A 57,671-nucleotide genomic window follows, 5' to 3' on the forward strand; every position below is an offset into this window, starting at 1 on the left:
TGAAGAAAATCCAAAATGATTGGAAAAAAATCGGTCACGTACCTAGAAAAGATAGTGATAAAATCTGGAAGCAATTTAAAGCAGCATGTAACAGTTATTTTGATAAATTACATGCTAAAAGAAATGCTGCAAATCAGGAAAACATAGATGCTTTTAATAACAAGAATAATTTCTTAAGTACACTTAAAGATTTAAAATTAACGGGTACTAAAGATGAGAATTTAATAGTTATAAAAGAACAAATTGCACAATGGAAAGTTTTTGGTAAAGTCCCTAATGATAAACGCTACATTGAAGGTAAATTTCAAAAGACTATTGACGGCTTGCTTGCAAGTTTAGATATGGACAAGAATGAAATTGAAATGATAAAGTTTGAAAACAAACTAGATAGCATTAACACTTCTGATGATGATAATAGGAATTTAGATAATGAACGTTCTTTTATTCGTAAAAAGATTGATGAAGTAAAAAGTCAAATTAATCAGTTAGAAAATAATTTACAGTTTTTTAGAAATGTTGATGATGATAACCCGCTTGTAAAAGAAGTACATCAAAACATTAAAATACATAAAGAATCTTTATCACTTTGGCAAAGCAAGCTTCAAAAAATCAAGAATTTCTATTAATAGTTTGTTAGATAAAACATGGAGCTGTCTAAATAAGTAATGAACTTTGTCATTTCCAAAGCAAAGCGAAGAATCTTATTTAACTAAAAACGTGAACCTTGTTTAAGAGTTCAAAACGTCACTTCGAGTGAAATTCTGGAAGAATTTTGTATCGAGAAGCTTTTTTAGTCGAAAATTCACTTGTTTTAGAAGCGGTTTTTTGCTAGTTATAGTTAAATTAATAACATCCATAAGATACGTTTAATGTCAGCTTTTGCGCTTCTTTATAAATTTTGGAGCTTGATCTCTTAAAATAAATTGGTTGCTCGTAAAAAAACCTTGTATTACTTTAAAGTTTTTTTTGCTTCTTCCCAAAAAACATCCATTTCTGCTAAAGACATATCTTTTAGCGGTTTATTAATAGACTTTGCCTTTTCTTCCAGGTATTGAAAACGTTTAGAGAATTTTTTATTGGTTCGTTCTAAAGCATTTTCTGGGTTAATATTTAAAAATCTAGCATAATTTACCATGGAAAACATGACGTCTCCAAATTCGTTTTCTATAGCATCCCGGTTACCTGACAACACTTCTTCTTTAAACTCTGTTAACTCCTCCTCTACTTTTTCCCAAACTTGTTCGGGTTTTTCCCAATCAAAACCAACACCAGCTACCTTTTCCTGTATTCTATCCGCTTTTACCAGAGCTGGCAAACCTTTTGGAACGCCTTCTAAAACACTGTTCTTGCCTTCTTTTAATTTTAGGTTTTCCCAATTACGTTTTACATCTTCTTCATTTTCTACTTTAACATCTCCATAAATATGAGGATGTCTGTGTATTAGTTTTTCGCAAATGCTATTACAAACATCTGCAATATCGAAAGCGCCTTTTTCGCTACCTATTTTTGCATAAAAAACCATATGTAATAATACGTCGCCTAATTCTTTTTTAACTTCTTCTAAATCGTCATCCAAAATGGCATCACCAAGCTCGTATGTTTCTTCAATTGTGAGATGACGTAAGGTTTGCATAGTTTGTTTTTTATCCCACGGACATTGCTCACGGAGTTCGTCCATAATGGTTAACAATCTATCAAATGCCTTTAGTTGGTCTGCTCTGGTATTCATTTTTGAAATTTTTGTAAAAATACAATTTTGTTATCCTCCAATAGGAAGCTATTTATTTAAAAATCAACTTTTATATTATTATACATCCTAGTTTTTAAAAAATAATAAACGGTATTAAACTTATATCCTGCTAAATACTGAAACAAGTTCAGCACAGAAAACTGGATTAGTCTGCCAGAAAAGCTACTCCGTAGCCAGCAAAGGCAAGTTCAACTTACAATTTTGAATCCGTCTTACAGACTTCTCAAAATTGAGTTTTCCTGTCACGCAATAAACATAAACTAATAAACTCATTTAGAAGTAAAAAGCGTGTTTAAGTTGTTTTCAAACAACCATAAATTAACGCTTTCATTTCAATAAGCCACAACTACCATCCCGTGCTACCCCCTGTAAATCTGTTGTTTACATCAACACAAGTGTTGCTTGTCTAAAAAACAGTATACAAAGCATGAAAATTATGTATTTTTCTTATACCCTATTTTATTGAATGTCATTGATAAAAGTGAACTTGAAAAAGCGTGAATAGAACCAATAAAGAATATATTAGAATGTTCAAATTCTATTTGTTATATAGATTTACCTTATCAAAACATGCTTTTTGGAATTCTATTTCAAAATACTCCTTATTTATAAATACAAAAACAAATATCAGATTAATTATCCATAAGCAAGAAACTAGATGATTTTGAGAATTGGAATAACTGTTTATCGCTTCTTAAGTTTTCTATCTAAAAACGAACCCTTTTAGAGAAAGATTATGAGTTTTTTTCTTCTTCTTAAATTAACTATAGTTAACTCATTAATAATTTTTTAAAATGAAAAAAATGCTCAAAAATTTAATATTCATGTTTTTACTAGCTGTTACAGCTGTAAGTTTTGGTCAAGCTAGTTTTAATTTTATAAATAAACCCACAGAATTCCACCCAGATGGAACCTTAGCAACATCTTCACCTATTATTTTTGAATTGAGTAATATTCCTGATGATGCAGATAATGCTATTAATCTTCGTTTTTATCCATATCCAGATGGTATCATAATTGCTGATGCACCAAATAATATTGGCTGGACTAGTAGTTCTGATAGATTAAACATGACTTTGGGCATTTTAAATGATGCTGATGTAAATAATGGTTTTTACAGGTCTGTAACAGTAGATAATGGAAATGGAACATTCACAAAAACGTATACCATTTTTAATGTTTCAAATAATGGTTCAGGAGACACATATAAAAACGGTGGTATTGTTGATAGCGAAAATTACGCACCTATAGTAAGGCTAGTTAAAGCCAACGGACAACCAAGGTTTAATAATTCGGGAGAATTGGTAACTGGTAATGGAGATAACCCACTCATTGTAGATCAAGCCACTTTAGATCAAAGCCCTGATGTTGTTGCTACTCATTTGGTGTTTTCTTATTATCCTCCAGAAGAAAATAATACAACAGGGAATGGAGAATATCCACATATAACAGCTAATGCTTCAATTGATTTGTTAGGCACAGGGGATGGATCTGGAAAACAAAATCAAATTATAACCTTTGATGCCATAGGAAAAAAAAGTACAACTGCTGATCCTTTTACCGTTTCTGCTACATCTACTTCTGGATTAACTAATATGATTTACACGGTTGAATCTGGACCTGCAACAATTAGTGGCAATACCGTAACAATAGATGGTACGGAAGGTATTGTAACCTTAAAAGCAGAACAAGCAGGTGATAACGATTTTAACCAAGCTGAAAGCTTCACTCAATTTGAGATTATAGATATTAGTACTTTCTCGCCTTCTATTTCAACACGACTTACTGAAGATTACCCAATTGAAATGCCTTCATTTTATGCCTACCCAATTTATGTAACATCTTCTATTGAAGAAGCCGAGTTAATAAGTATAAATAGTATAGAAATTACAGTAGATGACACATCCATTCCAGTACTAGGTGAAAACGGATTGCATTATGCGCTATGGACTCCAAATAGTTACGGAACTCATACTATAAACATTATAGCCAATGGCTCAAATGGTATAAACACTACAATTACCAAAACTATTGAAGTTACAGATAATATAAGCACCCGAAATGTGCAAACCATGGACGACGTTGTGATAGAGTTTAATACCGAAAATAGCCGTGATTTTTATGGCACATTTACAATGCCACAACATATAGGAAGTTATAACCAAATTATGGCAAACTTAGTCGTAGAGTGCCCTTCTACCACAGGTAATTGTGATGATTGGGATCGTAGAGCCTTTATAGATGTAAAGGGGCCAGATGGTAACTGGATTCAAATAATTCGCTATATTACTCCTTACGGTGTAGGTTGCATGCATTCTATTGATTTAACCGATTATGCAAGCCTTCTTCAAGGCGAAGTAGAATTTAGAATGTTTATTGACACCTGGGGTACAGGTGGTTGGCAAATATCTTTAGATTTAACTTATCAGCAAGGTACTCCTCAATATTTATATTCAAACGTTGATGAATTATGGGATGGTTTCTGGGATCTTGGAGACCCAAACAATCTACAACCTATTCCAGCTGAAAATTATACGTATAATACTAATGTAGTAAGCTCCCATATGCGTTTATCTAATACAGGACATGGTTGGGGAAGTAATAATTCTCAAAATGCTGCTGAATTTTATGAAGCTACAAATTATATTGACATTGACAACGTTCAATATTACACACAAAACCTATGGAACGATTGCAATCCAAACCCTGATAGTTGTACAGGACAATTAGGCTCATGGACATTCAATAGAGCTGGATGGTGCCCTGGAACTATTGCACCTCCAGATATTATAGATATGACATCTCAAATAAGTAAAGGCAATGTCGATTTTAGTTATCGATTAGACCCTACTTATGTTGATGAATGCCATCCTAATAACCCTAGTTGCATTACAGGTGTTACTTGCGATGACTGTAATGATGGGTTTAACCCGCGATATCATATTGATGTGCATCTGATTAATTTCAGTAACACCCCATTAATACAAGGGACTTTAGATATTGAAGAAATTAATAATACTGCTAATTACGAATTACGAGCGTACCCAAACCCGTCTAATGGTATTTTTAATATTTCCACTACGGGTATAACCAGTAAATCTATAATGCAAGTCGTATCTATTTCTGGTCAAATTTTAAAAACTTATGTTTTTAATTCAGCTGAAGAAATTAATAACGCCACATTCGATTTTTCATCTCTTGCCAAGGGGCTTTATTTTATATCTATAGATAATAATGCAGGTCAAGGTAGTTTAAAACTACTTCTTCAATAAAGTCTATGGGCTTAGAATAATCAGAGCACAGCGAAGAATCTTTATTATTAATCTCTAAAGATTCTTCAGTCGTACCTCCTAACCATTGACGTTTTTTCATAAATACTTAATTTATAATCGTTTGTCATCCAGAGCGCAGCGAAGAATCTTTATTATTAATTTCTATAGATTCTTCAGTCGTACCTCCTTCTGAATGACACGAACCTTTTGCAAACATAAGATGACACCCCAATTACGTCATTTCATCCGCTAGTTAAAATTTTTAACACAGATCTCAGAATGACACTTTTTAGACAACCTCTTTTATTTATATGCTACTTATAACATTAAGCATTTTCTTTCTTAATCAAATTAAGTGCAGACCCCTCGTTATACCATGCAATTTGAGCATCGTTATATGTGTGATTCAATTTTACGATATCTTTTGTTCCGTCTTCGTGAACTGCTTCTAGCGTTAATTGCTTTCCTGGAGCAAAGGCATTTAAATCTATGAAATTAAATGTATCATTCTCTTGAATTAAATCGTAATCGCTTTCGTTTGCAAACGTTAAACCTAACATCCCTTGTTTTTTAAGGTTTGTTTCGTGGATACGTGCAAAAGATTTTACGATAACCGCAGCAACACCTAAATGTCTTGGTTGCATTGCAGCATGCTCACGAGAAGACCCTTCTCCATAGTTATGATCTCCAACAACTATGGTGTGGATTCCTGCTGCTTTATATGCTCTGGCAGTATCTGGAACACCTCCGAATTCTCCTGTTATTTGATTTTTAACAAAATTAGTTTTCTTTCCAAATGCATTGACCGCTCCAATTAAAGTATTGTTTGCAATATTATCTAAATGCCCTCTAAAACGTAACCATGGTCCAGCCATAGAAATATGATCGGTAGTACATTTACCAAATGCCTTGATTAATAATTTAGCTCCAGAGATATTTTCTCCAATTGGAGTAAAAGGTGTTAATAATTGTAAACGCTCTGAATCACCTTTTACTGATACTTGAACGTGACTTCCATCTTCTTCAGGTGCTAAATATCCGTTATCTTTTACTTCAAAACCTTTTGGTGGTAACTCCCATCCTGTTGGCTCATCGAACATAACTTCTTCGCCATTTTCGTTAATTAACTTATCTGTTAGCGGATTGAAATCTAAACGCCCTGCAATAGCAATAGCAGCTGTTAATTCAGGTGATGCTACAAAAGCATGTGTATTTGGGTTACCATCTGCACGCTTAGCAAAGTTTCTATTAAAAGAATGTACGATACTATTCTTTGGTGCATTTTTAGGGTCACTGTATCTAGCCCATTGCCCAATACATGGTCCACAAGCATTCGTAAAAATTTTAGCATCTAAGTTTTCAAAAACTTGAAGAATGCCGTCACGTTGTGCTGTATAACGAACTTGTTCAGAACCAGGGTTAATTCCTAAATCTGCTTTCATTTTTAAGTCTTTATCAATGGCTTGTTGTGCAATTGAAGAGGCACGAGATAAATCTTCGTAAGATGAATTGGTACAAGATCCAATTAATCCCCATTCTACTTTAAGTGGCCATTCATTAGCAGTAGCTTTTTCTTTCATGGATGTACCAACTTCAGTTGATAAATCTGGTGTAAACGGTCCGTTTAAAAGTGGCCCTAATTCAGATAAATTAATATCGATAACCTGATCGAAATATTGTTCTGGATTTGCATATACCTCAGCATCTGCAGTTAAATGTTCTTTTACTGCATTGGCAGCATCGGCAACATCTGCTCTATCTGTAGCGCGTAAATAGCGTTCCATAGATTCATCGTAACCAAATGTAGATGTGGTTGCTCCTATTTCGGCACCCATATTACAAATAGTTCCTTTTCCTGTACAAGACATAGACGTTGCTCCTGGTCCAAAATATTCAACGATAGCACCTGTTCCACCTTTAACAGTAAGAATCTCTGCTACTTTTAAAATCACATCTTTTGGTGCTGTCCAACCAGATAATTTACCTGTTAATCTAACACCTATTAATTTAGGAAACTTTAATTCCCAAGCCATACCTGCCATAACATCTACAGCATCTGCTCCACCAACTCCAATAGCAACCATACCTAATCCACCTGCGTTTACAGTATGTGAATCTGTACCAATCATCATCCCTCCTGGGAATGCATAATTTTCTAAAACTACCTGGTGAATAATGCCTGCTCCTGGTTTCCAAAAACCAATGCCATATTTATTAGACACAGACTCTAAGAAATTAAAAACCTCACTACTTACATTGTTAGCGTGTTTTAAATCTGTTGCTGCGCCTTCTTTTGCTTGAATTAAGTGATCACAATGAACCGTTGTTGGTACTGAGACCTTACTCTTTCCTGCTTGCATAAACTGTAACAATGCCATTTGAGCTGTTGCATCTTGACATGCAATACGGTCTGGAGCAAAATCAACGTAATCCTTACCTCTTATATATACTTTAGAAGTATTCCCTTCCCATAGATGAGTATATAAAATTTTCTCTGCAAGTGTTAATGGTTTCCCAATTATCTTTCTTGCTGCTTCAATTCTTTCAGGGAATTTTGAATAAATTCCTTTTATCATTTCAATATCAAATGCCATATCTCTTTCTATATAATTGTTTTTATTCTTTTCTTTAAGTACCACAATATACAAAATATAGAAGGCCATAGAAAAGGGTTTCTTACTTTTAGAAACTCTTTAAGCTTTGTTTTTGGAATTAGTTTGAGTGGATTACGTTCTCAGTCAAAGCAAAATAAATGCGAGTAGCATCGTTATTTAAAGAAATTTTGCTGCAGAATGAGGGCTTAAGACGACAAAATAAACTAAAGGATAAAATTTAAACAGTTCCCAAAAGTCATTCATAAAATATTTTTTATATGGACATAAAAAAAGCCCGAGTACGAAACTCGAGCTTTTACATCTATAATAATCAGTATATTATATTGATAATTGTTTTTGAGATGGTTTAAAATTAGTTAATACAATACCATCAACTGCTGCTTCATATTCTGCCATAGTAGGAGTTCTACCTAAAATTGTAGATAATACGACTACTGGTGTAGATGATAATAAAGACTCCCCTTTCTTCTCACCAGAATCTTTTACAACTCTTCCTTGGAATAAACGTGTTGAAGTAGCCATTACAGTATCACCTGGTTCTGCTTTTTCTTGATTCCCCATACATAAGTTACATCCTGGACGCTCTAAATACAACATATTTTCATATTTAGTACGTGCTAAACCCTTTGGGGCGTTATCATCAAACTCAAACCCTGAGTACTTTTGCAACACTTCCCAATCACCTTCTTCTTTTAACTCATCAACAATGTTATATGTTGGTGGTGCAACCACTAATGGTGCTTTAAATTCAACTTTACCGTGTTGTGCCTCAATGTTTTTTAACATTTTAGCTAAAATTTTCATATCTCCTTTATGTACCATACAAGATCCTACGAATCCTAAGTCTACTTTTTTAGTACCTCCATAGAAAGATAAAGGACGAATAGTATCGTGTGTATAACGTTTAGAAACATCATCGTTATTTACATCTGGATCAGCAATCATTGGTTCAGCAATTTCATCTAAATCAATCACAACTTCTGCATGATATTTAGCATTTGCATCTGGTCTTAAGGATGGCTTAATTCCAGTTTTAAGTTCTGTAATTCTAGTATTCGCTTTATCTACTAAACCTTTAAGCACTTGTTTTGCATTATCCATTCCTTTATCAATCATGATTTGGATACGACCTTTTGCAATCTCTAAAGATTCAATTAAAGTGTCATCCTCAGAAATACAGATAGAAGCTTTTGCTTTCATTTCTGCAGTCCAATCGGTAAATGTAAAGGCTTGGTCGGCAGTTAATGTCCCAATATGAACCTCAATAATTCTTCCCTGGAATACGTTTTCTCCACCAAATTGTTTCAACATTTGTTGTTGTGTAGCATGAACCACATCACGGAAATCCATATAAGATTTCATGCTTCCTTTAAAAGTTACTTTTACAGACTGTGGAATTGGCATTGTAGCCTCACCCGTAGCTAAAGCTAAGGCAACTGTTCCTGAATCTGCTCCAAAAGCAACTCCTTTTGACATACGTGTGTGTGAGTCGCCACCAATAATGATATCCCAATCACCAACTGTAATATCATTAAGGACTTTGTGAATAACATCGGTCATGGCGTGATACTTTCCTTTAGGGTCCCTCGCAGTAATTAATCCAAAGTCGTTCATAAAACTCATTAACCTTGGAATATTAGCCTTAGACTTATCATCCCAAACTGAAGCGGTATGACATCCTGATTGGTAAGCACCGTCAACAATTGGTGAAATAACAGTAGCGGCCATCATCTCTAATTCTTGAGACGTCATTAACCCAGTAGTATCTTGCGAACCTACTATATTCACCTCAACACGAACATCCGATCCAGCATGTAATACTGCGCCTGAAGTAGTACCAACGGCATTTTTATTAAATATTTTTTCGACAGCTGTAAGCCCCTGCCCTTCAATAGAAATTTCTTTTGAAGTCGCATACACTTGGGGTGCATCAATTCCTAATACTTTTGCAGCAAATGTTTGTAATTTTTTACCGAAAACAACAGCATAAGAACCTCCTGCTTTCATAAACTCCATTTTCTGAGGTGTAAATGCTGCGGAAATATCTTTTAATTCTGTATCGCCATTATAAAGCTTTTTTTCTTTAGTATTAATGGTAAGAACAGTTCCTGTTTCTACAGAATACACTTCTTTTAATACGGGTTCTCCATCTTCATCACGAATTGTATTTCCTTCAGCATCTTTTTGCTTAACCCAGTTTTTAAGATCCAAACCAATACCTCCTGTAACACCAACAGTTGTTAAGAAAATAGGTGAAATCCCATTTGTTCCCGCTATTACTGGAGCTATATTAATAAACGGCACGTATGGGCTAGATTTAATACCTGTCCATAAAGCCACATTATTTACACCAGACATTCTTGAAGAACCAACACCCATGGTTCCTTTTTCAGCAATTAACATGACACGTTTATTTGGATGCTTTTTTTGCAATGCTAAAAGGTCATTTTGCATGTCTTTGTTGTGCTCAAATAAACATTGACCATGTAATTCACGGTCTGATCTAGAATGCGCATCACCGCCTGGAGACAATAAATCTGTTGAAATATCGCCTACACCAGCAATGTAAGTAACGACTTCGATCTCTTCATCTATCTCTGGTAATTTAGTAAAAAACTCTGCCTGAGCATAGCTTTCTATAATTCCCTTAGCTATTTTATTACCTTCTTTATAAGCTGTTTCTAAACGTATAGTATCAGCGTCATACAAGAAAACTTGTGTTTTTAAAACTTTAGCAGCTTCTTGAGCGATAGCAGCATCATTTCCTAATGCCAGATCTAATAGAACTTCTATTGAAGGACCACCTTTCATGTGCGATAATTGCTCAAAAGCAAAAGCAGGTGAAATTTCTTTGACAACCGATTCACCAAGAATAATTTCTTTTAAGAATTTAGCCTTAACACCTGCAGCTCTTGTTGTACCAGGTAAAGTATTATAAATAAAGAATTTAAGAGAATCCGCTCTGTGAGCGTTATCTTCATCCTTTATTTGCGAAATAATTTCGCTTAATAATTCGCTACCATCAATTGGCTTAGGCTGAAGTCCCAGAGTCTTTCTTTCTTCGATCTCTTTGATGTAATCGTTGTAAGTGTTCATAAAGTAGTGTGTCTTTTTAATATTATAGGCTTACCTGTGTATGAACCGTTCCTACACACTCTGTAAACTGTCTGTAGATTTTTTTGATCATATCAATATTAAAAGCCATATGATATATGTTTTTAGTTTTTTAAAAAGTGTCGCAAAATACGAAATTAATGCAAAGTTTTAAAAATAAACTACGCTATACATTTTACAATCATATTAATTTATTATAGTATCATTATAAATTAATATGATTCGATTTTTATCATTATTATCTGGATAAAAATGCCTATTTGATAAGCCTTTTATTAAAAAAATCTATTTTTTATAAAATTGGAGTCTCTTAATTTGGTTATTGGTTTTTCAAAAAACCAATAAACGACAGAAGATATTAATATAGTAGACGAAATATATACTATAATATAAACTATAATATCAAAATGAGCTAAATTATCAACAGGGATAGCGTATTTTAATAGTTGTAATATTACAGAATAATGCATCAAATATATAGCATACGAAATCACACTAATGTGAGTAATAGGTTTTAAAATAAACTTAGGAGCTTTATTCATTTGACTTAATAGAGGAAACAATAAGGCTATTAGAATAGAATTAATTGGAAGGTATAAAATATTCCATACATACGGATGTGTCTCAATGAGATTCCCGTTTAGCAACACTAATACATTCCAGCCAAAAAACAACACAGCTCCTACAATAAAAGAAACATATTTTATGTCCTTCCATAATTTGGCTTTTACAATCGAAAAATATGCTGCCAAAACACCATAATAGACAGCATCAATTCTATAAATAACGACAGATTTAAGGTTATTATTCCAATCAATTAATGTCTGGTCTGTTTCATTAAAATTATAAATTGTCTTTGAAATAATAAACATAAGAATAATAAGTAGCGTAACGCCTAAGAACATATTGGGCTTTGAAATTTTTGTTTTTATATAAAGCGTAAAAAACAAAAGTATTGGTACTAAAACGTATGCGAATTCTTCAATAGACAAACTCCATGATTCCATAAAAAACCATGGCATCTGCGACGAGAAATTTTGGATAAAAAAAACATACTTCCATAAACCATCTGGTAGTGTAATGCCAATATAAGTAGCGATACAAATATTAATAAATAGTACTAAATAATAATTAGGCAACGTTCTAAACCAACGTCTTATCCAAAAGTAAAAAATGCTTGAGAAACTAAAATCATCAGATGTATATATTCTAAATATAATCCTGCCTATTAAAAATCCACTGAGTACAAAAAAAAATTCGACACCAAGCACTCCAAAAACACTCATTATATCCAATAATAATTCATTGTTTTCAGGAATTACCCAAGCTATATGTGAAAACACAACCATAGTTATAGCAACTGCTCTAACTAAATCTAAGCCAAAAACTCTTTGCTTCATGTTATTTTTTGTAGTACTGTAGATAGGTTGTTTCCTCGCCTGTAAATGTCTCTAAATAATCTTGCAAATGCAAATAAACACGATCTTCTGGATAGCATAATAAATTCACATAAACGTTCCCCCATTCATTAATATTTATGTAATAGCTCCCTTCAAATTCTCTTACTACATTTTGAATTTCTTCTGGAAGTTTACTTCTATCGTAGCCTTCTAAAAAAATTATATTGCAAAACGAGGGCTTACCAGAAAAATAGCTAAAAGCTAACAAATGATCGTAATAACCTATTAAATTTAAGGAGGGTAATATTAAAGCATAAAAAGCAATAATTTTTATATTCAAACTTTTACTTTGCTTTAGTTTAAGTATATTCCAATCTAATCCACGGTACATCATAAATAGCAATATAACATTAACCATGTTTAATGGAAATACGGTATACCCAACACCGCCATAAGTAAACGTTATTAAAACCATGGCATGCATTAGTGCTAACATAAAAATACCCAGTTTTCTAGTTTTATTAAATAGGAGTGCCACTCCAAATAACGCTTCCAGAAAAGGGATCGCCCAAGTAAAAATTTGTCTAAGAAAAACAGGTACAAACGGTATTCTCTTGTTTAAGCCTTCAAACCAAAATTCAAAAAAAACAGTATTTGCTTTATGTAGACCGCTCCAAATATATGTACCCGCCATAAGCAAGAAAAAGGCGATTTTAAAATGATTAAAATTATTCCTAAATAAATAATAGAAGAATATAATTATTGCAATTTCAAAAAAGAAAGGTTGAATTCGTGTTTGATCAAAAATAGATAACAATACATAAATAAGAAAAAAATAAAGTCCTCCTCTACCATTGTCTTTTAAAAGAAACCAAATAGCTGATAGTCCAAAAATTATTAATAGTGATAAGTCTATGTAATAATTAAACTCTAGAGATTTAAAAAACAAAGGAATGGTTGGAAAGCCTCTATTGGAAAGCCATGCAGGGAAACTTAATAGAAATGGGATTAGGAAACTTATAATTAATAATAATTTAATCAATAATCTTTTTGACATTATCCCCTTGTTGTTTTAATTAATATTTTTTTAGCTTAAAAAGCATTATTTTCGTTCTTTCTAAGAATAGAATTTTAAATGAAATCTAAAGTAACAAAATATTTTGTTTTTCTAATTTTATTAGCATTTACAATTGGTGGTCTTTATTATTTAAATCTTTCTAATAGACATAAAGCTATTGTAAAAACGGTTCTATCGCATAAACTTGGAATTGTTGACAACACCTGGCATATAACTTCAAAGAATGATTCTATTTCATTAATTACTCCAACCATGATAATAGATAATATTTATAAATCGATGGAAGGGCCTCAAGTCATAAAAACGTTTCAATTAAATACTACAAAATCAGACTTGGTTTGGATTACTTCTTTTGAAACAAAGGCCTTAAATGAACATGAAGATGATGAAATCTCAAATGATTTTATATGTCATACAAACATTGACTTTTATGATGGAGAACACTATGGTAGATGGGGGTTAAACCATAGGATTGGCATACAGTACCCTCGTTTAACAACAATGACTAGTGGCATAGAAAGTTATAAGTTTCCTAAAGGATTTGGCTTCCCTGTATTTAGTAATGAAAATTTACTTTTATCTACTCAAACTCTAAATCATAATATTATTGGGGATGCGTTTACTGTTAAGCATGAAGTAAATATAGGCTTTGAGAAGCATTATAAAAACATGAAACCACTCACTAGCAAAGCTGTTATGGTCGTTTTACCATACGATCCCGAAAACCCTTTTTCTGGTCCAACTCCAGAAAACCCCAATGCGTGTTTGCCTATTGAGACAAAAAACCATACCTATAACTTCAACAATGGAGCTATTTTTTCTGGACATTGGGTGATATTTCCTGGTGAAGCCACTTATAGCACAGATATTACTAATCAGCTGTTATTATCAGAAGACACTACTTTACATCATATTGCGACTCATTTACATCCTTTTTCTGAAACATTAGCCTTTAGAGACAAAACAATTGACTCTACCTTATTTATTAGCAAAGCAACGAATTATTCAGATAAAATTGGCATCAAGGAAATCACTTATTTTTCTAGTGAAAAAGGCATTAAACTCTATTCCGATCACAAATATGAATTAATTTTAAAGACTAACAATACTTCAAATATTAATCAAGACATGATGGCTAGTATGTTTATGTTTTTATATGATAAGGAGATGGATGAAAAGATAAAAAAATACAATCAAGAAACGAATGAAACTTCTTAAGCTTACTTTTTTATTACTTTTTTTAAGTTGCAAAAACAATTCGGAAAAGCTTCCTGTTTTAAGTTATAAAATTGATGATTCAGGTAATAAAACTTATTATTCAATAAAATACGACGGATTTATAAATCAACTAAATAAGCCTTTTAACACTAAAAACATTGTTAATAAGGTATTCGTTGCTAATTTCTTTTTTACACGTTGTCCTAGTATTTGCCCCCCTATGAGAAATCAATTAATAGACATTGCTAAAACCTTTAAGCATGAAAATCGTTTTATGATTGTTTCTCATACCATTGATCCTAAAAACGACAGTATTTCGGTTTTAAAATCATATGCTGAATTAACAACCATACCCAATAGTACATGGCAATTTTTATACGCTAATACAGAAAAAACTAAAGAGCAGGCAAATCAATTTATAACGAATTTTAGACCTAAAAAAGATGGTATTGATTTTTATCATAGTAGTTATGTTTCTTTAGTTGATGAAAAACATTCTATAAGAGGTTTTTATAATATATTGATTAATGAAGAGGTGAATCGATTAAAAAAAGACATTGCTTTTCTTCTATCTGAATAGATATTTATTTTATTTCTTTAAAAAATTTTAAGTCTCTTAATTTAGTCATAGGTCTTTCATAGTATACAAATAAGACATATGATAATCCAAATGACAAAAACCAATATAGGAAGAGTATTAAAAGTTTAATCATTACTGATTTAGCTTCTACATTAATAAAATTTTGGATTGTAAGCAAAACTAATGAATAGTTAATGAGATATAAAGCATAAGACAAAACACTAATCTTGGTAATTGTGCTCTTAAAAAGACCTCCTTTTTTCCAAGCACTAAAAAAAGGAAACAACAACAATAAGCTTATTGATAATAGTGGCAAGTAAAAAACATTAAAAAACAATTGAGCGTTTTCTGGTTGTATCTTAAATATGAAAATACAACTATGTACCCCAAGAAATAGCAATACGCCTAGTGCTAGAAACCAATGTTTATAACGATTCCACGTGGCATAGAATGTCTGCGCTAAATAGGCAGCAAGAAAGCCATAATAAATACTATCTATTCTATAAATAACTACTTTTCTTATATGCTTGCTCCAATCGTGATGCGAAATGATATTATGGTTGGAATGGTAATTTATACGTAAAAAGGTTATTATACATATTATAATGAGCAACATAGCTACATATAAAGCCTTCTTGGAATAATTTTTAAAACATAAAATTAAAGAAAACAATATTAGGGGACCTATTATATAAGCATACTCTTCAATAGATAAACTCCATGATTCTGTAAAAAAGTCTGGATGTGGGCTTGAAAAATTCTGTAGAAACACAAAAAAATAAATAACGTTTTCAATAATTTTTTCGTGCAAAAAGTAAAAGAGCAATATATTTAAAATAAGAATTAAGACGTAGTTTGGCAATGTTCTAAACCACCTTCTTACCCAAAAATATAAAAAGTCCTTAAACTTAACTTTTCCTTCTTTAATTTGCTTTAGTAAAATACCTCCAATTAAGTAACCACTTAAAACAAAAAAAAGGTCTACACCTACGGTTCCAAAAAACTGGACGACCGTAGTATATATATTATTTTGATTTGGAAAAAGTAATAGTGTAGAATGCGAGCATAAAACCAATAAAATGGCTGATGCTCTAATAATATCTAATCCAAAAATTCTATGCTTGTTATTTATATACATCGAAAGACCTCAATGTACAAAAATTTAAAACAGACTCTTAATAATGTCTTCTTCAGAAACACCTTCAGCTTCGGCTTTATAGTTTTTAATAATTCTATGTCTTAAAATACTATTTGCTACGGCTTGAACATTTTCAATATCTGGAGAAAATTTACCATGAATAGCGGCATGTGTTTTTGCTGCTAAAATTAAATTTTGAGACGCTCTAGGTCCTGCTCCCCAATCTATATATGTTTTAACTAAATCTGTAGCATTATCTCCGTTAGGTCTTGTTTTACTAACCATCGCAACAGCATATTCAATAACGTTATCTGCTACTGGAATACGACGAATAAGTTGTTGAAAATCGATTATTTGTTGTGCTGAAAATAAAGAATTTACTTTGATCTGTTTGTCTGTAGTAGTTGCTTTAACAACTTCTACTTCTTCTTTAAAAGAAGGGTAGTCTAAATTGATTGCAAACATAAAACGGTCTAATTGAGCTTCTGGTAATGGATATGTACCTTCTTGCTCAATAGGGTTCTGCGTTGCTAAAACAAAATATGGTAAACTTAATTTATAATGATGTCCTGCAACGGTTACTGCTCTTTCTTGCATAGCTTCTAAAAGAGCTGCCTGCGTTTTTGGTGGTGTTCTATTAATCTCGTCCGCTAAAATAATATTCGAAAAAATAGGTCCTTTTAGAAACTTAAAATGACGGTCTTCATCTAAAATTTCGCTTCCCAAAATATCACTGGGCATTAAATCTGGCGTAAATTGTATACGCTTAAAATCTAATCCCAATGCTTGTGCAATGGTATTAACCATCAAGGTTTTTGCTAATCCTGGAACCCCTACAAGTAATGAGTGACCTCCAGAAAAAATAGAAATTAAAATTTGATTTACAACATCGTCTTGACCAATAATAACTTTGGCGATTTCAGTTTTTAAATCTTTATATTGCTTTACAAATTGTTCGATGGCAGATACATCAGACATATATTTACTTTTTTAACCAATTACCAGAAAACTCACACGCTCTATATTTTCCACTAATTTTTATATAAGTATCTAATATTTTAGCTTCTTGCCATTTTTCAATAGCTTTAATTTTTTTCTCTGTGAGTGCTAACTCTTTAATTTTTAAATAATCTCGTGCATAGCTTGCTTTATGCTCGTCTATTCTGTCTGTTACCTTCATAATTTTAAACGATAGATTCCCTTTACGATCTTCCTCTTTTAAAACTTGGCTAACTTCGTTATCTTTTAAATTCTGAATTTGCGCATATTGTTCTGGTCCCATTTTTGTCAAATCAAAATTATAATCTTGAGTTTGTGGGTTAATAAGTTGCCCGCCATCTCCACGAGTTTCTTTTTCATCACTTGCTTCTCTGGCTGCATCGGCAAATGAGATATCACCAGCGATAATACGTTCTCTTACTTTTTCTAAACGTTTTTTTGCTTCTTTTTCTGCTTCATTGGAAACTTTTGGAAATAAAAGTATATGACTTACATCATACTCTTTTCCTCTAATCTTTTCTAGATATATAATATGGTAACCAAACTGTGTCTCAAAAGGATCAGATATTTCTCCTTCTTGAAGAGAAAATGCTACTTGTCTAAATTCCTTAACCATTTTTGGTTTATCTCTATTTAGTGCTCCTAGTCTACCTCCTTGCCTTCCAGAATGTACATCATCAGAATATAGCACCGCTTTAGAACGAAAACTAGCACCATTTTCAACAACGTCCGCTTTAAATTGTTTTAAACGGTCAATAACTTTTTGTTTTTCTTTATCAGATACCTTTGGCTTTGCGACAATTTGAGCTACTTTAAGTTCGGTTCCAAAAGTTGGACGTTCGTTTTCTGGGATTTTGTCAAAAAATAGGCGAACTTCTTCTGGGGTTATTTCGACTTCTTCAACAATTTGAGCTTGCATCTTCCCCGAAAGTTTATTGTTTTTAATAATTTCAAAGATATAATCTCTTAAACCTTTTTCATCTTCTTGTTTATAAAGCTTAACAAGATCTTCTATATCTGGTTTTTGTTGCAAGAATTGCTGAATTGTATATTCTACTTCTTGCCTTACCTCTGCATCAGAGACTTGAATACTATCTTGAATGGCATGGTGCGCATATAATTTATTCTCTAATAGTTTTCCTAATATTTGGCAATCTGTAACACCTTCTATAGACCCTCCTGAGGCTTCTATCTGTTCCTTCTCTTTTGGCACATCTGAATCTAGAATAATATAATCCCCTACTACAGCAGCAACACCATCAACTTTTTTAGCATTCTTAGTAAGTATTGTATCTACTTTCTTAATATTTTGAACAAATGTCGTATCTACCTTTTTAGTATTTTGGGTAAGTGTTGAATCTACTTCTTCTTCAATAATTTCCTGCGCAGACACAACATTTACTAATAGCAAGGTTATGAATAAAACCGATATACGTTTCAAATTAATCGTAAATTTCAAATTGTTTATTTTTAATGGCATCTTTTGTTATGTCTTTTTCTAATTCTCTAATAAGCTCAAGTTTTCTTTTATTAATAACTATTTGATCTATGGTAGGTTTAACATACTCAAGAGGAGCATTATCATTTCTCAATAAAACATCATTAATTTGCATCAAATATACTCCTAATGAATCTTTGAGTTGTACAAAATTAGATTTTTTTAACAGTTGATTTTTATTTTCGGGAGTAACTGCAGGAATTTTATCTATTATTTGGGTTAATCTTATCCAAATAGAATCGTTAAGTGAATAGGATTTAAATTGAATAGATATGGAATCTAATTCCTTTTTGTCTTCATTGTTGTAGCGTTTAAACTTCGTTTTTATATTTTTAAAATCAATAATATTTTCATCTACATGGATATAACGAAACATAAGAAGCTCTTCATTTAGTTTAAAAGCTTCTTTATTACTATTATAATAATCTTGAGCTTCTTTTTTATGGACTATAGTATCTATATTCCTTTTAACTAAAGCTTCTATATAAGCTTTAGTATATAAATCGTTTTTATACTGAACTACTAATTTATCAAACGCTTCTTGCTTTTCTTCATTTAAATTAAGCATGGCACCATCTACAAATAATTGTTGTGTTGCCCAACGATTAATAAAATTCTGTATTACGAGAATACTATCTTCTTTTGATGTATCGTCAGATACCAAATCTTTAATATCATCATAATACAAATAGGCCTCATTTACTCTGGCAACAGGGGTTTGTTCCTTTGTTTTTTTTAAAAAATCACAGGAAAACACAGTTATTAACAGAAAAAATATGATAATTCTAAGTCGCACTTATTCCTTTTTAATTTGAGTTTTCACTTTATTAAGGATTTCTTGGTTAACTTGTATTTTATACTTGTCTCCTAAATCCTTTAACCAGTTTTCTTCTTTAAACACCTGGTAATCACTCACCACAGTTCCTTTCGCTTCTTCTAGGGTTTGTTGTGTTTCTGGTAACACCTCTTTAACTTGAATTATTACGAAAGCATCATTATGTTTATAAATCTTAGAAATCCCTTTTTTAAATCGGAAAGACTTAGGAAGCGCTTGATGCTTAGCATCCATAATGTCTGAAGTAAAAATCACTTCTACTTTATCATTACTGTTTATAAGTGTTTTTATTTGATCCAACGCCATACCTTGGTCTAATAACTTAGCTACCTTTTTTAATGTTTTCTGTTTTGCTGAAGATGCTACTACAGCATCAACCCGCTTTGGCAACACATAGTTACTTTTATGTGCTGTGTAAAAATCGTTTATACCAATAGAATCTGTTTTAGCGGTATTCCAAATGGTTGTTTCCATTAAATCAAATAATAATAGCCCATCTCTATATTCATTAACGATATGAGCAAATTCCTCATTTTCAGTTTCTAAATTATCTTCATGGTACTTAACTAAATTACTATTTAAAAAAGATTCGTATTCTTTTAAAATTATAGATTTAAATGATCCTTTTTGTGTTCCTCTTCGTTGCATTTTTAATAAGTGATCTCCAAAATCTTTATATAATAACTGTTTGTTACCTATTTTAACCAATGGTTCATCTTTATTAAAATCATCAGGTAATTGCCACGCTCTTTTAAAATAATCTTCATTAAGTATAGACTCGAAATAATTTAAGGCTGGTTGCTTCTCATTAATATTATATTTTACTTTTAATGATGCGTATAGAGCTTCATCTATTAATTTAGATCGGTCATCTCGTTTTACTTTCTCTTCTAATTCTGGTCTAATAGCATCAAATGGTGGTATTGGCTTTTTTGCAATTAACTTAACAATATGCCATCCATATTTGGTTTTAAAAGGTTCAGAGATATCATCTACATCATTTAAACCAAAAGCAATAGCTTCAAATTCTGGTGAACCTAACTGTCCACTTGAAAAAGATTTTAACACCCCGCCTTTAGAAGCCGAGCTTTTATCATCAGAGAACTGTTTTGCTAAAGCATCAAAACCTTCTCCCTGGTTAATCTTCTTATAAATATCTTGAATTCTAGTTTCTGGTTTTTCTGCTAAAGAATCGCCTTTTTTCTCAACAACCATAATATGTGCTACGGTACGCTCTCCTCTAGACTTACGTTTATCTAAAACATGAACTATATGATATCCAAAACGAGTTCTAAAAGGTTTTGATATATCGTTTACATTTGTATTAAAAGCAGCAGTCTCAAACTTATAAACCATTCTAAAACCAGAAAAATAACCCAATGCTTCACCAAAAACAGATTTCCCATTGTGTACTTCTTTTCTAACAGTTTCAAACCCTTCATTTAAAGTTCTATTGCGAAGCTTCAAAATAGTATTATAAGCTACAAGTGTATCTTCTGGTTTAGCATTTTCTGCAACTTTTATTAAAATATGAGCTGCTTTTATATCGTAAGAAATACGCTCATAGGCTTCTTCAACTAAAGCATCTGTCACCTTTCTATCGGTTATAAAACTCTTTGTTAATTGTTTTTTATAATTAGAGAGCTCTCTTTTATATGATGGTTTATTATGAAGATCTAAAGCTTTTGCTTCCTTTAATTTTAATTTGTAATTGGTGAAAAGTGTTAAATATTCATTAACATCTTTTTGAGATTCATCTTGAACTAAATCTAAATTTTTGTTGTAAACTCTTAAAAACTCCGACGTATAAACGGGTTCATCATCAACAAAAAAAAGGACATCTTTTTGAGCAGATTGTGCTTTAACATTTAGTATTAACGTGATTGTGAAAAGAGTAAGTATATATCTTAATTGCATGGTGTAAAGATTATTCTGATAGGTTACAAAAATAATAATATAAAGCTATAATACAAGTTGTTTAACAAACGATTAAAAAAGACTATTATTTCACTTTTTAGATTATATTTGAATTACTATCTATTACCTTTTTTTTATGCGCAAATTAAAACTTATTTGGGATTTTCACGGTCCTGATGCTAATAAAATAGCACAACACCATGAAATCCATTTAAAAGAATATATAAAATTAGAAAACCTTAATATTTCTATTACTGGCACTGAAAATTTAAATGCTATACATGTTATAGCCTTTTTAGTTGTTGATGAAGATAAAATGAAACCTATAAGAGATGCTTTAAAACCGCATCGTGGACAGGTTTATAATGACATGGTTTAAACTTTTTTCAATTAATATTCCTTAATCAAATAAAACTAAAAAACCTATGATCAAAAATTTGTTTTTAGGATTATAGAATGAGTAATTTTATAGCATCTTTTTAAGTACATATAATGAGCTTCCCTAAAGACATCAATTCTAAAAAATTTAGTTATTACCTAAAAAAAGTATGCAACCTTCTTATCATATTTTTTCTTGTTTATGCTTGTAAAAAGCATGAGTACCAGCCAAAAAACAGTGTTCATAATAAAACAGAACATCAAAAATTTGTAGGCAAAGAGGCCTGTATAGAATGTCATAAATCAGAATATGATAGTTGGAATGGTTCCCACCACCAACAAGCGATGAAAATTGCCGATTCCACAACTGTTTTAGGGGATTTTAATAATAAAACCTTTGAGCATAAAGGTGTTAAAAATACTTTTTTTAAGCAAGGAGATGATTTCTATGTCAATACCGCAGATAAAAATGGAGACTACCACGATTATAAAATAGTATATACTTTTGGCGTTACTCCTTTGCAACAATACATTGTTAAATTTCCAAATGGTGCCTATCAATGTTTAATAACTGCCTGGGATACCGAAAAGGGGTTGTGGTTTCATTTACAACCCAATTTAGAATTAGCACACGATGAATGGATTAACTGGACAGGAGGTGCCATGAGGTGGAATACAGCTTGTGCAGATTGCCATTCTACAAATCTTGATAAAAATTTTAATTCAAATACAGATACTTTCAACACGACTTTTAGCGAGATTAATGTAAGTTGCGAGGCTTGCCATGGTACCGCCAGTAATCATGTATCATTTTATAAGAATAACAACAATAAAGATTCTGTGCCTCCGAAATTGTATATGAGTAAATCGTTAGCTTCAAAAAGTCTCGTTGAAAAATGTGCAAGATGTCATTCTAGAAGGGGACAAATCACGAAAAAATTCAATTACGAAGGACATTTTTTAGACCATTACAATCCTAGTTTACTTATTGATCCTATCTATGAACTTGATGGCCAAATAAAAGACGAAGATTATGTTTATGGTTCTTTTATGCAAAGTAAAATGTATCAAAATAATGTTGCTTGTGTTGATTGCCATGATGCGCATTCATTAAAGCTTAAAAAAACAGGAAACAGTCTTTGTTTATCATGTCATGAACCTAAATATGATAGTAAATCGCATCATTATCACGAAGTAAATACGGAAGGGTCTCAATGTATTAATTGTCATATGACTGGTAAAATATATATGGGGAATGATTTTAGACGCGATCATAGTTTTAGAGTTCCAAGACCAGACCAATCTGTAAAATACGGAACTCCAAACGCTTGTAACGGGTGTCATAAAGACAAATCTCCCGAATGGGCCAGTGAATTTATAAATTCTAAATATGGCGCTAAACGACCTGATCATTTTTCTAATTACCTTCTAGATGGTTATAATGGGAATCATGAAGCTTTATACTCATTAGCATCACAAAATAAATTCCCAGAAATTGCAAGAGCAACGGCTTTATACCAATACACAAACTACGCACTAACTGATAAAGAGATACATGATATTAGGAAATTCTTAAAAGATCCGTCTATTCTTGTAAGAAAAGAAGCTGTACGTTCTTTTGAAAAAATTCGTGGTCAAAATTACCATGCAGATATTGAGCCTCTATTAAAGGATTCTATAAGATTAGTAAGGATTTCTGCCGTAAAATATTTTAATAGTATAGCTGCTGACATGACAGGGAATAAGCATTTTAAAAAAGCAGAAAAAGAATATCTGGAAGAGCTTGACATGAATACCGATTTTGCCTCTGGACAGCACCAAATTGCTGTTTATAATGAAATGAAAGGACGTACAGATTTAGCTATTAAAGCCTATAAAAAATCTTTAGAAATTGATAATCGTTATAATATTTCCAGGATGAATTTGGCCTTATTAGTTTATAAACAAGGAGATATACAGGAAGCAAAAAATCTTTACCTTAAAGTTATCGAATTAGAACCAGATTATGGTAATTCTTATTATATGCTAGGTTTATTATTTAATGAAATTGGTGACACCAAAAATGCTTTAAAATATTTAGATGAAGCATGTAATAAAGAACCTGTAAACATTCGAGCGTTTTATAATTATGCTTTAAAACTTCAAGCAGAAGGTTTAAATAAAAAATCGATAGAAATTATTAATAGAGCATTAGTCATTTTTCCTGAAAATGAAAATCTATTGTATGTAAAACTGATTGGAGAAATTAATTTAAAGCAACATATTAAGGCATATAATACTTGCTCCAAACTTATTCAACTTGTACCGAACAATGCTAATTACAAACAGATTTTAGAAAGTTTAAAAACTCCTTAATTTCAATAACACTATATTGATGTAATAAAAAAATCGAATTTTGTTATTTTGCGTCACCTAGAACTGCAAAAAAAAGCAGTTCTGATGGCTCCAAAAGAGAGGTGACATCGGAAACCCCGACGCAGAACGTCGAGGAATTCTTTAGATTAAATTAAGTAACTATAAATGAAACAACAGAGTTTAATACTTAAAGTAATTGTAATTTCTCAATTTTTATGTACATCCCTTTGGTTTGCCAGCAATGGTGTGATTAATGATCTTGTAATAAATTTTCATCTTAATGATAGTGCCTTAGGTCACTTAACATCATCTGTCCAATTTGGGTTTCTTTCTGGGACACTTATCTTTGCTATTTTAACAATTGCAGATCGTTATTCACCATCAAAAGTCTTTTTTATAAGCGCTTTATTGTCTGCTCTATTTAATTTTGGGGTTTTATGGAAAGGAAATAGTTTAGCAAGTTTACTATTATTCCGATTTTTTACTGGTTTTTTCCTTGCAGGTATTTACCCTGTTGGCATGAAAATAGCTGCCGATTATTACGAAAAAGGACTTGGAAAATCGCTTGGTTTTTTGGTTGGAGCATTAGTTCTTGGTACCGCTTTGCCTCATTTATTAAAAGGAACTACCAATACCCTCCCATGGGAATCTGTAATACTTACAACGGCATGTCTTTCGGTAATGGGTGGTTTATTCATGGTTATTATGGTTCCCGATGGTCCCTATAGAAAACCCAGTCATAAACTAAATCTTTCTGCATGCTTTAGTGTATTTAAGAATCTAAAATTTCGTTCTTCTGCTTTTGGTTATTTTGGGCACATGTGGGAGCTTTATGCTTTTTGGGCATTTACGCCAATCATGTTGAAAGCATATAGTATTTTACATCCTAAAGCTGTATTAAACATACCTATTTTGTCTTTTTTAATTATAGGGATTGGTGGATTATCCTGTATACTAGGAGGCTTCATCTCACAAACAATAGGTGTTAAAAAGACCGCTTTTATGGCATTATTACTATCATGCGGATGCTGCCTTATCTCTCCTTTTATATTTTCAATTGAATCTAAAAACCTATTTATTATTTTTCTTGTTTTTTGGGGAATGGTAGTAATCGCAGACTCTCCTCTATTTTCAACGTTGGTAGCACAAAATGCACCTCCCGAAATAAAAGGAACCGCACTAACTATAGTCAATTGCATTGGATTTGCAATTACTATAATCAGTATTCAAATTATAAATAGCGTAAGCAGTCATACAGATTCGAATAGCATTTATACCATACTAGCTATTGGCCCTATATTAGGCCTCATTGCTTTAAGTAGAAAAACTAAACCCCTCTGAACTAGAAGTCCATAAATTCAACTACAGTTAAGACCAATAAGATTACCTAGAATAGTTAGGAGACTCTTTAGTAATCGTTACATCATGAGGATGACTTTCGTTAATACCACTTGCTGTGATTTTTACAAACCTTCCATTTTCTTTTAATGTCTCTATATCTTTTGCTCCACAGTATCCCATACCAGCACGTAGTCCGCCAATAAACTGATGGATACTTTCGTATAGATCTCCTTTATAAGGCACTCTACCTACGATGCCTTCTGGTACGAGTTTTTTAATATCGTCTTCTACATCCTGAAAATAACGGTCTTTACTACCTTGTTTCATGGCTTCTACAGAACCCATACCACGGTATGACTTAAATTTTCTTCCTTCGTAAATAATGGTTTCTCCTGGGGATTCTTTAGTTCCTGCTAAAAGAGATCCTAACATAACTGTATCTGCACCAGCTGCAATCGCTTTTGGAATATCTCCTGTATAACGAATACCACCGTCTGCAATTACTGGTACACCTGTACCTTTTATAGCAGCAGCTACTTCTAAAACGGCAGAGAATTGTGGAAAACCTACACCTGCGACAACACGTGTTGTACAAATAGACCCTGGTCCAATACCTACTTTTACGGCATCAGCTCCTGCTTCAACTAAATATTTTGCTGCTGCACCAGTAGCGATATTACCTACTATAACTTCTAAACCTGAATGTTTAGCTTTAATTTCTTTTAATACGTTAACCACACCTTTAGTATGCCCATGTGCTGTATCAATTACAACAGCATCAACACCCGCATTTACTAAAGCATCCGCTCTATCTACTGCATCTCCAGTAACTCCGATAGCTGCAGCTACTCTTAAACGTCCATATTGATCTTTATTCGCCATTGGTTTTTGGCTCAACTTCGTTATATCTCTAAAGGTAATTAAACCCGATAGTTTAAAGTTATCATCTACAATAAGTAACTTTTCAATTTTATGTTCTTGAAGAATAATTTCGGCATCTTGTAAAGAAGTTCCAACTTCAGCAGTGACCAAATTTTCACTTGTCATTACTTCAATAATAGACCTAGAATTCTCATGTTCAAAACGTAAATCACGATTGGTCACTATCCCTTTTAAAGTACCTGCTTCATCTACTATAGGAATTCCTCCAATACCATGCTCTGCCATATTCTGTTTGGCATCCTTAACATTGGCAGTAAGAGGCAACGTAACAGGATCCATAATCATACCGCTTTCCGCACGTTTTACTTTTCTAACTTTTAAAGCTTGCGCCTCAATCGTCATATTTTTATGCAATACACCAATACCACCTTCTTGAGCCATGGCTATCGCCATTTTACTCTCGGTAACAGTATCCATCGCTGCCGAAATAACAGGCACGTTAATGGTAATATTACGTGTAAATTTTGTTTGAATATTAACTTCGCGTGGAAGAACTTCGGAAAATGCTGGAACTAAAAGTACGTCATCGTAGGTTAATCCCTCTCCTACTATTTTGTTTTCGTGTGCGGTCATGATGCAATTACGTTATAATTGCGTGCAAATATACAATTAAATTATAAGATAATAATGATATTATTTGTATCTGTTTTCGCAATATGGCTTAAGTACTTCAATAGCATAATTATAACGTTCTTCCGCTTTCGAAAGATCGCCTTTAAATCTAATAGATTTTGGCATGAATATACTATAAAGAAACCTCCCTCTAGCAATACGATCCAAGGTTTTTAAATTATTAACATCCATGGTTTTATAGATCGTGTCTATCCATTTATATTGTTCTTTTCTCAGAATCGTTTTATCCCATTTTAAAGCCTGCACTGTTTTTAATATGGATTGCGAATTATAAAGACTTTGTAATTCGGTAAATACGTTATTAAAAACAACCTCACTCCCTTGCTTTGCATAGGCTTTTATATCTTTTTTTGAAAATATTGAATATGGAAAAACGTCTATAAGATGCATTTTTTTTGATATGAAATAAGCCATTTTAACCCAAATCACCTCATGTTCTTTCCTCTTTAATTCATTAAAAAGCCATTTATAAAAATCCCGTCGTTGTGAAATGGTTTTATATTCTTGTGATAAATTATTTTTAAGATTAAATGTATTAGCCTCTTGCCATACCAATGTGTTTTTACTTCTATCACATTTTAACCAATCGGAAGGTTCTAATGATTGTTTTTGAGTTTCTTTTTGATACACTCTTAAGTTTTTCCATTCTTTAGCAGAAAGGGTACTATTTAAAGTGATTAAAAGAGCAAAAACAATTTGTCGTATCATGATATAAAAATACGATATATCTGAAAAGTGTTTTTTATATACGGTAAAATAATATAATTTATAGTAAAGTAAACATTTTATCTACCACCTCTAGAACCTCGATTTCTACCACCTGATCCTCTTCCTCTATTTCCAACATTTATATTTTGACCTGCAAATCTTCCGAATTTATAAACAAAAGTGACCATAAAATATTGTTCTAAAATCTTATTTTCTACATCTTGAATATAAGTTTCATTTACTGTTCTTTTATAGCCATTATTTTTTCCAAGTATATCATAACCTACTAATGTTAACGTCCCTTTGTTATCCCATAATTCTACACCAAGTCCTGCATTCCAAAAAACAGCATCACCATCAAAATCGTCGCCAACCCTACTGTTATAACGATATGACACCTTATTGGTAAAGAAAGTATTTTTTAAAAAAAACACAGACGTTTCTATATCTAAGTTTTGAACGAAGTAACTATTGTCATTAAAAACATCTGTATCGTAAACACTTTCGTTTACAGTATAACTATAAACACCACTTAAATCCAATTTATTATCATAAGAATATTTAAAAGATATTGACGGTCTAATGCTTGTTGTTTTTGCAGTAAATTTTAGATCGTTTTGAATAGACAGATTATTTCTATACCCTCCTTGTATTCGGGCGTTCATATTTATATTCGTTTTTTTATTAAAATAAGATTTTGAAATAGCAGCGTTACCTGTTAGTGTATAATCGCCATTTATATTATCGTAGGTTGTATATTGAATTAAATCTTGATTGGTTGTAGTGGCATTGATTATCTTATCTTGAACAAATTGAACCTTGGCATATCCTGAAATATTTATATTATTGTAAGCTAAATTATTTTGGTATCTAAAACTTAAATCATTATTAATTTGTGGTTCTAAAAGCGGATTTCCCACTCGAATATGTGTAATATCAGTAACATCTTCAACAGGTTGTAATTGATTTGCTGATGGTAAATTCACACTTTGATTATAATTTAACGTGATGTTTTTATAGCCATTTTTATCCCTATAACGTATGCGTCCCATATAGGTTACATATTCAAAATCCCTTTTGAAATTTCTAGTATTTACTAACTCATCTTTATAGTTTCTATACGTATTTGTAAAAGCACCTTCTACTTCAAAACGAAAATATTTATAATCGTATCTTAGTCGTAATGCTGGTTTAATGGTTGTTGTAACATATTTATTATCTGAACTTAAAACCTCGTTAAAATCATCATGCTCCTCTGTATCATCATCAAAATCGTAAATAAAATTTTCATTTTTCTCAGAATGAATCACAACATTATATTTAGGAATCATTCTAAAATTAAGAAATAACTCTTTATTCCATAAAGCATAAAAACTAATATCACTGTTATTCGTTTTTATGTCACTTATTTGATTTTGGATAATAGAGTCGTTCCTGGTGTAGAATTTATTTTTCGAATACTTTGTGCTTTCTGTATCTCCTTTATTAAAATTGGTTGTTAGTCCCACATTTAAATAGTCTCGTCCTTTTCCTGTTACAGAAGTTACACTAAAGTTATTTTTAATTTCATAATTTGTAGATATAGATGTGTTTGAAGCATTATAATCACTTACTAAATCACCATTAGCATATTGCGATGTTCTATCTACAAGCGAACCCGATTCCTTACTACTCGTATTAAAATCTGTTTCATTAGACAATTGAACTTTATTATTATTTAATTTGTTTTTTGGTTTGATAATAAATTTTAAATCCATCCCCGCTCGATGGCTATCAGAATCACTATAGCCACTATTTTCCGAATCTGTAATATAATTTAAATCGGGTAAAAAATTCTCTTTAAAGCTTTTTTGCTCAGTGTCATTATTTTGTGAACTATATCTGTAATTTCCATTTACACGTGTTTCATTCCACTTTCCTTTAGTATAATTAGCGCCTGCAAAATCAGATTTAATATGGCCATTACTTGTGTCGGTGTCTGGCAGAGCATTAAACCCTCTAGACATATTAATGTTATTGGCTCCACCAATAAGTCCTAATTGTTTGCCATCAATTAACTGAAAAATATTGGCATTGGCTTGATATTTTTTATCTGTTCCATACCCGCCTTTTAAATCACCAAAACTAGCATGGTTTTTTCCTTTTTTTATTTTAAAGTTTATTTCTTTAGTCTCAGAATCAGATTCTTCTCCTGTAAACTTTTGCATGTTAGTTTTGTAATCGGTAACCTGTACTTTGCTTATTACATTACTTGGTAAGTTTTTTAAAGCAACTTCTCCTTTTTTCTCTCCGAAAAATCGCATCCCATCCACGTTTATGGCTTCTACTTCTATACCATTTACGGTTATATTACCATCTAAATCAATTTCTATTCCAGGTAATTTTTTTAGTAAATCTTCTGCTTTATCGTTGGGCAATGTTTTAAAACTATCGGCATTATACTCTATGGTATCTTTTTTAATTATAATAGGAGGTGCTTTCCCTATAATAGAGACTACATTTAATTCTTCAATTTGGTCTTCTAAGGTAATAACACCTACATCTAATAGGTCGCCACCAGGAACATCAATATTTTTTTTATAAGGTTTATAACCTAAATAAGCGATATTAAAAATAGCTTTTGAATCATTTTCAGTGTTAACTCGTATTGAAAACTCCCCATCTTTATTAGTTATTCCATAAGCCATAGGAATACTGTCTTTTATACTTTGAAGGTAAACTGTAGCGCCTTCTAAAGAATTTGTATTTAGGTCTTTAACAACGCCTTGTAATGTAAATTTCTGAGCAGATAATGATGCTGATGTAAATAACAAAAGTAAAAGTAATTTCTTCAATATGAATATTTTATTAAGATGTCATATTGAGACATATTTTTAAACTAAAGGTTTAATAGCTATATGTTAAAAAATAACTTTATTAATAAAAGCTATTAGTAGCAACCATTAAATGTAATAAAAATATACATATTAAGAAGATGTAACGGTAAATGTATTTGCTTTTTTTAAAGTAATTGTTTTAAAATAATAATGGTAGAAAGAGAAAAAATTAGGCATAACCTAGGGGAATTATTTTCGGTTAAAACCTGAGCTATTAATACAATCAATTTTTATTATTATTCTCATACCTTATCTACTTAAAATTTGAGTTGTAAGGTAGTATAAAAGTTTCTAGGAGCAGATGGAATAATTCCTGGTCCTGGGTATCCTGTTGCCCTTCTTGTAAAATAACTATTATCCAGAACGTTATTTATTCCTGTTTCTAACTTGATTTTTCTGAACGTATAAGATAATGATACATCTAAAATATCATATTCCGGTATCTCTCCAATCACGCCTTCTCTAATTGATCCCGGTGCATCTATTTCTGCATTAGAAGAATCTGTATATTGTTTTGAAAGGAATGAATATTGAACACTGCCTAAAAAGTTTTTATACCCGAACCGTAAGATTGTTTTTAGGTTAACATTGGGTATGAATTCTACCTGGTTCCCTTTTACCCCATTTTGTTTGGAACTTGTATATTCGGAATCTATATAAGCAAAATTCACTGCCAATCCTAACCTATATTTAGGGTCATGCTGGAATAGATCTAAAATATTCCAATCGACAAAACTTTCAATACCATAAATAAACGCATCACCTACATTGGTTCTTACCCAATTAGCCCTATCGTCTAGAATATTACCTATTCTACCATTATAATTAACATTAAATACACCTATATCGTACGAAATAGCTTTTTTGTACTTCCCTCTTAATCCTATATCTAAAGTAAAACCTTCTTCATCTGTAATATCTGGATCAATAATAAAAGTGGGGCTTACAGAACGAATATCGCTAAAAGTAACCGAACGGTAATTTTGTGATACATTAGCATACAACTCAACATAATGGCTTGGTTTATAGCTTGCCCCAACCCCTAACAGAAGGAAGTTACGGTCAAATACCCTGTTATCTTCGTTTTCTGCCGATGCTATCAGGTTGTTTGCATTGTCGTATGCCTTTGTAAAATAATCACCTTGGCTTTCTGTCCTGATCTGCTCAAACCTAAACCCGGGCGTAATCGATAATTTATATGAAACTTTAAAAATATTTTCTCCAAAAACAGCTAAATTTCTATTTGGGTATTTAAAATTAGAAACATTAGGGTAATCTCCAGTAACAGTTTCTACAATTGAAAAATCGGGGTCGATTCCCACACTGCCTGCTCCTTGTTCTCCCGAATTATTAGCATTATAGTATTTACTGCCTATTAAAAATACCGATTCTTTGCCTAGTAAATTATACTTGGTTAAAAACCTTGCTTCTATACCCCAGTTTTTAAATTCACCAATTAATATATCCCGATTATAAAAATACGTTCCGTCGAGGTTTGTAATATCTTCATCTTTTATAGGGTTTTTATTTAATCCTGAAGGAAATGGATCCCCTCTAAATCCGATTGCTTTTCTCGAAGCATCCAATCCGAAAAAATTAAATGTAAAATTTGTTTTTTCTGAAAATTTATGTGCAAACTTTAAGTTATACAACAACCAATCGACTTCAAACCAATTACGTTCTCTGTTGCTTTGCAGTGGGTCTTCATTAAACATGGTATCTGTTAAACCGCCTGCCTGCTGGGCTAAATAACGCAAATACGTAACTTCTGCTCTTAACGACGTGTTTTTTGTAAATTGGTATCCTAAATGGGCAAATACATTTTTAGATTCGAATTCTGAATTTGGTCTAAAACCATCTCCCCTTTTGTAATTAAAATAGGTGTAATAACTCCATTTATTTTTTGTACCACTTAAACTCGTAAAATTGGTATACAATCCAAAACTTCCTAGTGTGTTTCTTGTTATAATTTCTAAAGGCTTATTCGGATTTGGAGATTTCATTTTAAAATTTATCAAACCTCCAAACTGTGTTCCATATTGTAAAGAAGCTGCGCCACGAATCACTTGTATTTCTTCCAAACCCTCTGCCGCAGGAGTGTAATAACTTTCTGGATACCCTAAAACATCAGCACTAATATCATACCCATTTTGTCTGGTATTAAAATTTGCAGTTCTGTTAGGATCTAATCCACGACCACCAATATTAAGTTGTAACCCAGCATCATCATTTTGATAAATGTTTAAACCTGCTACCTGACTATATATTTGCCGTGCGTTATTAGAGGCTAAATTTGCCATGGATTGCTCCACCAAGATCACTTCTGTTTTTTTACCTGCATAAATAGCAGTTCCTTCAACATCTTTTAATCGTTTTAACTCAAAAAGGCGTTGTTTTCTAGCCGTAATCTCGACTTCTGATAAGTTCTGCGTTAGATCTTTTAAAACAATTTTTAATTCTGAGGTTGTATTCGTTTGAATAGAAATTTCTTCAGCTTCATATTCTAAAGAAAAAAATATAAGTGTTAATGTTTTTTTTGAAGTTTGAAACTGAAAATAACCTGAATCATCAGTGGTTGCTAGTAATCCAGAGGCTTTATCATAAACCTTAACATTGTTTATTGGCCGATTATCTTTTGAAAAAGTAACTGTACCAGAAATATTATTTTGTGCAAAAAATGAAACACTAAAAATGAGTGCTGCTATAATTTTAAAGTCCTTTAATCTCATCCTTAAGTGGTAAAATCCAATGTTTTGGTTTAAGCGATTCTTTTTCTTGGTACAAATCTACATATTTATCTATAAACAAAGCACTTAATCTACCATTTAACGCAACATAACTTTCTACAAAAACTTGCACATTTTCATGTCCTTGTGCCGTAAAATGATCCCCTAAAAAGTGTGCATATTCTAAAATAAAATCGGGTTGAAAACTCATTTGTTTTTCTTGAAATGGCGTTAGGAAATCTTTATTATCAACATAAAAATAATCGTCTGTTTTAGCATTTACGATTTTAAATGTACTCATTCCCATTTTTTCCATGAGCATTACACGCCATGAAAAGCGAAAACCCTCTTCTGTCCAAAATAATTCATTGGGATAAAGCAGGTACCTAAAAGGAAAAAGCAATTGAATACAGAAAAATAGACTTAGAGTGATTAATAATGGTTTTCTGTAACTAAACTTATAGCTTTCAACTTTCAGGATTGAAGGTTTATTTGTCTCAAGCCGAAAAATCCTTTTTAAAAAGGCAATAATCTTCTTATGAAAATCTGCTTCAAAGAATATTAACGTTGATACGATCATGATAAATGGAAACATGCCTATTGGAAACAAAACTCTTGTAAATACGTGAAAGAACACCACCAGAGCAAAGGCAAACCAACGTGTTTTTTTATACAGTAATAAAAACGGAATACTTAAATCGTACAATGCACCACTCCAACTCATAGCATAATGAAACCAGTTCTGACTCATAAGACTTTCACCTATTAAAGGTAAATCGTATTTTGAGGGCAACCATATTTTTAAGGGCATCGCCTTAAACAACCAATCGCTATTCAGTTTTGCTAAACCAGCATAAAAATAAACAATACCTAACAGTAGCTTTATAGCATCTGTAGTCCATTTTGGAATAGTTTCGTAACGTTTCTTTCTAAGAAGATTATCTAGCGAAAAATAGGCGTTTGCTGGTAAAAAAATCATTAAAAAACTCAACAAACTTATAAAGTAATAATGATTTAAATAGGTGGTTTTATCCATTAATTCAATATAAGTAAAACTTAAAAAGAATGTGATAATAGCTATTCTGTATTTTAAACCAAAAGCTATAAATAAAGCAGATAAACCACAGATAACAAAAAGAAGATATGTGTAAACACCTAGAGGTTTTATAAACTCAAAACCATAATAAGAAAAGTTAAATTTAGGCTGAATATAAAGTGTGTCGATCCAACCATGATACCAAAAACGGATCATACCAAAACACATCATAAGACCGAAACATATTCTAAAAAAAGCTAGTGGCGCTGCACTTACGTTTTTACTTAGGTATGTTTTAATACTCAAATTCATTGTATAAAAAAAAGGTTGCCATATCATAGACAACCCTGTTTATTTAATTTGTAGTCTTATTAATCACCATCGGCATCAACAAAATCTACACTTATGTTAAATGCTTGAAGCATATCAACTTTTAAAGACACTACAACCAACTGAAGTGCATCAAAAGCTTCTGTTATTTTTGCATTATCTGTGTTAATTTGAGTGCTGAAATTAGCATCTAACGTTTCTATTTTTACGCGAGCAGCATCAAATCTTGAGTTTATCAAAGTCACCAGATCATTTCTTTCTAAGTAAACTAAATAACTTTTAAAACTCTCTCCTGTAGTGTTTGAACTATAATGCTTACCGTTAAAAATATTTTGAACCGAATTAAGTGCTTCTAAAGCCAATTCTTTTGATAATTCTTTACTGTAAAAGGCTTCTACTTTTTCTGGAAGAGGTGACGTAGAGAACACACCTCCTGGAATGCCAAATTTGTTGGCACGCAGTCCTTTTTCATAATAGAAGATATAATCGTTTATTAATTTGTTTAAAGAACTTGTAACTGTATTGGAAGTAGAGCTAACAAAAGTAGCTTTATAAGATGATGTCCAATCGTCCAAAACCGTTTCTGTTAAAGATTGCATTTGGTTTATAAGGTCTGATAAATATGTTTTATACTTAGCATCACTATATTTACCTAAAATGGTTGCATCATCATCTGCAATGCCATATAACATATAATCTACCGCGGGAAAACCAACGGCATCATTATTATTGGTATGTGTTAAATCATACCCCCCCGAAGAAACATTAGCTTCCACATCAATAGTGGAAACGGGATAAACATTCATTTGAAATGAATACAATATACCTTCAGCTTTCCCAATGTTATACATTTCTACATGTTGCCAGGCTTTGTAAGCAGATAACCAAGAGGCTCTTAAAACGTCTAAGTTCGTTTGATCGGGAACAGATATAAAAGCGTCTTTATCGGTTTTTAATGTAGTAAGTTTTACATTTAGATCTTGAAAAGCGGGTATAATTAAGTTATCAGCTAAATTTGTTAATAATGCGCCTCTATCAAAACCATCAGTAACATTTCCACTGTCTGGATCGTCATCAGACGATGCCCCACATGCTATGACAAATATTGTAATAACGGTTAGTAAAAAAATCTTTCTTGTCATACTATAATCATTTTTGCTCTGCAAATTTAATAAAGTAGTTGCTATGTATAAAACACAACAACTACTTTAAAGAAACTTTAAACTAATATTGAGGTTTTTAGTTTGCAGCTTGTGCCGATGTAAAGCCAAATTCTGCTGCTATTTCATCAGAAATGGTATCTAAAGTTGTCGTTGTAACATCCCAAAAACCATTACCTGTCATAAGTTGCGAGATGTAAGCGTCTACTTCTGTTTTAGAAAAATAAGGCAATGTTGTATTTGGCTTTCTTGTAAACTGTAAACTATAAACAAAACCAAAACCTTCAGACAAATCATGAAATGCAGCCGCTTTATTTGCTGCTAAACTTGCTTTTCCTGCTTGTAAATAATGTGCAGCCCTTACTGCAATAACCATAGATATTTTTTCTTTTATAATTTCTGCTTGCTCATCACGTACTGTATAGTTTTTGGCTTCAATAGCTGCTCTTCCTAGTTTAAAAGCATTATAAATATCTGCTGCTATACCTGTAAAATCAGTATCATTTTCTACTCTAGATAAATATTTGTTTAAAAAACTATCGGCATCCAAAACTGGAACAGCTGGATTTACTTCATTTCCATATAAATATCCATAAGCTTCATCCCATTTGTGCTCCATAGTAGTATAATCTTTATCACTTTCAACGACATCATTATCATTATTTGCTCGATTTTCTCCAGCATCTAATACAGCAGGACTTAAATAATTATTAAGTATTTGATCCACCATTAAAGCTCCGATTAAAGATTTTGCAAACGCTTGGTTCAACTCTAATCCTTTGGCATTTATATAACGTGTAGATTCTCCTCCTGCTTCTTGTAATTGTCCTGCATTACCAGCTGTAGCTATATTTTCCCAATTAGGAAAAACATCTAAAACCTGTGCTGATATCCAATTATCAAAATCTGCTTTTATAGTATTAGCTTCTGTCGTATTTGCAGAAAAATAATCTGCAGAAGCTGCTGTTTTACTTCGTATACTTTTGTCTGAGGCATTTAAATCTGTATCACTAAAATCCGCAACACCTTCAACATGCGCAAACATAGCATCTAACTTTTCTATAGCATCTAACTGATCTTCTGTTTTAGTATTATCTTTTATTGCAGACACTAATTCTTCTGCCATTTTAATTCTGGTAGTTTGACCTCCAAAACTTACTGTAGAATTTCCGTTTCTAGTAAATACGTAAGTAGCTGGGGCAGTTATTTGATTGTCTCCAGTACCATTATCATCATCACTTGAACATGAATTAAATAAACTTCCTGCAATTAATAAACTTAGAACTAATTTTTTCATTTTAATAGATTTACTCTTTTTATTTAGACTTGTTAAAAATAATCTTTACTTTTAAGCTGCAAATATAAGACACTTAATTACTTACGCAAAGCTTATTTAGATTAAATTTAAACAAACTCTATCCATACAATATAAATAGCTGTAAATCAGTACAATAAAATTAATGAAAAAAATTAAAAACCTTAGAAGCCTCATTATAAGCACTTTCAAAACTAAGTGCATTTAAGCTATTATTTTTATTTGTAGTAAAATAAGACAATAGTTTTTCGGTGGGCATATTACCTGTAAGTTCATCTTTGGCCATGGGGCATCCACCGAATCCTTGAATGGCGCCATCAAAACGTTTGCACCCTGCTTTATATGCTGCATCAACTTTTTCAAACCATGAGTTTGGTGTGGTATGTAAATGCGCACCAAATTCAATGTTTGGATATTGAGGTATTAAATTTGAAAACAGATAATTAATACTTGCTGCATCCGAACTTCCAATAGTATCACTTAAAGACAAAATCTTCACTCCCATTTTTGAAAGTTTTTCTGTCCACTCCCCTACTATATCTACATTCCAGGGGTCTCCATAAGGATTACCAAATCCCATAGATATATATACAACAACTTCCTTGTGCGATGTATTAGCAATTTCTAATATTTTTGAAAGTGTGACTACAGATTGCGCTATCGTTTTATGAGTATTACGCATTTGAAAGTTTTCTGAAATTGAAAATGGGTACCCTAAATAATCTATTTCTGGGTGTATACTTGCATCTTCTGCACCTCTTGTGTTTGCAATAATAGCCAGTAACTTACTTGTTGTTTTAGATAAATCAAGCTGTGATAACACCTTGGCAGTATCAACCATTTGAGGAATAGCCTTTGGTGACACAAAACTACCAAAATCGATCGTATCGAAACCAACACGAAGTAAGGATTGGATATACTGCACTTTATTCGCTGTTGGAATAAAATCCTTAATACCCTGCATGGCATCTCGCGGACATTCAATAATCTTTACTTTATTTTGCATTTAGTTAAAAAATGGAAGGCTAAAAATACTATTAATTTAGTTAAGCTATTAGCAATAAAATAAAGATTTTTTAATTAATCTGTAAGGTTAGATATAATTAAGCGACAGTATGGTAATATTAAATAACCATACCATGAAAAAAATTACTTTCTTGTTTATTTCTACATGCTTTATTTCCTTGGCTTCGTTTAGTCAAAATACAGCAAATTATAATATCGTTTTTGAAAGTTTTTGGGAAACCCCTACTGGCGATCCAGTACATGGTATTAGTACAATTCCCTTACCTGGTAATGCACATTGGTCTGATTTAGCTATTGCTACTCATAAAACAGCTAATACCATTTTAATGATGGGAAGCCCTGCTTCTGCTGGAATAGAGTCTATTGCAGAAACAGGTAATACCAACAATTTTAAATCTGAAGTCACAGCAAATTCTGATGCTGATAAGTTTGTTATTGGTAGTGGACTTGGGTCTGCTCAAGGTACTATAACTCAGAATATTCAAATAAGTGAAGACTACCCTTTTGTAAGTTTGGCAACTATGATAGCTCCTAGTCCTGATTGGTTTATCGCTGTTAATAGTGAGAATTTAAGATCGGGAAACAATAGCGTTAATAATGGTTGGAAAGCAACGTATACTATAGACGTATTTCCTTATGATGCAGGAACAGAGAATGGCGATGGATATTCTGGAACGAATACAGACACAGAGCCTCTAGGAGTTATAACTAGTTTAGAAAACCTTGAACCATTTAACGGTGTAAATAGTAATATGAGCCATAGAATAGGAACTGTAACTTTCAATTATATTGATTCTACTCTTAGTACTGAAACAATTAATACCATTGAAAACGTTAAAGTTTTCCCGAACCCAACAAAAGGAGGTGATATTACAATTTCTAATATCCAAAATATTGAATTAAACTCAATAGAAATTTATAACGTATTAGGAAGCTTAGTTAAACGAATAGATATTAAAAAATCATCAAAATTAAATGTTAATTTAACGAATCTTAATAAGGGTGTTTATCTATTAAATTTAAAAACTATTAATGGCTCTAGCAGCTCTCAAAAGCTAGTAATCAACTAAAAATAAAGCATCTAATTAAAGTATCACCGATAAAATTCACGCTTAAACGTTTTTATTATTCATCTTTTTCATTAAGGTATACATTTGAAAAAAATGTTTTACCCAATGCATCTTTTTAATAAAAAACCTAAACTTTTACTTCTTTCGATATTTTTATCGACTACATATAGTATGTCTGGTCAAAATGAAATAGAACCTGGCTGTGGTACAACCACATCTCAAGAATCTCTTGACTACATATATAGCATCAAACCACAAATCAAAAAACACGAACAGGTATTTGCTTCAAATAAATCTAATAAAAATAATACGCATAGTGTAGTTAATTCTATTCCTGTTAAAGCGCATATTGTTAGATCTTCAAAAGGCACAGGTGGTCTTTGCGTTTCAGACCTTAACAATGCTATTGAAACCCTTAATGCTATTTATGCAGGTGCCTATATGGAATTTTTCTTATGTGATGCTATTAACTATATAGATGATGATGGGTTGTGTCATTTTAAAAAAGGCAATGAGAGTGATTTAAAAGAGACAAACTATACAGCTGGTTTAATAAATATTTATTTTATCGATTATTTGGAAAACACTTCTGAAGAAAGTATTTGTGGTTATAGTAATAATGTTGGTCGACATAATGATATTATTGTTATTAAAAACAGCTGTGCAACCAACGGTTCCTCTTTAGCACACGAATTAGGTCATTTTTTCTCTTTAACGCACACACACGGACCAGATAGTAGTAAAATGACAACTGAACTAGTAGATGGGAGTAATTGTGACACGGATGGTGATGGTATTTGTGATACACCAGCCGACCCCATGTTTACAAACAGTAATATTAATAATTTTTGCGAATACACAGGAATAGATACAGATGCAAACGGACATACATTTAATCCAGATACTGGTAATTTAATGTCTTATTCCAGAAAATCATGCAGAAACCATTTCACACATCAGCAACTGGCTAGAATGTATGCCTTTTACCAAACTACAAAAAACTATTTAGCTTGTCCATCGTTTAACGCTAATTTTAGCGTAGATACCAGCGTAACTTGCGAAGAAACATTAACCGTGAATTTTAAAAATAGCTGTTCTAATATTACTAACTGGCAATGGGATGTAGACTCTGATGGTATTATTGATTACACAAATCAAAACCCTACTCACACCTATAGTACAGGAGTATATGATGTAACACTTACAGTATCTAATAAATCTAAAACCATAAAGCAAACATTTTCAAAATTTATAAAAGTTGGTACAAAAATAACTCCTTTACAAGAAGATTTTGAAGATTTTGAAATAGCAGGAGATAGAGGTTGGACGGCAATAGATGTTTCTAAAAGTGGTTATAATTGGTATTCGAATTCTGGCAAAACGACCACAGATGATACAGGTCCTTTAATTAAAGGAAAATATATTTATGCAGAAGCATCAGGAGCTAATTTAGGAGATATTGCTGAATTTATTTCACCATGTATTGATATTACAACATCTAATACCCAACTAGAATTTTCATATCATATGTTTGGTAAAAATATCGGGGAATTGCACATAGATATACAAACTAATAATGGTTATATTAATGATGTTATTCCAGGTATTTATGGAAGCCAACATTCCAATCAAGATGATGTTTTTTTAAAGCAAACAATTGATTTATCTTCTTATGAGAATCAAACTATAAAAGTTCGTTTTAGAGCAGTAAGAGGTGCTAGTTGGGATGGAGACATTGCTATAGATGATATTATTATTAAGAATATTGAAAGCGAACAAGACACGTTCGATACATTATCAAATATAAAAGCCTATCCAAATCCGATTACTGGTGCTACGCTTTATATTAAAGCTAAAAACTCTGAATCTATTTTAAATTATCAGATTTCAAATTTAGTTGGGCAAGTATTCTTGTCTGGAACCTTAACAGATCAAGCTATTAACGTGAGTCGTTTATCTTCTGGAACTTACTTCTTAACTATTTACAGTAAGAATTCTAAAATTGTTAAAAAGATAATTAAATAGTTTACTTATACTTTTCTTTTAAGTAACTCCTTATTAATTTGCTTAATAAGGCTTGGACCTTCATAAATAAAGCCCGTATAAATCTGTACTAAGTCTGCACCAGCATCTATTTTTTCAAGAGCATCTTTAGCAGAGTGCACCCCACCTACACCAATTATTGGGAATGCTTTATTGCTTTTATCCGATAAATACTGTATCACTTTTGTGCTTTTATCCTTTATAGGTTGCCCACTTAGACCTCCATGACCTATATTCTCTAGTGTTTCTGTTGAAGCTTTTAAATCACTTCTATCCATAGACGTATTACTTGCAATAACCCCATCGAGTTTTGTAGTTGCAACTAGCGCTATAATTTCATCCAATTGCCCCTCATTTAAATCTGGAGCTATCTTTAAAAGAATCGGTTTTGCTTTTCGATTGCATTCAGTATCACCATTTTTAAATACTGTATTTGCTTTTTGTACAGCACTAATTAGCTCTTCCAAATAATCTTTGTCGTTTAATTTAGCATGACTTCCTACATTTGGGCAGCTAACATTAAGTACAAAATAATCAACATATGGATGTAACCCGTTAAAGCACTCTAAATAATCTTTGGTATAATCTTCTGGTTTTGTATCAGTATTTTTCCCAATGTTCCCTCCAATAATAAGATTGTGTTTATTCTTTTTTAATTGAGAAATAGCAGCTTCTAATCCTTCATTATTGAACCCCATTCGGTTAATAATTCCTTGATCATCTTTAAGTCTAAACAATCTTTTCTTAGGATTTCCCGCTTGTCCTTTAGGCGTTACAGTGCCTATTTCTATAAAGCCAAAACCAAAATTAGCCAACTCGTTATACAACACGGCATTTTTATCAAACCCTGCTGCTAAACCTACTGGGTTTTTAAATGCTAATCCGAATAAGTTCCGTTCTAATCGCACATCTTCAACAGTATATAAACTTCTAAAAACAGCTTTTAAACCAGGGATTTTAGAAGTAAATTTTATTAACGAAAATGTAAAATGGTGGATCTTTTCAGGATCGAATAAAAAAAATAGAGGGCGAAGTAATAATTTGTACATCCAGTATTATTTGTGCAAAAGTACTTCTAAATAAAAAATTGGACAATTCAAAAGCAAAAAAAATTAATAATCGTATTTTTAAACCCATAATTGACTATCGAGTATTTTACTCCAACCATGTTAAACTTTATTTAAAATGATTTCAAAAGAAAACATCATAAAACGATTTGTAAGTTACGTTACCATTGATACGGAATCTGATCCAGCATCACCCACGACGCCTAGTACTAAAAAGCAATGGGATTTGGCTAATAAACTAGTCGAAGAACTTAAAAGCATTGGAATGCACGATGTTTCCATTGATGACAATGCCTATATTATGGCTACGTTACCAAGTAATGTAGATTACGATGTTCCAACCATTGGATTCGTTTCACATTTTGATACCTCACCCGATTTTACGGGAGCTAATGTAAATCCACAAATTATTGAAAACTACGATGGTCATGATATTGTATTAAATGAAGCAGAAGACATTGTTTTATCTCCAGATTATTTTAATGATCTGCTATTATATAAAGGGCAAACTTTAATAACAACAGATGGCACCACACTTTTGGGTGCTGATGACAAGGCTGGTATTTGCGAAATTATTTCAGCAATGGAGTATTTAATTAATCATCCAGAAGTTAAACATGGAAAAATTAGAGTCGGTTTTACTCCCGATGAAGAAATAGGCAGAGGAGCACATAAATTCGATGTCAAAAAATTCGATGCAGAATGGGCCTATACTATGGATGGAAGTCAAATAGGAGAATTAGAATACGAAAACTTTAATGCCGCAGGTGCCGTAGTAAAAATAAAAGGTAAAATTGTGCACCCAGGATATGCTAAAGGTAAAATGATAAACTCTATGTACATCGCGCAAGAGTTTATTAATTCGTTGCCTCGCATGGAAACCCCAGAGCATACAGATGGTTATCAAGGCTTTTTTCATTTGCATAATATAAAAGGAGATGTTGAAGAGACTGTTTTAGAATATATTATTCGCGATCATAACAAAGACCATTTTGAGGCGCGTAAAGAAGTGATGCAAAAACTAACTAACGAGTTAAACTCACAATACGGCAAGGAAGTTATCTCTACCGAAATTAAAGACCAATATTACAATATGAAAGAAAAGATAGAACCTGTCATGCATATTGTAGACATTGCCGAAAAAGCTATGAAACAACTTGGTATTGAACCGCTTATTAAAGCCATTCGCGGTGGTACAGATGGTTCACAATTAAGTTATATGGGATTACCGTGTCCTAATATATTTGCTGGCGGACATAATTTTCATGGACGGTATGAGTATGTACCAGTTGAAAGTATGATTAAAGCAACAGAAGTTATCTGCAAAATTGCGGAATTGACGGCTTTAGAAAAATAGAAACTTTTTTTGTAAAAAATTTCGATTACCTTCTTTTACATTTGATATTAAATAATCTGTGCTGAAATTATTCTTGCATAGAAATAATGACATTATTAATTATGGCGTTAAACGAAAATTTTAAAATTTGGCTTTATACGTAGATGATAAAGTCAAGTTTAAAAATTGTATCAATGATGCTTTGCTACAGTCATTAATAGATATAACAACGTTACAAAATTCGATAGTCACTAAATATATCTATGTTGTTGATATTTTTATTATATCAACAACATACTTCTTCCAGAGGAACAACATGGTAGATTCCTTCCTTTATTCACAAGAAATTTAAATGCATTATTTTTAAATAAAATGCAATAGATTAAAAAAGTATCGTCTTTTTAATCAAAGACCCCACTTTAAACGGTTTTAAATGAATTTGGAATCAGAGAACAGTAAAAAACTTAATGATTTTTTCGGTAGAGAATATCGATCTCTGATGATTTATGTTACTAACAGGATAAAGGATACTTCCAGCAGAAATGCGGAGGATATTATTCAGGATGTTGCCTTAAAATTATTTTCTGGAGCAGATAGGTATGCCCCTATTAATAATGTAGCTGGTTTTGTTTATAGATCAATTAAAAACAGAATAATTGATATTATGCGAACAACTAAAAAAACAGAACAAATAGAAATTGATAGTGAGCTTTTAGATTTAGCAGAAATAATGCATCAACCAACAGACAATTACATGTCGGAAGACATGATTCTTGTTTTAAAACATAGTATTAAACAGCTTAAACCAGAATATAGAGATATCATTATAGCAGTAGATTTTGAAGGCTATACATATAAAGAAATTTCTAAAGAAACTGGAATTCCTATAGGCACATTAATGTCCAGAAGACATAGAGCTATTGGAATATTGTATAAAAAATTAAGGTTAGAAATAAACAAACATAAAAATTAACATATCATGAAAAATTTTTTCACTCATAAATTCAGAGGAAAATCGCCAGTTGAAATTGCTGCGATGATCATCTTCGGTACTATTGCAATCATTGGGTTAGCTATTTTATTTGGCTTTGTAATTATGTGGTTATGGAACTGGCTTATGCCTGAAATTTTCGGACTAACCACTCTTACTTATTGGCAAGCTGTAGGACTGTTTATATTATTAAAATTGCTCCTTGGAGGATGTGGGGGTGGTAGCAAAAAGTCGTCTAAAAATTCACGCCAAAAATGTTATGATGATACAAAAAGCGATTTTTCAAAATGGAAAAACTACGATAAATTTTGGGAAGAAGAAGGTGATGAGCTTTATAAACAATATCTCGAACGAGAAGCAAACCAAACTCAAGTTAACAAATCGGAATCAGAACTGGAATAGCATTACATTTATGAACTTATTATTATTTCAAACAAATATTAAATCTAAGAAAAAAGTAAAATCTATAAAGCCAATACTTAATAAGCATTCAGATATCTTAAAATGGTCAGTCGATCTTGAAGATATTGACCATGTCCTCAGAATTGAAGCTACAACTAATATAACAGAGACTGATGTTATTGATATGGTTAAAACACATGGGTTTCATATCAAAATATTAGCGGACTAAAAACCAATTTACCTTTTAAATTCTAATTACTGTTTTATTCTGAAAACTTTATCCATAAGGTAAAATGAAAATTTGTAAATTAAAAGCCTAAAGCATTACATTTACACCGTATAAAAAACGATACTATGAATCCCTCTGCTCAAGGTTGGGTAAAAAAGCTATTAAAGGAGATTGAAAAAAAAGATGCCATCTTTAATTTTAATGAAGAAGCGTTTTATAATGCCTTAAGAAATTGTGGTTTTATATATGGAAGTAATTTAGATATTATTGGGGGTATTATTGAAAAAAAAGACTTAACCGAAGAAGAGCTTTGTAAAACAAATTTGTTTTTAGCTCTAGTGTACACTCACAATAAATCAAAATCTCACATTCCTTTTATTGATAGCGTTATTAATTTTTATACAGATATAAATGAGCTTAAAATCACATTCTTTCAAGAATTATTAGGTGGTAAAAAATCTAGTGAACAGCTTGAAAAAATAATACATAAGCGTACACAAATAGATGCCAATGTCCTTACCAAGAATTTTAATTATTTCATTATAAACGCTTTACTTTTTATTGATGTTTTAGCCTATCAAGAGTTCTTAAAAAAGAATACTATCTCTATAGATTATATAAAAAATCTAGAAGCGGCCATAGAGACTATTTCTTTGGATGTTTTAAATTCTAAAACTACGAAAAATCAATATGATGAAAGCTTAATAAAACTCTTCGAAGCGTCTCTAAGATTTAAAGACAATATCCATGTTGGTTATAAAAAAGCCATTAAAATTATTAAAACAAAGCAAGAGAAAAACTATATTTTGGACTTAGCTTGTATGGCTACCTGGGGTGATAGAACGATTGATGATAACGAACAGCAATTTTTAATTCAGTTAGGTACCGATTTAAATATTAACACAACACGCATTAATCAATCTATTGGTAGTGTCAACCATTTTTACACGGTCAATAAAGATAATATAGCTCTTTTAAGTTCAAAAAATATTGTGCAGAGTTTTTACGACAACTCCAGCAAAATGGTAAATAAATTAATTACAAGAAATAGTAAACGTTTATATCAAGAACTTAAAGATAGTAAAGAACTCATGATACTTCTATCACAATCTACAGTTCGAGATTTAAACAAAGAAGAACAAAAAAAGGTGCAAGAACAACTGTTGGATATTTTTAAATCCATCCCGAGCCTTGCCATATTTATGCTTCCTGGAGGTGCATTATTATTACCTTTAGTAGTTAAATTTATTCCTAAATTATTACCTTCTGCTTTTGATGATAATAGGATAGATGGCTAATTAATGTCTGGTCGGAAACAACGCACTATTAAATTTGTTTCTTTTCGCGCTTTTTTATTTATTTTTAATCGATTGATGTTAAGACATCAACTTATAAAAAACAGCTGAGAATGACATCAAAAAACAATTCAAATTATCAAAATAGTTTGTTTACAATCAAACACTAATTATGAAAAAACAACTTCATACTTACTTAAACCGTTATGTCTCCTTTTCTGAAGAAGAAATGGATTCATTTTACAACTACCTTACACCACAAACATTTCAAAAAAAAGAATTTATTTTAAAAGAAGGGGATCTATGTAAAAATAAATTCTTTATCACAAAAGGATTAATACGCATTTTTAAAATAGATGCTAAAGGCAACGAGCATATCATTCATTTTGGTATAGAAAATTGGTGGGTAACAAATATGGAGAGTTTTATCACCGAACAACCATCTCTTTTATATATTCAAGCTCTTGAAGAAACGACGCTACTTACAATTAGTAAAACTAATTTAGAAAAAGCATATACAACAATACCAAAACTAGAAAGGTTATTTAGAATTATTACCGAAAAAATGTTTGTTGCTATTGAACGCAAAAATGAACATTATATTAAAATCGCTAGTAAAGAAAGGTATCATCTATTTATGGACGAACTTAAAACATTTTCTCAACGGGTTCCTCAATATATGATAGCTTCATACCTTGACATGACACCCGAATATTTAAGTGAACTTCGGAAAAACAACTAATGAAGTGGTTTAAACTTTTTTGATTGAAGGGAGAAATAGCTATTTTATGGTCAATTGAAGCATTTTTTGCGATTCATAGTAGCTCTATGGATCAATAAAAAGGCGAAAATTGAGTAAAAAAGAGCATTTTGTAGCCAATTGAAAAAAGGTTAAACCACTTCAATATATTCATTTCTTAAGACATCTTAATTTTTACTAATATCCTCTACCATAACTTTGTTTCAAAATAAAAAATAATATAATATTATGGAACGAATTTCTTATACCGATATTCCAGAAGGCATGTTTGAAAACCTAAGAGTTATTGAAGACTCAATAAACAATTCATCATTAAACAATAAGTTCACAGAGCTCATAAAGCTTAGGGTTTCTCAAAAAAATGGTTGTGCCTATTGCGTAGATATGCATTATAAAGAATTAAAATATGCTGGTGAAACAGAATTACGCTTATCTTCTTTATGTGTATGGGAAGAAACCCCTTATTTTTCAAATAAAGAAAGAGCAGCGTTAAAATTTGCAGAGACGCTTACAAAAATAAATAGTGCGCCAATACCCGAAGAAGATTACACACCTTTATTAGATCATTTCAATAAAACAGAAATATGTTATTTAACCTTGGTTATAACACAAATAAATACATGGAATAGATTTATGAAAGTATGTCTATTCACTCCAGGGAATTATAAAATAGATCGTGAAGTGGTTTAAAATGTCATTAAAAACATTTCCTAAACCCAATATAACATTCGATAAAAAGTAATATAACAATCCCTTTTTATCGAATGTTTGTATTTAATATGTATGATTTCTAAAAAAAATGTGGATTTTATTTTATTTCTATTAGATTTACAAATACTTTAACCTATAACAAGAAAACACTAATGACATCGTATACTATTAAAGAAATCAATGCTATTTTAAAAGGGGAATTAATAGGAAACACAACACAATCGATTGAGGGACCAGAACACTTACAAAATGCTGGTACGAATCATATAACCTTTATTGGAAGCACAAAATATGTTAAGCTTTGGGCAGACTCTAAAGCCTGTGCTGCTATAGTAAACGATAATTTAAATATAGAACCAGGAGAAGGTCGTGCCTTAATTAAGGTGAAAAATGCTGATTTAGCTATGGCTAAAATTTTAGAACTTTTCAATCCACCTACTCCAGAATTCGATGCCGATATTCATCCTACAGCAGTTATTCATGACACAGCAAAAATTGGAGATGGTTGCAAAATTGGAGCCAATTGCTACGTTGGTAAAAATGTAGAATTGGGTGACGGTGTAATTTTATACCCTAACGTCTGTGTTTTTGACGAAACAACCATTGGTAATAATACCATTGCTTGGTCTGGCACGGTTATTAGAGAGTACTGTATTATTGGTAGTCATTGTATCTTTCATACTAATGTAAGTATTGGAGCAGATGGTTTTGGGTATCGTCCAAGTGACGATGGACACGGACTCGTTAAAATACCACAAATTGGTAATGTTATTATTGGTCATTATGTCGAAATTGGAGCTAATTCTTGTGTAGATCGCGCCAAATTCAGCTCAACTATTGTTGGTGATGGCTGTAAAATAGACAACTTAGTACAAATAGCACATAATAGTATTATGGGACGCTTTTGCATTATGGCAGGACATAGTGGACTTGCTGGTTCTGTAACTTTAGGCGATGGTGTTATTATTGGAGGAAGTGCTTCTATTAAAGATCACACTACTATAGAATCTGGTGCTACTGTAGGTGCAGGTTCTGGTGTTATGAATAATGTAAAAGCTGGAGAAACTGTTTTAGGGTATCCTGCACAAGATGCCAGAGATATGTTAAAACAATGGGTTGCCATGCGAAGACTTGCTAAAAAGTAAGTTTTAATTCTACAAAACTTTTATTGTTTTTTTGTAGATATATAATTTGAATATATATACTAATACTAGTAAACATATTTATATGTTTTAAGTATGTTTTTCACTGAAAACAAGAGTATAAAAAACGAAACTATCCCTATGGGCTTCCAGTCTGTAGGGTCGTTTTGGAAGACTGAAAGTATACTTCGTGACATAGCATAACAAAAAAAAAGAATAAACATGGTAAAACTGAATCCCTGTGATTCCGTGTCATTTTTTAAGCTGAAAGCGAAATACACTAAAGTACATCGTTTTATCTACAGTTGAGACCAATAATAAAACCATTCAAAATCATGGCACCACTCTAAATTTATCAATAGCGATGTTTTTTTTATTACTAATACAAAAACAACAACGATTACACATCATAAAAACCTCAAAATAAGATAATTACACTTACTACAATTCACCGAACAAAAGCCATCAAGGACTTTTATTTAAAACATTGTTACTTATTTGAACGCAACCACATAACAAAAATGCCATCTATAGAAAAAATATTTGTTATGAAAAGAATACTGATTTTAACCTTAATTGGACTTGCTAATTTAAATTGCTCAAACGATGACGATAATGGAAATCAAAATAATCGTGATTTTGAAACAGTCATAAGTGCTGAACAATATGAGAATGCAGCATCCGACCAACTGACAATTAATAATTTGGAAATAGAAAATAATTGTTTGAAAATTAATTTTAGCTCAGGTGGTTGTGATGGAAACTCATGGGAAATTAAATTAATAGATTCTGAAGATATTTTAGAGTCCAATCCACCTCAAAGAAATTTAAGATTGTCTTTAAAAAACGAAGAAGCTTGTCTTGCTCTCATCACAGAGGAATTGACTTTTGATATTTCGAATTTGCAAATTGACGGAAATCAGGTGCTATTAAATATTACCAATTCTGATGAGAACATTTTATATGAATATTAAAAACGGCACATCACCCTCGTAATCGTTGCACAAGGCTCTAAAAACACATCATTAAAAACAAAGAGGCTGTCTAAAAAAGGGGATTCTGAATGCCATGAAAAATCTCTAAAAATTTTAATATTTTGATTTTTAGATAAAAAAATATTCGCTTTGCTACCATTGACGTTTTTATACAAACACCTAGCTTTCAGCTGTTTGTCATTCAGATCACAGCGAAGAATCTTTATCATTAATCTCTAAAGATTCTTCAGTCGTAAGCTTCGCTTATATCTTCAAACAAAATATATTTTGTTTTCGATAGCCTACCATTGACGTGTTTTATAAACAGCTAACTTTCAATTACTTGTCATTCAGAGCGCAGCGAAGAATCTTTATAATTAATCTCTAAAGATTCTTCAGTCGTACCTCCTTCTGAATGACACCCAATTACGTCATTCCCTCCACTTGAGAAATTTTTGGTCTAATGCCTCTGAATGACACCTCTGGGCTTGCCCTATGGTCTGCTATTAACGATTATTGAGTCTTTAAAACGTTATAAATAACTTATTACGGGCATCAATATTTGTGTCCAGACGGTAGGATTTAAGTAAGGGTCGGAGAATTTTTAGATTAAACTTCAGAACAGGTCTCGCCCCCAATAAGCACCCAATATACAGCTACTCCAACCAAGCCTTAAACTCTTTAACACGTTCTCGGGCTACAATAACATCTTGCTCATTATAAGATTTTAGTTTTATTTGTAAACGCGAGTTCGTATAGCTTACCATATCTTTTATAGCATGTATGTTTACAAAGAATTTTCGGTTAATACGAAAAAAAGTTTGAGGTTCTAATTCGTTTTCCAAATGTTCTAGCGTGGTATCTAAAAGATAATTTCTTCCTTCTGTAGTATATAAATACGTGCCTTTATTTTCACTATAAAAACACTCTATATCATCAATATTAATAAGTTTTAAATGCTGTCCTACTTTTACCGAAAAGCGCTTTTTATATTCACGGTCTATAGGGTTTACTAAAAGTTTTTTAATATCGTTAAAATCTAAAGTTACGGCCTGTTTTTGGGGCGTTCGTTCTTGATATTTTTCTACAGCAATTGCCAAATCGTTTTCATCAATGGGTTTTAATAAATAATCTATACTATTCAATTTAAAGGCTTGTAATGCATACTCATCATAAGCTGTGGTGAAAATAACAGCACTTTTAATGTCTATAGATTCGAAAATTTCGAATGATAAGCCATCACTTAATTGAATATCGAGAAAAATTAAGTCGGGATGTACATTATTTTGAAACCATTGTATCGATTCTTCAACAGAATGCAACATAGTATTGGTCTTTATATTTAAAATGTTCAACATACGCTGCAAGCGTCTTGCCGAGGGTTTCTCATCTTCTATAATAATTACATTCATGTCTTTTCTTTTCTATATATAATTGTCTTAATAAATTGGAGGATTTCGAATTTACTCCTTTCTATTGGGAGATCCTTGCCGTAGTTTATCTTGAGTTTTTAGAAATCAAAAACAGACTATATCGAACGAAAGGCAGGAATAATAGAGCAAAAATATTACCTAATAAAGAATACAACGCTATTCCCAACGTTTTTTATCTTTATTCATATACTCATCTATCTTACGCGCTTCCCATTTTTTTCCAAAAAACAAGTTTTTTCCAAACACACTTAAAGCATGAAAACCTAAGCCTATACCCCAAAAAAGTGGCGTAGAAAATGTACCAAAATGCCAGAAATTACCATCAGATTTTAAAACAATCATAACAAAAATAAATATGTTTACCATAACATACCAGAACGCATGCCAATAAAAACCTTTAATAGCTTTTAGCCTTTTTTGAGCCCTTAAATAAGCGTCTGCTTTTTTATACTCATTAGAAGATTCATTAAAATCTATATTTTCCATCTTAATTTAATTTATTTCCAATGTTTCTTTTCTTCTGCGTCTATAAACTCTTGCATTTTTCTTTCTTCCCATTGTCTCCCTAAAATACCATTGTTTACAAACGTATGATACGCTTGAAACCCTAAGCCTATCCCCCAACCTGCCATTGGAAACCAAAACCATTGAAATTCCCAAAATGTTTTGTAATTAATAAAAACTAAAAAAGGAATTACTAAACAATAGGCTATTAAGCTATAATAAAACTCTTTAAGGTCTTTTACTCTTTTAGTCGCTCTTAAATAGGTACTATCAACTTCTGTATCTGATAATTTTTTCATGACCTTCTTTTTATTTAATTCCAATGTGTGTTATTATCTTCTTCTCGCATGTATTTCTCAATTTTACGTTTTTCCCAGTCTCTACCAAAAACGCCATTATTAACAAAAACTCTAAAGGCTTGAATCGCCAAACCAATCCCCCAACCAAACATGGGAAACCAAAACCATTGAAATTCCCATGAAGTTCGATAGTTTATAAATATTAAAAACGGGATGACTAAGCAATAAGACACTAAGCTATAGTAAAAACCTTTAAGCTCTTCTACATGATTACGTGCCCGTACATAACTATCGTCTATTTGTGTTTGTGATTTTGATCTCATAACTGATATTTGTTTTGTAAGCATTGGTATGGCCACAGCAAACCTGCTTGCTTCTTTATTAATATCTACTTTTTTATTCGTTAATAAATCATAACGTTGCATGATATTACTTAACCCTACACCGCTACCCTTTTTTACTATTTGTTTTGGTTGTAAATTATTTTCGACAACCAAATTATCCCTGTCTTCATAAATCTTTATATGTAACGGTTTACTAGATGTTACCATATTATGTTTTACCGCATTTTCTAAAAGTAATTGTAGCGATAGTGGCACGACTTTACTTTCTGGGTTCGATGCTCTTTCTGGCATATCGAAAACAATACTGTCTTCAAAACGCATTTTGAGCAAAGACATATACGTTTTCGCAAATTGTAACTCCTCATCAACAGTTACTAATTCTTTATCTTTTTGTTCTAAAACATAACGATATACTTTAGATAAAGAGGTTGTGAATTTTTGTGCATTATCTGGATTTTCCTCAATTAAACTAGTTAGTACATTTAAGCTATTGAATAAAAAATGCGGATCTAATTGATTTTTTAAGGCATCAAATTTAGCACTTGCTGTACCAGCAATTACTTTTTGTTCTTTTATTCTATTTTGTTGATACTTATTATAGAAATAAACAACATGAAAAATGATAACAATCGTTAAGGTTACCCATAAACCGAATTGATACGCTTTAAACGTTTCATTTGAAATAAAATCTTGAAACGATTTGCCCTCCAGACTTAAAGACGTAATCATTCTTAAAACAAACAGGCCAATTAGTGTAATTATAGTAGAACCCAAAATTCCAAGAATAGTACGCTTTACAGTATCTTCTTTTTTCCAATTAAGGTTATTAAAGTAATTGAAAAAGTACAGGTTAGAAAACCCTAAAACAAAAGTATACAACTGATTAATAACAAACTCAATTAAAAAATCGTTAATACTATTGTATTCAAATCCATCTGAAAGAAAATTGCCAATAACAAAGATGACACATCCAATAAAAAATGTAATAAAGATATTTTTAACTGTTTTTGTCATAATACTTTTTATTAGTCCACGCTTATCTCATGGCAGGCTAATCTCGATTTTTAGCTGGATCTAGGTTTATTACCTCTTATTCTATTTCGTTTATTTTCCGCAAGACTCTACTAATACTTGAACCGCTCTGTCTTTACCCCAATTAGGATGAAATGGCGTTTCTGGCTTAAAGTTAGCAAAAAGTTCTATGGCGCTTTCTATATCTTTACAAAAAGGCATTATATCTTGCCCAAAATAGCGTGCACTGCCCATATCCCATTCTGCTTTACTAAAAACAACTCTTGGATTTTCTGGTGCTATTTCTGCTGCTTTTGTGTATAATTCGACTACCTTTCCAGATAAAGTCATACCATAAGTAGCACCATCAAAAGCAACCCAAGCGGTATGTAACAATGCTTGTAATACCAAAATCTCTGGGTTATTTTTAGAAATCGCCGTAGCATCGTTAATTAAATCTTGTGCTTTTTTTAATTGTGCAGTTAGTTTCTCTTTGTCTTTTTCTCCAAAACTACCAATAATATTAATTTGTGCTGCATAATAAGGTGGCAACCAATTATCTGACTCTGCTTTAGCAATGCGTTCAAACATATTTGATGCTTCTATTGGAGAATTGCTCCCCCAGAGCCCAAAAGCCTTTTGCATCCCTTTTTCGTAATTAGTTTGAGAATGTACAAAACCTGATATTAATAGTGTTGCAATAATAATTAAATGTTTCATCTGTTTGTGTTTATAGTTTTATAGTGAAGCAAAGATCTTATGCGATCCCTTCTTTTTAAAAACCAACTTACCGAATTGTTATTTTTTCTAGATGAAATGTTAAACTCTAACTATTCGTATTTAAAAGTTATTAAATTAGTAGGGAATAAAAAAATTCTTGAAACTGGCTACTCCCCAGACAAGCCATAGGGATATTTCGTTAGTTTCATACCCAATCAAGTTGAGCACAGGTTTTACCTTTAGAGGCAAAAACCAAGTTTTGTTATTTTACTTCACCCAGAACTGCAAAAAAGCGGTTCTGCCTCCTCCAAAGGAAAGGTAAATAGGAAACTCCGCCTCAAGGGTCTGAGAATTTTTAGATTAAATAAAAGCAAGTATGAAAAAATCAATCGTTCTCTTTCTAATTCTAACATTTGGTAGTTTATTAAATATAAGTCATGCTCAAATTATAACTCAAAACAATAATATTGTTCTGGGTACTTTAGATAGCTTACAATCTACTACGCTTAATGAGCTGCGTAAAATTTGGGTGCATGTTCCGAATACAAAAAAAGGATCTAATGAAAAATTCCCTGTCGTTTATTTATTAGATGGCGATTCACATTTTGTTTCTGTTACAGGTATGATTCATCAGTTAAGCACTATAAACGGTAATACTATTGTACCAAAAATGATAGTAGTAGCTATTCCTAATACAGATAGGATGCGTGATTTAACACCCTCGCATGTTAAAAACAATAACCGCCCTAATACTTCTGGTGGTGGTGAAAATTTTATGGATTTTTTAGAAAACGAACTTATTCCATATATAAACAGTAAATATCCAACAAGTCAACATCGTACACTTATAGGACATTCCTTAGGAGGTTTAACGTCTATTAACACATTACTTAAACGACCGCATCTTTTTAATAACTACGTAGCCATAGATCCAAGCCTTTGGTGGGATAAAAACCTTGTTTTAGAAGCATCTAAAAGCATTTTAAAAACAAAATCTTTTAAAGAAAAATCACTTTTTGTAGGTATCGCTAACACGATGCCAAAAGACATGACTTTTAAAGCCTTAAAAAAAGATACTAACGTTAATACAAATCACATGAGAGCTATATTAGAATTTTGTGAAACGGTGATTCCTAATTCTAAAACCCATTTAAATTTCGATTATAAATATTACGAAAACGACACACATAGTAGTGTTCCTTTAATTACTGAATATGATGCTTTTCATTTTCTGTTTTCCTGGTACAACATAGGCGATAAGTTTAATATTATTATTGATAAAAATACATCAACAGAAAAAGCACTAAACATTATAACAGAACATTACCAAACGATATCTAAAAAAATAGGGCAAAGTGTACCTCCTAGTGAGGCTATGGTAAATCAATTAGGATACGGTTTTATGAACCAAAAAATGACGGATAAAGCATTCTCTTTTTTTAAACTGAATGTTGAAAATTTCCCAAATAGTTCAAACGTTTATGATTCATTAGGAGATTTTTATACTGCACAACACGACATAAAAAATGCTATAAAATCTTATACTAAAGCGATGAAGACAAACGGCGGTAATGATTATTCTCAAGAAAAACTAGACAAATTAAGAGCAGAAAGATGATTAAAATACTGTAAAGCATTGGAACTAATTATCTTTGGAGTGATTTAAGCTAAAAAAAAGATGAGGGTGTCTAAAAAGTCAATACATTGTCATTTTGAATTCAGTCGAAAAATATCAACACATTAATATTCAAAATATTTAATTTTAACGAGATACTTCATTTCATTACCATTGACGAATTTCATAAATGATTAATTTTCAATAGTTTGCCATTCAGAGTACAGCGAAGAATCTTTATTATTAATCTCTAAAGATTCTTCAGTCGTACCTTCTGAATGACACCCCAATTACGTCATTTCATCCGCTAGTTAAAATTTTTAACACAGATCTCTAAATGACACTTTTTAAACACCCACCATCTACACTACACATTGATATAATAACTATTTGCAAACCTTACCCCTCATTATACTTGAAGAATATTGGTACTGCGTAAGTTACTTTTACTGGTTTTCCACGTTGGGTTCCTGGTTTCATTTTAGGTAATAAGCCTATAATTCGTTCAGCTTCTTCTTCTAAAATTTTATCTGGTCCTCTAGATTTTATACCCGTAATATGTCCTTTAGAATCTATAACAAATATCACAGATACACGTCCTTGAATCCCCATATCTAAAGCAGGTTCTGGATACTCAAAATTTCTAACGACATGTTCTTGTATTTTTTGTTGAAAACATGCTTTCATCTTTTTCTTAGGTAACCCTTCACATCCAGGAAAAACGGGTACATTCTCTATAACTGCAAATGCAACTTCAACCTCCTCTTCCACTTCCTCTACTCTAACATCACTCACTTCTACAACATCTTGAATAGCTTCTTCCTGCGATGTTTCTGTACTTTCAATAACGGTTTCCTCTATCTCTTCAATATCATCTACAATTTGAATAGATTCTTGAACAGCTACTGAAGGTGGCGGTGGTGGTGGCGTATTTATATTAACTACAGGGATCTCCTCTTCAAACTCACTTTCCATTTCTAAAAGTTCTGCAACAATATCCTCTTTTTCGTAAGTTTTATACTCTAAAACTTGCCAAGAAATGAGTAACATTATATTAAGACCAATAGCAAAATAGATACTACTATTTCTACTTATTTCTAATTCTGGATTCTTTTTAGCTTCCATGACTCAAATATTTATTGGTAACCTACCATTATTAATTATTAGCTTAAAATTATCATATATTCACAAAAGTTACTATGACATTTATCATATCGCAAAATATTACTTACTGATTATCATAATGTTGCTTAGTTAGCTATATGATAGGTAATAATGCAAAAAACAGAGTAAGTACTAATAGTAACTTTATATATTATATCTAAATAATAACTCTTTAATATACATTTAAATAAGATTTTAATTGGCAATATTAATAAAGCTATATAGTATAGTATTCTTTCTTAATTCGTTTACATAAATAAAAGATTTATTATCTTAGTTTTATAATGAAAATATAGTTACCATAGGTAACTATATCCAATT

The 57,671-nt window shown here is 31.7% G+C and carries 44 protein-coding genes (1 of these 44 cut by a window edge); 19 read left to right on the forward strand and 25 right to left on the reverse strand.

The genetic code is table 11. The features are described 5' to 3' along the window. Nucleotides 1–626, forward strand: the end of a protein-coding gene (locus tag Q4Q40_RS20275; protein WP_303303847.1) for a DUF349 domain-containing protein. Its footprint begins 1,639 nt before the window's first position; the window shows 626 of its 2,265 coding nt (coding positions 1,640–2,265); the start codon falls outside the window, past its left edge; the stop codon is at nucleotides 624–626. A 323-nt stretch (nucleotides 627–949) separates the two neighbouring features. On the opposite strand, the gene mazG is transcribed toward Q4Q40_RS20275, so the two are convergent. Then, nucleotides 950–1,729 (reverse strand): nucleoside triphosphate pyrophosphohydrolase, encoded by a 780-nt coding sequence (mazG, locus tag Q4Q40_RS20280; RefSeq protein WP_303303848.1) that lies wholly within the window; start codon nucleotides 1,727–1,729, stop codon nucleotides 950–952. 824 nt (nucleotides 1,730–2,553) lie between these two features. On the opposite strand from mazG, the gene Q4Q40_RS20285 reads away from it, so the two are divergent. Beyond that, nucleotides 2,554–5,022 carry a T9SS type A sorting domain-containing protein gene (locus Q4Q40_RS20285; RefSeq protein WP_303303849.1) on the forward strand — a complete coding sequence of 823 codons (2,469 nt, stop codon included), beginning with the start codon at nucleotides 2,554–2,556 and terminating at the stop codon, nucleotides 5,020–5,022. A 326-nt stretch (nucleotides 5,023–5,348) separates the two neighbouring features. Here Q4Q40_RS20285 and Q4Q40_RS20290 read toward each other — a convergent pair whose 3' ends face one another. From Q4Q40_RS20290 to Q4Q40_RS20305, 4 genes are all read right to left on the reverse strand, one after another. Further along, nucleotides 5,349–7,616, reverse strand: coding sequence for an aconitate hydratase (locus tag Q4Q40_RS20290; RefSeq protein WP_303304014.1), 2,268 nt, complete (start codon nucleotides 7,614–7,616; stop codon nucleotides 5,349–5,351). A 339-nt stretch (nucleotides 7,617–7,955) separates the two neighbouring features. After that, nucleotides 7,956–10,733, reverse strand: a complete 2,778-nt coding sequence (locus Q4Q40_RS20295) for a bifunctional aconitate hydratase 2/2-methylisocitrate dehydratase (protein ID WP_303303850.1) — start codon at nucleotides 10,731–10,733, stop codon at nucleotides 7,956–7,958. 293 nt (nucleotides 10,734–11,026) lie between these two features. Beyond that, nucleotides 11,027–12,151: an acyltransferase family protein gene (locus tag Q4Q40_RS20300; protein ID WP_303303851.1), complete on the reverse strand. Its 1,125-nt coding sequence runs from the start codon at nucleotides 12,149–12,151 to the stop codon at nucleotides 11,027–11,029. Between the two features lies 1 nt (nucleotide 12,152). Then, nucleotides 12,153–13,208 carry a MauE/DoxX family redox-associated membrane protein gene (locus Q4Q40_RS20305; RefSeq protein WP_303303852.1) on the reverse strand — a complete coding sequence of 352 codons (1,056 nt, stop codon included), beginning with the start codon at nucleotides 13,206–13,208 and terminating at the stop codon, nucleotides 12,153–12,155. A 78-nt stretch (nucleotides 13,209–13,286) separates the two neighbouring features. Here Q4Q40_RS20305 and Q4Q40_RS20310 point away from each other — a divergent pair, with 78 nt between their 5' ends. Continuing rightward, entirely contained in the window at nucleotides 13,287–14,447 is a 1,161-nt protein-coding gene (locus Q4Q40_RS20310) for a hypothetical protein (RefSeq protein ID WP_303303853.1), read from the forward strand. After that, nucleotides 14,434–15,027, forward strand: coding sequence for an SCO family protein (locus Q4Q40_RS20315; RefSeq protein ID WP_303303854.1), 594 nt, complete (start codon nucleotides 14,434–14,436; stop codon nucleotides 15,025–15,027). Before Q4Q40_RS20310 ends, Q4Q40_RS20315 begins: the two co-directional genes overlap by 14 nt. 4 nt (nucleotides 15,028–15,031) lie before the next feature. Here the strand turns inward: Q4Q40_RS20315 and Q4Q40_RS20320 are convergent, their stop codons facing one another. Genes Q4Q40_RS20320 through Q4Q40_RS20340 form a run of 5 tightly spaced genes read right to left on the reverse strand, consistent with a single transcriptional unit; the run spans nucleotide 15,032 to nucleotide 21,414 of the window. After that, nucleotides 15,032–16,165, reverse strand: coding sequence for an acyltransferase family protein (locus tag Q4Q40_RS20320; RefSeq protein WP_303303855.1), 1,134 nt, complete (start codon nucleotides 16,163–16,165; stop codon nucleotides 15,032–15,034). A gap of 24 nt (nucleotides 16,166–16,189) precedes the next feature. Next, the gene (locus Q4Q40_RS20325; RefSeq protein WP_303303856.1) at nucleotides 16,190–17,143 is read right to left on the reverse strand and encodes an AAA family ATPase; all 954 of its coding nucleotides are present in this window, start codon (nucleotides 17,141–17,143) and stop codon (nucleotides 16,190–16,192) included. A gap of 4 nt (nucleotides 17,144–17,147) precedes the next feature. After that, nucleotides 17,148–18,623: a peptidylprolyl isomerase gene (locus tag Q4Q40_RS20330; RefSeq protein ID WP_345027150.1), complete on the reverse strand. Its 1,476-nt coding sequence runs from the start codon at nucleotides 18,621–18,623 to the stop codon at nucleotides 17,148–17,150. Continuing rightward, nucleotides 18,607–19,458, reverse strand: a complete 852-nt coding sequence (locus Q4Q40_RS20335; RefSeq protein WP_303303858.1) for a peptidyl-prolyl cis-trans isomerase — start codon at nucleotides 19,456–19,458, stop codon at nucleotides 18,607–18,609. Before Q4Q40_RS20335 ends, Q4Q40_RS20330 begins: the two co-directional genes overlap by 17 nt. Further along, nucleotides 19,459–21,414 carry a peptidylprolyl isomerase gene (locus tag Q4Q40_RS20340; RefSeq protein WP_303303859.1) on the reverse strand — a complete coding sequence of 652 codons (1,956 nt, stop codon included), beginning with the start codon at nucleotides 21,412–21,414 and terminating at the stop codon, nucleotides 19,459–19,461. A 136-nt stretch (nucleotides 21,415–21,550) separates the two neighbouring features. Here Q4Q40_RS20340 and Q4Q40_RS20345 point away from each other — a divergent pair, with 136 nt between their 5' ends. The 3 genes from Q4Q40_RS20345 (at nucleotide 21,551) to Q4Q40_RS20355 (ending at nucleotide 25,488) form a co-directional block, all read left to right on the forward strand. Next, entirely contained in the window at nucleotides 21,551–21,793 is a 243-nt protein-coding gene (locus tag Q4Q40_RS20345) for a hypothetical protein (RefSeq protein WP_303303861.1), read from the forward strand. 113 nt (nucleotides 21,794–21,906) lie between these two features. Continuing rightward, entirely contained in the window at nucleotides 21,907–24,147 is a 2,241-nt protein-coding gene (locus tag Q4Q40_RS20350; RefSeq protein ID WP_303303862.1) for a multiheme c-type cytochrome, read from the forward strand. A gap of 165 nt (nucleotides 24,148–24,312) precedes the next feature. Next, nucleotides 24,313–25,488 carry an MFS transporter gene (locus tag Q4Q40_RS20355; RefSeq protein WP_303303863.1) on the forward strand — a complete coding sequence of 392 codons (1,176 nt, stop codon included), beginning with the start codon at nucleotides 24,313–24,315 and terminating at the stop codon, nucleotides 25,486–25,488. A gap of 42 nt (nucleotides 25,489–25,530) precedes the next feature. Here Q4Q40_RS20355 and guaB read toward each other — a convergent pair whose 3' ends face one another. The 8 genes from guaB to Q4Q40_RS20395 form a co-directional block, all read right to left on the reverse strand. Next, nucleotides 25,531–27,003, reverse strand: a complete 1,473-nt coding sequence (gene guaB, locus Q4Q40_RS20360; RefSeq protein WP_303303864.1) for an IMP dehydrogenase — start codon at nucleotides 27,001–27,003, stop codon at nucleotides 25,531–25,533. A gap of 60 nt (nucleotides 27,004–27,063) precedes the next feature. Continuing rightward, entirely contained in the window at nucleotides 27,064–27,771 is a 708-nt protein-coding gene (locus Q4Q40_RS20365) for an Insecticidal toxin complex protein (RefSeq protein ID WP_303303865.1), read from the reverse strand. A gap of 77 nt (nucleotides 27,772–27,848) precedes the next feature. Continuing rightward, nucleotides 27,849–30,605 (reverse strand): outer membrane beta-barrel protein, encoded by a 2,757-nt coding sequence (locus Q4Q40_RS20370; RefSeq protein WP_303303866.1) that lies wholly within the window; start codon nucleotides 30,603–30,605, stop codon nucleotides 27,849–27,851. Nucleotides 30,606–30,904: 299 nt separating this feature from the next. Next, nucleotides 30,905–33,376, reverse strand: a complete 2,472-nt coding sequence (locus Q4Q40_RS20375) for a TonB-dependent receptor domain-containing protein (RefSeq protein WP_303303867.1) — start codon at nucleotides 33,374–33,376, stop codon at nucleotides 30,905–30,907. Then, nucleotides 33,357–34,721, reverse strand: a complete 1,365-nt coding sequence (locus tag Q4Q40_RS20380; RefSeq protein WP_303303868.1) for an HTTM domain-containing protein — start codon at nucleotides 34,719–34,721, stop codon at nucleotides 33,357–33,359. Before Q4Q40_RS20380 ends, Q4Q40_RS20375 begins: the two co-directional genes overlap by 20 nt. 59 nt (nucleotides 34,722–34,780) lie before the next feature. Beyond that, nucleotides 34,781–35,881 carry an imelysin family protein gene (locus Q4Q40_RS20385; RefSeq protein WP_303303869.1) on the reverse strand — a complete coding sequence of 367 codons (1,101 nt, stop codon included), beginning with the start codon at nucleotides 35,879–35,881 and terminating at the stop codon, nucleotides 34,781–34,783. A 97-nt stretch (nucleotides 35,882–35,978) separates the two neighbouring features. Next, complete coding sequence (locus Q4Q40_RS20390) at nucleotides 35,979–37,196, reverse strand: DUF4856 domain-containing protein (protein ID WP_303303870.1); 1,218 nt, start codon at nucleotides 37,194–37,196, stop codon at nucleotides 35,979–35,981. Between the two features lie 160 nt (nucleotides 37,197–37,356). Further along, complete coding sequence (locus Q4Q40_RS20395) at nucleotides 37,357–38,220, reverse strand: hydroxymethylglutaryl-CoA lyase-like TIM-barrel protein (protein ID WP_303303871.1); 864 nt, start codon at nucleotides 38,218–38,220, stop codon at nucleotides 37,357–37,359. A 133-nt stretch (nucleotides 38,221–38,353) separates the two neighbouring features. Here Q4Q40_RS20395 and Q4Q40_RS20400 point away from each other — a divergent pair, with 133 nt between their 5' ends. Then, entirely contained in the window at nucleotides 38,354–39,310 is a 957-nt protein-coding gene (locus Q4Q40_RS20400) for a spondin domain-containing protein (RefSeq protein ID WP_303303872.1), read from the forward strand. 171 nt (nucleotides 39,311–39,481) lie between these two features. Further along, on the forward strand, nucleotides 39,482–41,335 hold the full coding sequence (locus Q4Q40_RS20405) for a T9SS-dependent choice-of-anchor J family protein (protein ID WP_303303873.1): 1,854 nt from the start codon (nucleotides 39,482–39,484) through the stop codon (nucleotides 41,333–41,335). 5 nt (nucleotides 41,336–41,340) lie between these two features. On the opposite strand, the gene Q4Q40_RS20410 is transcribed toward Q4Q40_RS20405, so the two are convergent. Further along, entirely contained in the window at nucleotides 41,341–42,402 is a 1,062-nt protein-coding gene (locus Q4Q40_RS20410; protein WP_303303875.1) for a quinone-dependent dihydroorotate dehydrogenase, read from the reverse strand. A 136-nt stretch (nucleotides 42,403–42,538) separates the two neighbouring features. Between Q4Q40_RS20410 and pepT the strand changes: the two genes are divergently transcribed. From pepT to Q4Q40_RS20455, 9 genes are all read left to right on the forward strand, one after another. Beyond that, nucleotides 42,539–43,777, forward strand: coding sequence for a peptidase T (gene pepT, locus Q4Q40_RS20415; RefSeq protein WP_303303876.1), 1,239 nt, complete (start codon nucleotides 42,539–42,541; stop codon nucleotides 43,775–43,777). Between the two features lie 412 nt (nucleotides 43,778–44,189). Continuing rightward, a complete protein-coding gene (locus Q4Q40_RS20420) occupies nucleotides 44,190–44,729 on the forward strand; it encodes an RNA polymerase sigma factor (RefSeq protein ID WP_303303877.1) in 540 nt (179 codons plus the stop codon). A gap of 6 nt (nucleotides 44,730–44,735) precedes the next feature. Further along, nucleotides 44,736–45,149: a hypothetical protein gene (locus Q4Q40_RS20425; protein WP_303303878.1), complete on the forward strand. Its 414-nt coding sequence runs from the start codon at nucleotides 44,736–44,738 to the stop codon at nucleotides 45,147–45,149. 10 nt (nucleotides 45,150–45,159) lie between these two features. Then, nucleotides 45,160–45,378 (forward strand): hypothetical protein, encoded by a 219-nt coding sequence (locus Q4Q40_RS20430; RefSeq protein WP_303303879.1) that lies wholly within the window; start codon nucleotides 45,160–45,162, stop codon nucleotides 45,376–45,378. Nucleotides 45,379–45,503: 125 nt separating this feature from the next. Further along, complete coding sequence (locus tag Q4Q40_RS20435; RefSeq protein WP_303303880.1) at nucleotides 45,504–46,676, forward strand: LETM1-related biofilm-associated protein; 1,173 nt, start codon at nucleotides 45,504–45,506, stop codon at nucleotides 46,674–46,676. Between the two features lie 169 nt (nucleotides 46,677–46,845). Then, a complete protein-coding gene (locus Q4Q40_RS20440; protein ID WP_303303881.1) occupies nucleotides 46,846–47,415 on the forward strand; it encodes a Crp/Fnr family transcriptional regulator in 570 nt (189 codons plus the stop codon). 246 nt (nucleotides 47,416–47,661) lie between these two features. Beyond that, nucleotides 47,662–48,123, forward strand: a complete 462-nt coding sequence (locus tag Q4Q40_RS20445; RefSeq protein WP_303303882.1) for a carboxymuconolactone decarboxylase family protein — start codon at nucleotides 47,662–47,664, stop codon at nucleotides 48,121–48,123. Nucleotides 48,124–48,296: 173 nt separating this feature from the next. Beyond that, entirely contained in the window at nucleotides 48,297–49,289 is a 993-nt protein-coding gene (lpxD, locus tag Q4Q40_RS20450) for a UDP-3-O-(3-hydroxymyristoyl)glucosamine N-acyltransferase (protein WP_303303883.1), read from the forward strand. A gap of 545 nt (nucleotides 49,290–49,834) precedes the next feature. Next, nucleotides 49,835–50,260 carry a hypothetical protein gene (locus Q4Q40_RS20455; protein WP_303303884.1) on the forward strand — a complete coding sequence of 142 codons (426 nt, stop codon included), beginning with the start codon at nucleotides 49,835–49,837 and terminating at the stop codon, nucleotides 50,258–50,260. A gap of 656 nt (nucleotides 50,261–50,916) precedes the next feature. On the opposite strand, the gene Q4Q40_RS20460 is transcribed toward Q4Q40_RS20455, so the two are convergent. The 5 genes from Q4Q40_RS20460 to Q4Q40_RS20480 form a co-directional block, all read right to left on the reverse strand. Then, on the reverse strand, nucleotides 50,917–51,672 hold the full coding sequence (locus Q4Q40_RS20460) for a LytR/AlgR family response regulator transcription factor (RefSeq protein WP_303303885.1): 756 nt from the start codon (nucleotides 51,670–51,672) through the stop codon (nucleotides 50,917–50,919). A gap of 177 nt (nucleotides 51,673–51,849) precedes the next feature. Further along, a complete protein-coding gene (locus tag Q4Q40_RS20465) occupies nucleotides 51,850–52,179 on the reverse strand; it encodes a 2TM domain-containing protein (RefSeq protein ID WP_303303886.1) in 330 nt (109 codons plus the stop codon). An 11-nt stretch (nucleotides 52,180–52,190) separates the two neighbouring features. Next, on the reverse strand, nucleotides 52,191–52,496 hold the full coding sequence (locus tag Q4Q40_RS20470) for a 2TM domain-containing protein (protein WP_303303887.1): 306 nt from the start codon (nucleotides 52,494–52,496) through the stop codon (nucleotides 52,191–52,193). Between the two features lie 14 nt (nucleotides 52,497–52,510). After that, nucleotides 52,511–53,854 (reverse strand): 2TM domain-containing protein, encoded by a 1,344-nt coding sequence (locus tag Q4Q40_RS20475; protein WP_303303888.1) that lies wholly within the window; start codon nucleotides 53,852–53,854, stop codon nucleotides 52,511–52,513. Nucleotides 53,855–53,944: 90 nt separating this feature from the next. Then, nucleotides 53,945–54,571 carry a hypothetical protein gene (locus Q4Q40_RS20480; protein WP_303303889.1) on the reverse strand — a complete coding sequence of 209 codons (627 nt, stop codon included), beginning with the start codon at nucleotides 54,569–54,571 and terminating at the stop codon, nucleotides 53,945–53,947. A gap of 376 nt (nucleotides 54,572–54,947) precedes the next feature. Between Q4Q40_RS20480 and Q4Q40_RS20485 the strand changes: the two genes are divergently transcribed. After that, a complete protein-coding gene (locus tag Q4Q40_RS20485; protein ID WP_303303890.1) occupies nucleotides 54,948–56,189 on the forward strand; it encodes an alpha/beta hydrolase-fold protein in 1,242 nt (413 codons plus the stop codon). 396 nt (nucleotides 56,190–56,585) lie between these two features. On the opposite strand, the gene Q4Q40_RS20490 is transcribed toward Q4Q40_RS20485, so the two are convergent. Beyond that, complete coding sequence (locus Q4Q40_RS20490) at nucleotides 56,586–57,311, reverse strand: energy transducer TonB (protein ID WP_303303891.1); 726 nt, start codon at nucleotides 57,309–57,311, stop codon at nucleotides 56,586–56,588. Nucleotides 57,312–57,671 lie beyond the last annotated feature (360 nt).

Source organism: Flavivirga jejuensis (assembly GCF_030540765.1).
In the GTDB taxonomy this organism is placed as follows: Bacteria; Bacteroidota; Bacteroidia; order Flavobacteriales; family Flavobacteriaceae; genus Flavivirga; species Flavivirga jejuensis.

Coding starts and splice junctions, on each gene's coding strand:
- mazG (WP_303303848.1), bottom strand. CDS start 1,729: ATGAATACCAGAGCAGACCAACTAAAGGCATTTGATAGATTGTTAACC.
- Q4Q40_RS20285 (WP_303303849.1), top strand. CDS start 2,554: ATGCTCAAAAATTTAATATTCATGTTTTTACTAGCTGTTACAGCTGTA.
- Q4Q40_RS20290 (WP_303304014.1), bottom strand. CDS start 7,616: ATGGCATTTGATATTGAAATGATAAAAGGAATTTATTCAAAATTCCCT.
- Q4Q40_RS20295 (WP_303303850.1), bottom strand. CDS start 10,733: ATGAACACTTACAACGATTACATCAAAGAGATCGAAGAAAGAAAGACT.
- Q4Q40_RS20300 (WP_303303851.1), bottom strand. CDS start 12,151: ATGAAGCAAAGAGTTTTTGGCTTAGATTTAGTTAGAGCAGTTGCTATA.
- Q4Q40_RS20305 (WP_303303852.1), bottom strand. CDS start 13,208: ATGTCAAAAAGATTATTGATTAAATTATTATTAATTATAAGTTTCCTA.
- Q4Q40_RS20310 (WP_303303853.1), top strand. CDS start 13,287: ATGAAATCTAAAGTAACAAAATATTTTGTTTTTCTAATTTTATTAGCA.
- Q4Q40_RS20315 (WP_303303854.1), top strand. CDS start 14,434: ATGAAACTTCTTAAGCTTACTTTTTTATTACTTTTTTTAAGTTGCAAA.
- Q4Q40_RS20320 (WP_303303855.1), bottom strand. CDS start 16,165: ATGTATATAAATAACAAGCATAGAATTTTTGGATTAGATATTATTAGA.
- Q4Q40_RS20325 (WP_303303856.1), bottom strand. CDS start 17,143: ATGTCTGATGTATCTGCCATCGAACAATTTGTAAAGCAATATAAAGAT.
- Q4Q40_RS20340 (WP_303303859.1), bottom strand. CDS start 21,414: ATGCAATTAAGATATATACTTACTCTTTTCACAATCACGTTAATACTA.
- Q4Q40_RS20345 (WP_303303861.1), top strand. CDS start 21,551: ATGCGCAAATTAAAACTTATTTGGGATTTTCACGGTCCTGATGCTAAT.
- Q4Q40_RS20350 (WP_303303862.1), top strand. CDS start 21,907: ATGAGCTTCCCTAAAGACATCAATTCTAAAAAATTTAGTTATTACCTA.
- Q4Q40_RS20355 (WP_303303863.1), top strand. CDS start 24,313: ATGAAACAACAGAGTTTAATACTTAAAGTAATTGTAATTTCTCAATTT.
- guaB (WP_303303864.1), bottom strand. CDS start 27,003: ATGACCGCACACGAAAACAAAATAGTAGGAGAGGGATTAACCTACGAT.
- Q4Q40_RS20365 (WP_303303865.1), bottom strand. CDS start 27,771: ATGATACGACAAATTGTTTTTGCTCTTTTAATCACTTTAAATAGTACC.
- Q4Q40_RS20375 (WP_303303867.1), bottom strand. CDS start 33,376: ATGAGATTAAAGGACTTTAAAATTATAGCAGCACTCATTTTTAGTGTT.
- Q4Q40_RS20380 (WP_303303868.1), bottom strand. CDS start 34,721: ATGAATTTGAGTATTAAAACATACCTAAGTAAAAACGTAAGTGCAGCG.
- Q4Q40_RS20385 (WP_303303869.1), bottom strand. CDS start 35,881: ATGACAAGAAAGATTTTTTTACTAACCGTTATTACAATATTTGTCATA.
- Q4Q40_RS20390 (WP_303303870.1), bottom strand. CDS start 37,196: ATGAAAAAATTAGTTCTAAGTTTATTAATTGCAGGAAGTTTATTTAAT.
- Q4Q40_RS20395 (WP_303303871.1), bottom strand. CDS start 38,220: ATGCAAAATAAAGTAAAGATTATTGAATGTCCGCGAGATGCCATGCAG.
- Q4Q40_RS20400 (WP_303303872.1), top strand. CDS start 38,354: ATGAAAAAAATTACTTTCTTGTTTATTTCTACATGCTTTATTTCCTTG.
- Q4Q40_RS20405 (WP_303303873.1), top strand. CDS start 39,482: ATGTCTGGTCAAAATGAAATAGAACCTGGCTGTGGTACAACCACATCT.
- Q4Q40_RS20410 (WP_303303875.1), bottom strand. CDS start 42,402: ATGTACAAATTATTACTTCGCCCTCTATTTTTTTTATTCGATCCTGAA.
- pepT (WP_303303876.1), top strand. CDS start 42,539: ATGATTTCAAAAGAAAACATCATAAAACGATTTGTAAGTTACGTTACC.
- Q4Q40_RS20420 (WP_303303877.1), top strand. CDS start 44,190: ATGAATTTGGAATCAGAGAACAGTAAAAAACTTAATGATTTTTTCGGT.
- Q4Q40_RS20425 (WP_303303878.1), top strand. CDS start 44,736: ATGAAAAATTTTTTCACTCATAAATTCAGAGGAAAATCGCCAGTTGAA.
- Q4Q40_RS20430 (WP_303303879.1), top strand. CDS start 45,160: ATGAACTTATTATTATTTCAAACAAATATTAAATCTAAGAAAAAAGTA.
- Q4Q40_RS20435 (WP_303303880.1), top strand. CDS start 45,504: ATGAATCCCTCTGCTCAAGGTTGGGTAAAAAAGCTATTAAAGGAGATT.
- Q4Q40_RS20440 (WP_303303881.1), top strand. CDS start 46,846: ATGAAAAAACAACTTCATACTTACTTAAACCGTTATGTCTCCTTTTCT.
- Q4Q40_RS20445 (WP_303303882.1), top strand. CDS start 47,662: ATGGAACGAATTTCTTATACCGATATTCCAGAAGGCATGTTTGAAAAC.
- lpxD (WP_303303883.1), top strand. CDS start 48,297: ATGACATCGTATACTATTAAAGAAATCAATGCTATTTTAAAAGGGGAA.
- Q4Q40_RS20455 (WP_303303884.1), top strand. CDS start 49,835: ATGAAAAGAATACTGATTTTAACCTTAATTGGACTTGCTAATTTAAAT.
- Q4Q40_RS20460 (WP_303303885.1), bottom strand. CDS start 51,672: ATGAATGTAATTATTATAGAAGATGAGAAACCCTCGGCAAGACGCTTG.
- Q4Q40_RS20465 (WP_303303886.1), bottom strand. CDS start 52,179: ATGGAAAATATAGATTTTAATGAATCTTCTAATGAGTATAAAAAAGCA.
- Q4Q40_RS20470 (WP_303303887.1), bottom strand. CDS start 52,496: ATGAAAAAATTATCAGATACAGAAGTTGATAGTACCTATTTAAGAGCG.
- Q4Q40_RS20475 (WP_303303888.1), bottom strand. CDS start 53,854: ATGACAAAAACAGTTAAAAATATCTTTATTACATTTTTTATTGGATGT.
- Q4Q40_RS20480 (WP_303303889.1), bottom strand. CDS start 54,571: ATGAAACATTTAATTATTATTGCAACACTATTAATATCAGGTTTTGTA.
- Q4Q40_RS20485 (WP_303303890.1), top strand. CDS start 54,948: ATGAAAAAATCAATCGTTCTCTTTCTAATTCTAACATTTGGTAGTTTA.
- Q4Q40_RS20490 (WP_303303891.1), bottom strand. CDS start 57,311: ATGGAAGCTAAAAAGAATCCAGAATTAGAAATAAGTAGAAATAGTAGT.